Annotated in this window: 30 protein-coding genes (2 of these 30 only partly in view); 20 read left to right on the top strand and 10 right to left on the bottom strand. The window is 63.3% G+C overall.

Features of this window, described 5'->3' with window-relative positions:
- On the top strand, nt 1-1,024 hold the 3' portion of the coding sequence (locus LVJ94_05660) for a fused MFS/spermidine synthase (protein WXB06719.1). Its footprint begins 1,010 nt before the window's first position; the window shows 1,024 of its 2,034 coding nt (coding positions 1,011-2,034); its start codon lies beyond the left edge, outside the window; its stop codon occupies nt 1,022-1,024.
- Nucleotides 1,025-1,037: 13 nt separating this feature from the next.
- On the opposite strand, the gene LVJ94_05655 is transcribed toward LVJ94_05660, so the two are convergent.
- Nucleotides 1,038-1,808: an FkbM family methyltransferase gene (locus LVJ94_05655; GenBank protein ID WXB06718.1), complete on the bottom strand. Its 771-nt coding sequence runs from the start codon at nt 1,806-1,808 to the stop codon at nt 1,038-1,040.
- A gap of 64 nt (nt 1,809-1,872) precedes the next feature.
- Here LVJ94_05655 and LVJ94_05650 point away from each other — a divergent pair, with 64 nt between their 5' ends.
- On the top strand, nt 1,873-10,584 hold the full coding sequence (locus LVJ94_05650; GenBank protein ID WXB06717.1) for an amino acid adenylation domain-containing protein: 8,712 nt from the start codon (nt 1,873-1,875) through the stop codon (nt 10,582-10,584).
- Here the strand turns inward: LVJ94_05650 and LVJ94_05645 are convergent.
- Nucleotides 10,522-19,689: an amino acid adenylation domain-containing protein gene (locus LVJ94_05645; GenBank protein WXB06716.1), complete on the bottom strand. Its 9,168-nt coding sequence runs from the start codon at nt 19,687-19,689 to the stop codon at nt 10,522-10,524. The genes LVJ94_05650 and LVJ94_05645 overlap by 63 nt on opposite strands.
- 73 nt (nt 19,690-19,762) lie before the next feature.
- Between LVJ94_05645 and LVJ94_05640 the strand changes: the two genes are divergently transcribed.
- The 5 genes from LVJ94_05640 (at nt 19,763) to LVJ94_05620 (ending at nt 32,962) form a co-directional block, all read left to right on the top strand.
- Entirely contained in the window at nt 19,763-27,544 is a 7,782-nt protein-coding gene (locus tag LVJ94_05640; GenBank protein WXB06715.1) for an amino acid adenylation domain-containing protein, read from the top strand.
- On the top strand, nt 27,541-29,307 hold the full coding sequence (locus tag LVJ94_05635; protein ID WXB06714.1) for a carbamoyltransferase: 1,767 nt from the start codon (nt 27,541-27,543) through the stop codon (nt 29,305-29,307). The genes LVJ94_05640 and LVJ94_05635 overlap by 4 nt, the downstream gene beginning before the upstream one ends.
- 12 nt (nt 29,308-29,319) lie before the next feature.
- A complete protein-coding gene (locus tag LVJ94_05630; GenBank protein ID WXB06713.1) occupies nt 29,320-31,389 on the top strand; it encodes a hypothetical protein in 2,070 nt (689 codons plus the stop codon).
- Between the two features lie 142 nt (nt 31,390-31,531).
- Complete coding sequence (locus tag LVJ94_05625; protein WXB06712.1) at nt 31,532-31,984, top strand: DUF2892 domain-containing protein; 453 nt, start codon at nt 31,532-31,534, stop codon at nt 31,982-31,984.
- An 87-nt stretch (nt 31,985-32,071) separates the two neighbouring features.
- Complete coding sequence (locus tag LVJ94_05620) at nt 32,072-32,962, top strand: SDR family oxidoreductase (protein WXB06711.1); 891 nt, start codon at nt 32,072-32,074, stop codon at nt 32,960-32,962.
- A 6-nt stretch (nt 32,963-32,968) separates the two neighbouring features.
- Here the strand turns inward: LVJ94_05620 and LVJ94_05615 are convergent, their stop codons facing one another.
- The 3 genes from LVJ94_05615 to LVJ94_05605 all read right to left on the bottom strand — a co-directional run bounded on the left by LVJ94_05615 (nt 32,969) and on the right by LVJ94_05605 (nt 35,077).
- Complete coding sequence (locus LVJ94_05615) at nt 32,969-34,072, bottom strand: NAD(P)H-dependent oxidoreductase (protein ID WXB06710.1); 1,104 nt, start codon at nt 34,070-34,072, stop codon at nt 32,969-32,971.
- Nucleotides 34,073-34,371: 299 nt separating this feature from the next.
- Nucleotides 34,372-34,587, bottom strand: coding sequence for a hypothetical protein (locus tag LVJ94_05610; GenBank protein ID WXB06709.1), 216 nt, complete (start codon nt 34,585-34,587; stop codon nt 34,372-34,374).
- 85 nt (nt 34,588-34,672) lie between these two features.
- Nucleotides 34,673-35,077: a low affinity iron permease family protein gene (locus LVJ94_05605; GenBank protein ID WXB06708.1), complete on the bottom strand. Its 405-nt coding sequence runs from the start codon at nt 35,075-35,077 to the stop codon at nt 34,673-34,675.
- 180 nt (nt 35,078-35,257) lie between these two features.
- Here LVJ94_05605 and LVJ94_05600 point away from each other — a divergent pair, with 180 nt between their 5' ends.
- From LVJ94_05600 to LVJ94_05590, 3 genes are all read left to right on the top strand, one after another.
- Nucleotides 35,258-36,025, top strand: coding sequence for an exodeoxyribonuclease III (locus LVJ94_05600; GenBank protein WXB06707.1), 768 nt, complete (start codon nt 35,258-35,260; stop codon nt 36,023-36,025).
- 346 nt (nt 36,026-36,371) lie between these two features.
- Nucleotides 36,372-36,731 (top strand): response regulator, encoded by a 360-nt coding sequence (locus LVJ94_05595; GenBank protein ID WXB06706.1) that lies wholly within the window; start codon nt 36,372-36,374, stop codon nt 36,729-36,731.
- 491 nt (nt 36,732-37,222) lie between these two features.
- Complete coding sequence (locus LVJ94_05590) at nt 37,223-37,732, top strand: DUF4385 domain-containing protein (protein WXB06705.1); 510 nt, start codon at nt 37,223-37,225, stop codon at nt 37,730-37,732.
- Between the two features lie 20 nt (nt 37,733-37,752).
- Here LVJ94_05590 and LVJ94_05585 read toward each other — a convergent pair whose 3' ends face one another.
- Nucleotides 37,753-39,468, bottom strand: coding sequence for a 4-alpha-glucanotransferase (locus tag LVJ94_05585; GenBank protein WXB06704.1), 1,716 nt, complete (start codon nt 39,466-39,468; stop codon nt 37,753-37,755).
- A 142-nt stretch (nt 39,469-39,610) separates the two neighbouring features.
- Between LVJ94_05585 and LVJ94_05580 the strand changes: the two genes are divergently transcribed.
- The 3 genes from LVJ94_05580 to glgB are packed head-to-tail and all read left to right on the top strand — an operon-like array spanning nt 39,611 to nt 44,971.
- Complete coding sequence (locus LVJ94_05580) at nt 39,611-41,608, top strand: DUF3416 domain-containing protein (GenBank protein ID WXB06703.1); 1,998 nt, start codon at nt 39,611-39,613, stop codon at nt 41,606-41,608.
- Nucleotides 41,605-43,095, top strand: coding sequence for a putative maltokinase (locus tag LVJ94_05575; protein WXB06702.1), 1,491 nt, complete (start codon nt 41,605-41,607; stop codon nt 43,093-43,095). The genes LVJ94_05580 and LVJ94_05575 overlap by 4 nt, the downstream gene beginning before the upstream one ends.
- A gap of 4 nt (nt 43,096-43,099) precedes the next feature.
- Nucleotides 43,100-44,971 carry a 1,4-alpha-glucan branching protein GlgB gene (glgB, locus tag LVJ94_05570; GenBank protein ID WXB06701.1) on the top strand — a complete coding sequence of 624 codons (1,872 nt, stop codon included), beginning with the start codon at nt 43,100-43,102 and terminating at the stop codon, nt 44,969-44,971.
- 12 nt (nt 44,972-44,983) lie between these two features.
- Here glgB and LVJ94_05565 read toward each other — a convergent pair whose 3' ends face one another.
- Both LVJ94_05565 and LVJ94_05560 read right to left on the bottom strand, forming a co-directional pair.
- Nucleotides 44,984-46,135: a sensor histidine kinase gene (locus LVJ94_05565; GenBank protein ID WXB06700.1), complete on the bottom strand. Its 1,152-nt coding sequence runs from the start codon at nt 46,133-46,135 to the stop codon at nt 44,984-44,986.
- A gap of 203 nt (nt 46,136-46,338) precedes the next feature.
- Nucleotides 46,339-48,039: an ATP-binding protein gene (locus LVJ94_05560; protein ID WXB06699.1), complete on the bottom strand. Its 1,701-nt coding sequence runs from the start codon at nt 48,037-48,039 to the stop codon at nt 46,339-46,341.
- 988 nt (nt 48,040-49,027) lie between these two features.
- Between LVJ94_05560 and LVJ94_05555 the strand changes: the two genes are divergently transcribed.
- The 6 genes from LVJ94_05555 to LVJ94_05530 all read left to right on the top strand — a co-directional run bounded on the left by LVJ94_05555 (nt 49,028) and on the right by LVJ94_05530 (nt 53,747).
- Nucleotides 49,028-49,282, top strand: coding sequence for a hypothetical protein (locus tag LVJ94_05555; protein ID WXB06698.1), 255 nt, complete (start codon nt 49,028-49,030; stop codon nt 49,280-49,282).
- Nucleotides 49,283-49,788: 506 nt separating this feature from the next.
- Nucleotides 49,789-50,217 (top strand): hypothetical protein, encoded by a 429-nt coding sequence (locus tag LVJ94_05550; GenBank protein WXB06697.1) that lies wholly within the window; start codon nt 49,789-49,791, stop codon nt 50,215-50,217.
- Between the two features lie 835 nt (nt 50,218-51,052).
- Nucleotides 51,053-51,244 (top strand): hypothetical protein, encoded by a 192-nt coding sequence (locus LVJ94_05545; protein ID WXB06696.1) that lies wholly within the window; start codon nt 51,053-51,055, stop codon nt 51,242-51,244.
- An 80-nt stretch (nt 51,245-51,324) separates the two neighbouring features.
- Complete coding sequence (locus tag LVJ94_05540; GenBank protein WXB06695.1) at nt 51,325-51,654, top strand: hypothetical protein; 330 nt, start codon at nt 51,325-51,327, stop codon at nt 51,652-51,654.
- 177 nt (nt 51,655-51,831) lie between these two features.
- Nucleotides 51,832-53,016 carry a hypothetical protein gene (locus LVJ94_05535; GenBank protein WXB06694.1) on the top strand — a complete coding sequence of 395 codons (1,185 nt, stop codon included), beginning with the start codon at nt 51,832-51,834 and terminating at the stop codon, nt 53,014-53,016.
- Nucleotides 53,013-53,747, top strand: coding sequence for a ferritin-like domain-containing protein (locus tag LVJ94_05530; protein WXB06693.1), 735 nt, complete (start codon nt 53,013-53,015; stop codon nt 53,745-53,747). Before LVJ94_05535 ends, LVJ94_05530 begins: the two co-directional genes overlap by 4 nt.
- 1,531 nt (nt 53,748-55,278) lie before the next feature.
- Here the strand turns inward: LVJ94_05530 and LVJ94_05525 are convergent.
- Nucleotides 55,279-55,842: a hypothetical protein gene (locus LVJ94_05525; protein WXB06692.1), complete on the bottom strand. Its 564-nt coding sequence runs from the start codon at nt 55,840-55,842 to the stop codon at nt 55,279-55,281.
- 498 nt (nt 55,843-56,340) lie between these two features.
- Here LVJ94_05525 and LVJ94_05520 point away from each other — a divergent pair, with 498 nt between their 5' ends.
- Nucleotides 56,341-56,943, top strand: a complete 603-nt coding sequence (locus LVJ94_05520; protein ID WXB06691.1) for an OB-fold putative lipoprotein — start codon at nt 56,341-56,343, stop codon at nt 56,941-56,943.
- 299 nt (nt 56,944-57,242) lie between these two features.
- On the opposite strand, the gene LVJ94_05515 is transcribed toward LVJ94_05520, so the two are convergent.
- Nucleotides 57,243-57,671, bottom strand: partial view of an acetoacetate decarboxylase family protein gene (locus LVJ94_05515; GenBank protein WXB06690.1) — the end only. The gene runs 492 nt beyond the window's last position; the window shows 429 of its 921 coding nt (coding positions 493-921); its start codon lies beyond the right edge, outside the window; the stop codon is at nt 57,243-57,245.

The raw sequence follows: 57,671 nt of genomic DNA, 5'->3' as shown, positions 1-57,671 counted from the left end.
CGCGCGAATCACCGCGGTCGAGATCGATCCCTTCATCGTGGACCTCGCCAAACAGTTCCTGCCCACGCTATCCAACCCCAACGTACGATTCGTGATCGACGATGCACGGGCGTTCATTCGTCAGGATGACCAGGTTTACGATTATGTGATGGTCGACGTCATCGCCGGCGACCACCCCCCTGCGCACTGTCTCACCCGCGAATTTTTCGAGTTGTTGCGTGAGCGGCTGGCTCCACGTGGGGTGATGGAGGTGAACACGCAATTCCTCGATTCCCACGTCCGGACGGGGCTCTCGGAGGATGCCGTCTTCCTTCCAGCGCAACATCTTCATGCGGCGTTGCTGCAGGCTGGGTTCGCATCGGTCTACCAGAATGACTTTTTCGAGCACGGTGAAGTTTACGCGTTCAAGCAGCAAACGCCTCACGCAGGGCTTCGGCAGGAGTTGCTCCACCTCGTCCAGGACGAGCGTGTGTCCGTGCATCTTCGGACCAGTGCCGCCGTCGCCGCGCTAGGGATCTTTCCCATCGACGAACGACGGAAATCGCTCCCGGCGTTCGCCGATGACTGGCTCCCCGAGCACCGAGTCCATCTGAAGGAGAATTTCCCGCATCGTATCGAGATGCTGGCCGCGGCGCGCGAACGAGACCATCACCAGGGGCCCTGGGCCCAACGGAAAACGCTCGAAGAGATCTCCGCGTGGCACTACGCCGAGATCGCAACCACCCTGCCGGCAACCTACGGAGGTTTGGAAACCTACATGGAAGGGGCTGGCGGAGCGGCGTATTGCCGCGATGTGCTCCGATGGGTCGAGTCGCGAAATCCCGGCGGCGTGGGGGATCTGGCGCGCTATTTCCTAATGGGAAATGCGTCGTTCTGTGCCAAACATCTCGAGAGCATGGACGAAGCGAACACGCCACGCGGGAACGCGCTGAAGAATCTCATGGCCGGGATCGCATTCAGTCTCGAGGATCAGAGCGCGGAGGGGCTACCGCTCCTGATGAAAGCGATCGACGCGGACCTCTAGAGCCGCCGGCGCATCAAGGGCGACGTGCAAAGATGCTATGGATGCACGTGGAGCGGAGTGTCTCGTCCTGCTCGACACTGCAGGCGAAGCCGTGCTCGTGCAGCAGCTGTCGCATCGCGTCCAGGCGGCCGTCACGATCATGCACCTCGACCACGACCTGGTGGATGCGACTCCAATCGGCCGCGTCGATCCCGGCGAACACATCGCCTTCCCCCTTTTCCACGTCCACCTTCAGGAGATCGATCCGCTCCACGTGCTCGCTGGCGATGATCTCGGAAAGTCGCTTCAATCGGCAGAGCACAGTCTTCTGCTGGAGCTGCTTTCGCGCCAAGAATTCGGCCGACTCGGCGCTCATGCCAACGTTCGACATGAAGGCGGCTCCGACGGCGCCATCCTCCGCAAGGTCGGCGTATTGACCCGACATGATGGAGTTGTTCTGGTAGAATGTAAACTTCGCGCTACCGGACTTTTGGGACAGTCCGACGTTGAAGGCTTTCCCGCGGCCACCGTAGGATAAAAGATTTGCGCGGAGGAGCCGAAAAAGGTCTGGAATGGGCTCGAAGGCGTACACCTTGATATCGCGCGCTGCCTCTAGGAAGAAAAGCGACGCAATACCAATGTTCGCGCCAACGTCGAAGACGCACGCTCCGGGATGAAGCGTAATTCCATGTCGGCAATAGGCATGCCGCGTGAAGATTTCTTCGTAGAGAAAAGAGGTCTCCCCGGCGTTGAGATGAAACACCTCGATGCCATTGGGTAGTTTGAAGGTTGCAGTTTCCGCCATGGTGAGAAGATCTCTGGTTGACCCTAAGCGCTAAGTCAATATGGTCTGATACGAGTTTCCAAAAATGGATGCGACAATCGAGACGAGCACCGTGACCCAATCGGCAGACGACGCAAACGCAGCGGGCCAGGCAAGCGAAGTGGAAGCGGAAAGTGAGTTGCGGGCCTTTCTGCGGGAAAGGCTGCCCGACTACATGGTCCCATCGGCGTTCGTCTTTCTGAAGTCGCTGCCCCTGAACGCCAACGGGAAAGTCGACAGGCGCGCTTTGCCGGATCCCGAATTCGGCGAAAGCCGCGTGCCTTACCTGCCCCCCGACTCCGCTCTCGAGAAGCTGATCGCCTCCATTTGGGCCGACGTCCTCGGGGTGTCCCGCGTCGGCGTCAACGACGACTTTTTCCAACTCGGCGGCCACTCCCTTTTGGTCACACGCGTCCTGTCCAAGCTCCGCGCCGCGCGCGGCGTTGAGCTCTCCGTGCGTACCTTCTTCGAGGATCCCTCCGTCCGCGGCGTCGCCAAAGCCGTCGAGTGTGCTCTGCGCACCGGGCCCGACGTGCCTCCCCTCGTCCCGCTCGCACGCTCGGAGGCGCCGCCGCTCTCCTTTGCCCAACAGCGACTCTGGTTTTTGGACCAACTCGAGCCGGGCAATCCCTTTTACAACATCCCCATGGCCCTGCGGGTCCGCGGCCAGCTCGACGTCGATGCCCTCGCTCGCAGCCTCGACTTTCTCCAGCTCCGCCACGAGGCCCTCCGCACCACCTTCCTCGCCCCTTCCGGCGATCCGCGCCAACATTTCGCCGAGGCTCCCGCGGCCACTCTTCACCGGATCGACTTGTCCTCCTCGGCTCCCGAGCAGCGCCTCGCCGAAGCCCACAGGCTGGCTCTTCTCGAGGCTCAGGCTCCCTTCGATCTCCAACGTGGACCCCTCCTGCGCGCTTGCTTGCTGCGCCTCGACTCCTCCGACGCTCTCCTCCTTCTCACCCTCCACCATATCGTCTCCGACGGCTGGTCCACCGGCGTCCTCGCTCGCGACTTGAGCCTCGCGTACCTCGCCTTCGCGAAAGGCGAGCAACCCCAGCTCCCTCCCCTTCCCATTCAATACGCCGACTTCGCCGCCTGGCAGCGACACTGGCTCCGCGGTGACGTCCTCCAGGCTGAAATCGACTGGTGGAAGCTCGCGCTGCTCGATGCCCCCCACGCCATCGAGCTCCCCACCGACAGGCCACGCCCAGCCATCCAATCGCACCGCGGCGCCCAGCTCGCCGCTCTCGTGCCAAAGCCGCTCGCCGATGCCCTTTCCGCACTCGCTCTGAGCGAAGGGGCCACCCCCTTCATGCTCCTCTTGGCCGCCTTCCAGCTCTTGCTCGCCAAGTACTCTGGACAGAACGACATCTGCGTCGGCTCCCCCATCTCCGGACGCACCCACGCCGAGACCGAAGGCCTCGTCGGATTCTTCGTCAACACCCTCGTCCTGCGCGCTCGCATCCTCCCTTCCATCTCCTTTCGCTCCCTCCTCGCTCAAGTTCGTTCCTCCGCTCTCTCCGCGTACGAGCACCAGCACCTCCCCTTCGAAAAGCTCGTCGAGGAGCTCCACCCCTCCCGCGATCCCAGCCGTACTCCCATCTTTCAAGTCGCGTTTGCCTTGCAGAACGCGCCCTTCGATGGTCTTTCGCTCCCCGGTCTGCGCTTCGAGCCGCTCGCGCCCGACAACGGCACCGCCAAATTCGATCTCACCCTCAACCTGGCAGAGACCCTCCAAGGCTTCGAGGGCTCATGGGAGTACAACACCGATCTGTTCGACGAGACGACGGTGGCACGGATGGCCGGCCACTTCGTCGTATTGCTCGAGGCGCTCGCCTCGCGCCACGCTCTGGACGCGCCCGTGGGCTCCCTCTCGCTCTTGACGTCGGCCGAGCGCCGGCAGCTGGCGCAATGGAATCGGACGGAGGTTGCCTACCCGCGTGGCCTCGTTCACCGCTTCTTCGAAGAGCAGGTGGACCGAACGCCCGACGCGGTAGCCCTCGTCGTTCAAGAGCAGATCTTCACGTACGCGGAGCTCGACGCGCAGGCCAACCAGCTTGCTCACTACCTGCGCGCTCAGGGCGTTTCGTCCGAGGCACGCGTCGGCGTTTGTCTGGAACGCTCCGCGGACCTCGTGGTGTCTCTCTTGGCCATCCTCAAAGCGGGGGGTGCGTACGTTCCACTCGATCCGGCGTATCCGCGCGAGCGGCTCGAGTGGATGCTCGAAGACGCACGCCCCGCCGCTGTGCTCACGAGCGAGGCTTTGCGCGTGCGCCTGCCGGCGCGCCAGCGCGTGATCCTTCTCGAAAGCCTCGGAGATCGCTCGGAGCTCCCTCGGACGCGGCCCATCGTGGACCTTTCGCTGGACAACCTTGCGTACGTCATTTTTACCTCCGGCAGCACCGGACGGCCCAAAGGGGCCATGAACACCCATCGAGCGGTGGCCAACCGCCTCTGGTGGATGCAAGACACCTTCGGCCTCGATGCAACCGACGTCGTTCTTCAGAAGACCCCTTTCGGCTTCGACGTCTCCGTTTGGGAATTTTTCTGGCCGCTCATGACCGGCGCGCGGCTGGTCGTCGCGAAACCCGGAGGCCATCAAGAGCCGAGCTATCTGGTCCAACGCATCGCCGAGGACGAGATCACCACCGTACACTTCGTCCCCTCGATGCTACGGGTCTTCCTCGAGGAGCCCCGTCTCGATGCGTGCCGCTCGCTCCGGCGCATTGTCTGCAGCGGAGAGGCCCTGTCGGTCGAGCTCCAGGAGCGCTGTCTGTCGCGTCTCCCGTGGGCCCAGTTGCACAACCTCTACGGTCCCACCGAAGCCGCGGTCGACGTCACCGCCCACGCGTGTTTTGCCTCCGAGGGACTTCGCTCGGTCCCCATCGGCCGCCCCATTGCCAATACGCAGATCCGCATCTTCGACGAGCATCTGCGCCCCGTCCCCGTCGGCGTCCCGGGAGAGCTCTACATCGCAGGCGTCCAGGTCGGACGCGGCTACCTCGATCGTCCCGGGTTGACCGCCGATCGCTTCGTGCCCGATCCGATGCCCTCGTCTCCTCTGGGGGGCGAGCGCCTTTACCGAACCGGAGATCTCGTCCGCTGGCTCCCGAACGGCGCCATCGAGTACCTCGGCAGGACCGACTTCCAAGTCAAGATTCGAGGCTTCCGCATCGAGCTGGGCGAGATCGAAGCGGCCATCGGACGCCACCCCGGCGTGCAGTCCGCGCTGGTGGTCGATCGACCCGTTGGGCAAGACGACAAGCGGCTCGTCGCTTACGTCGCGACCAAGGCACTCCCCGCGAACCATGAGCTCGACGCCGACGAGATGGACTTCGAGGACCTCGAACGCTCCACCTTCAACGAGACCTATGCGGAGCCAACCGCATCGATCGATCCGACGTTCGATACGTCCGGATGGGTCAGCAGTTTCACGCGACAGCCTTTCTCGGCGGAGGAGATGGGAGAATGGGTCGATGCAACGGTGACCCGCATTTTGTCGCACGCTCCGCGTCGGGTGTTGGAGCTCGGGTGCGGCACCGGTCTGCTTCTCTATCGGATCGCGCCCAAGGTCGAAGCGTACGTCGGCACCGACATCTCCGACGTGGCCATCGAGAGGATCGAGCAGCAGCTGCCGGAGCACGGACTGCGCGACCGCGTGACGCTTCATCTGCAGAGCGCCGACGACCTCAGTGACTTCTCGCCCGGTTCGTTCGATGCGGTCGTGCTGAACTCCGTCGTCCAGTACTTCCCGAGTGTGGAATATCTCTTGCGCGTGCTCGAGAAGGCCGCGGCGTTGGTTGGACCGGGCGGGTGCATCCACGTGGGTGACGTTCGTTCTCTCCCGCTGCTCGAGACCTTCCACGAGGAGCTTCAACGTCATTCTGCGCCGAGCACGATGAGCCGTGAGCTCATTCGACAGCGCGTCCGGCAGCGCGTCGAGGCGGAGCACGAGTTGTGTGTGGCGCCGGCCTTCTTCGCCGCGTTGGCTCGCCGCGGAGCCGGCATCGCCGGCGTCTTTGCCGAACTCAAAACGGGGCGGCAGTCAAATGAGATGTCGCGTTTCCGCTACGACGTGACGATTCACATCGGTCCGAAGGCAACGCCGGCCCTGACCGCCCGTGTCCTCGACTGGCGCAAGGAGCGGATGGATCTCGCACGGCTCGGAGGTTTGCTCGCGGAGGAAGAACCTTTGCAGCTGGCTTTCGAACACGTTCCGAATGCACGCCTTGCGAACTCCGGGGAGGACGGGATCGAACCGGAGGATCTGCGCGAGCGGGCCGCCGAGCTCGGGTACGACGTTCGAATCAGTTGCATCCGGCAGGATGCTTCGGGCGCGTTCGATCTGCTCTTGATGCGGCGGGACCAAGGTTCGTTCGGCGACGTCGCGTGGCCGGATGCGACGGGTGATCTCCCCGAGCGCGACTGGGCCAACCAGCCCCTCGCCGGGGCGAGGATGCGGGACCTCGGGCGGGAACTACCGACGTTCGTACGCAATCAGCTGCCCGACTACATGGTCCCATCGGCGTTCGTCTTTCTGAAGTCGCTGCCCCTGAACGCCAACGGGAAAGTCGACAGGCGCGCTTTGCCGGATCCCGAATTCGGCGAAAGCCGCTTGCCGTACGCGCCCCCCGACTCCGAACTCGAGAAGCAGATCGCTTCCATTTGGGAGGACGTCCTCGGGGTGTCCCGCGTCGGCGTCAACGACGACTTTTTCCAACTCGGCGGCCACTCCCTTTTGGTCACACGCGTCCTGTCCAAGCTCCGCGCCGCGCGCGGCGTCGAACTCTCCGTGCGCTCCTTCTTCGAGCATCCCTCCGTCCGCGGCGTCGCCAAAGCCGTCGAGGGTGCACTGCGCACCGGACCCGACGTGCCTCCCCTCGTCCCGCTCGCACGCTCGGAGGCGCCGCCGCTCTCCTTTGCCCAACAGCGACTCTGGTTTTTGGACCAACTCGAGCCGGGCAATCCCTTTTACAACGTCCCCATGGCCCTGCGGGTCCGCGGCCAGCTCGACGTCGATGCCCTCGCTCGCAGCCTCGACTTTCTCCAGGTCCGCCACGAGGCCCTCCGCACCACCTTCCTCGCCCCTTCCGGCGAACCGCACCAGCATTTCGCCGAGGCTCCCGCGGCCACTCTTCACCGGATCGACTTGTCCTCCTTGCTTCCCGAGCAGCGCCTCGCCGAAGCCCACAGGCTGGCTCTTCTCGAGGCTCAGGCTCCCTTCGATCTCCAACGGGGACCCCTCCTGCGCGCTTGCCTGCTGCGCCTCGACTCCTCCGACTCTCTCCTCCTTCTCACCCTCCACCATATCGTCTCCGACGGCTGGTCCACCGGCGTCCTCGCTCGCGACTTGAGCCTCGCGTACCTCGCCTTCGCAAAAGGCGAGCAACCCCAGCTCCCTCCCCTTCCCATTCAATACGCCGACTTCGCCGCCTGGCAGCGACACTGGCTCCGCGGTGACGTCCTCCAGGCTGAAATCGACTGGTGGAAGCTCGCACTGCTCGACGCCCCCCACGCCATCGAGCTCCCCACCGACAGGCCTCGCCCGGCCATCCAATCGCACCGCGGCGCCCAGCACGCCGCACTCGTCCCAAAGCCGCTCGCCGATGCCCTTTCCTCTCTCGCTCTGAGCGAAGGGGCCACCCCCTTCATGCTCCTCTTGGCCGCCTTCCAGCTCTTGCTCGCCAAGTACTCTGGACAGAGCGACATCTGCGTCGGCTCCCCCATCTCCGGTCGCACCCACACCGAGACCGAAGGCCTCGTCGGCTTCTTCGTCAACACCCTCGTCCTACGCGCTCGCATCCTCCCTTCCATCTCCTTTCGCGCCCTCCTCGCTCAAGTTCGTTCCTCTGCTCTCTCCGCGTACGAGCACCAGCACCTCCCCTTCGAAAAGCTCGTCGAGGAACTCCACCCCTCCCGCGATCCCAGCCGTACTCCCATCTTTCAAGTCATGTTCGTGCTGCAGAACACGCCCCCCATCGAGATCCGCCAGACCGATCTCGAGCTCACCTCACTTTCACTCGAGAGTTCCGTCGCGAAGTTCGACCTCACGTTGATGATCCACGAGAGTGACCGAGGTCTGGAAGCGAACTTCGAATATGCTACGTCTCTTTTCGACGCGGCGACCATCGAGCGCATGGCGAAGCATTTCCAGCGGCTGCTCGAAAGCCTCACCCGCGCGCCGGATGCTCCCGTCGTGAGCATCACGCTCCTGGACGATGACGAGCGAGCGCATTGGCTGCGCTCCGCCCATGGCGCTCCCCTCCTCGATGTCCCCGGGCATCGCACCATCGTCGATTGGTTCGAGAAGGGCGTCGCGAAACACCCCGAGGCCCCGGCCGTGACCTTCAGCCCGACGACACTCTCGTACGCCATGCTCAACGCGCGCGCCAACCAGCTCGCCCATCGCCTACGGAAGCTCGGCGTCGGTCTCGACGTTCCCGTGGGCCTCTACCTCGAGCGCTCCCCCGCGATGGTGATCGCCGTTCTAGCTGTGCTGAAGGCGGGAGGCGCCTACGTTCCTCTGGACGCCCATCATCCCGAGCCGCGTCTCGCGTTCATGCTCGAAGATACGCGAGCGCCGGTGCTTCTGACCCAGCGGAAGCTCGTCGACAAGGTCGCGAGCTATGCGGGCACCCGAATCGTTCTGGATGCCGAAGATACCTTCGACGAGAGCACCGCGAATCTCGCACACCCGATCCCGGGCGCTGCGCTTGCGTACGTGATCTACACGTCGGGCTCCACCGGGAACCCGAAAGGCGTGATGCTCAGCCACGGCGCGTTGCTCCACTACCTCGCGTGGAGCACGGAGCGCTACGACGCGGGCTCCGGGGGAGCCCCGGTGCATTCGCCTTTGGGATTCGATCTGACCGTGACGAGCTTGTTCGGCCCTCTCCTCAACGGGCAGCGGGTCGTGCTCCTTCCGGAGTCGGCGGACGTGGACGAGCTCTCGAGCGCCCTGGCGACGAACGAGGGCTTCTCGCTGGTGAAGCTGACGCCGGCGCATCTGCAAGCGCTGGTCGAACCTCTGCGCACGTCCCCTTCGGCCTCGCTCGCGCGAACCTTCGTGGTGGGCGGCGAGTCACTCTCCACCGAGAGCCTCGCGTTCTGGCGTGCGCATGCACCGGCCCTTCGCATCATCAACGAATACGGCCCCACGGAAGCGGCCGTCGGTTGTTGCATCTATGAAGTGCCGGCCGAACTTCCAACGTCCGCCACCGTCCCCATTGGAGAGCCGACCCCCAATACGCAGCTCTTCGTCCTCGATGCACGCTTCGAACCGGTACCCACGGGTGTCGTTGGAGAACTCTTCATCGGTGGCCCGCAATTGGCTCGCGGTTATCTCGGACGACCCGATCTCACCGCCGAGGCCTTCGTTCCCCACCCGTTCGGGAAGGGCGAGCGTCTCTATCGAACGCGCGATCTCGTGCGGCGTCGGGCGGATGGGCATCTCGAGTTTCTCGGCCGCCTCGATCACCAGATCAAGCTTCGTGGCTTCCGCATCGAGCTCGGTGAGATCGAGGCGAATCTTCTGGCACTTCCGGGCGTGAAGGAGTGCGCGGTCCTCGCCCGCGAAGACCGGCCCGGCGACAAGCGCCTCGTTGCCTACGTCGTGGGTCGCGACCCCATGTCACGGGACGATCTTCGCCAAGCGCTGGCCACCCGTCTCCCGGAGTACATGATCCCAAGCGCCTTCGTCTTTTTGGATGCGCTCCCCCTCACCACCAATGGAAAGCTTCATCGCAAAGCGCTCCCCGCGCCCGAAGTCACGGCGCGCGCAGCGTACGAGCCGCCTCGCTCGGACCACGAACGGGCGCTCGCGGAGATGTGGGCGGAAGTCCTTGGCATCCCGCGCGTGGGTCGAGACGACGATTTCTTTGAGCTCGGTGGTCACTCGCTGCTGGTGCCCCGGCTCGTGTCCAAAGTGCGCGCAGCATTCTCGGTGGATCTGCCCGTGCGAGCACTGTTCGAAAATCCGACCGTGAGCACCTTGGCGCGCGCGATCGAGCAGCCACAGGAGGCCCCTTTGGGTCCCACCCTGGTGCGCCTCGTTGCGGGGGCACCGGCTCGAAGGCCGCTGTTCTTCGTCCATGGCGCGGGTGGCAGTGCGTCCGTGTATTTGCACTTGGCGCGGCACCTGGGCGGTGGAACGCCGTTCTACGGGCTGAATGCTCCGGAGCCTGGCACGACCCTCTCTGCGACCACGATCGAGAGCATGGCCGAAGAGTACGTGCGCGCGATCCGCGGCGTTCAGCCCCGGGGGCCCTACGTTCTGGGTGGCTGGTCGCTGGGCGGTGTGATGGCGTTCGAAATGGCGCGGCAGCTCGAGGCGAGCGGCGAGCGGGTGGCGCTCTTGGTTTTGCTCGACTCCTTCGCCCCCAGCGGAGAATCCCACCTTGCGCGCGAAGACGCCGACGAGTTCGAGCTCCGGGCCGAGTTCGGCACGACGTTGGGCATCCCCTGGCACGAACTGCAAGCTTCCGACATGGATCAGGTCGAGCGCCTCTATGCGCGCTTCAAACAGCTGATCGAAGCGCAACACCGCTACACCCCACGCGCGAGCTCGATCCCCACGGTGCTCTTCGCGGCACGCGCGACCGGTGAAGCCGTCTCCGTCGACCGGGGCTGGCGACGATGGCTTTCCGACTCGCTATCGGTCCAGGCGATCGAAGGCGATCATACTTCTCTTCTCAAGCTACCCCACGTCGCCCGATTGGGGCAGATGCTGGCCCGATGCTTGAGCGACGTAGGCGACTAGCCGCACGTCTCCTGGAGCGTGCTCGTGGGCGACGAGCACGCAATCGCGAACGGAAGGGTGCGACCGCAACACGGCCTCGATCTCCGCGAGCTCGACGCGAAGCCCGCGCAGCTTCACCTGCTGGTCGCGCCGCCCCAGGAATTCGATGGCACCATCTTCTCGGAAGCGCGCGAGATCGCCCGTTCGATAGAGGCGTGCGCCGGCGCGACCGCTGAAGGGATCGGGTACGAATTGCGCGGACGTCAGCCCCGGCCGGGCGATGTAGCCGCGGGCAAGCTGGACCCCGCCGATCAACAACTCGCCCGGAACCCCCACCGGAACGGGGTTCATGAACGGGTCCACGATGTAGAGCTCCGTGTTGTCGATGGGGCGCCCGATAGGGACCGCATTCGTGCCATCCGAACGCCGACATTCCCAAGCGCTCACGTCGATGGAGGCTTCCGTTGGACCGTAGAGATTGTAGAGCGGCGCGTCCATCTGCTCGAAGAATCGCGCCTGCAGATCGCCGGAGAGCGCCTCACCGCTGCAGACAACGGCTCGCAGCGAGGCGAGTTTCGGCCCTTGCTGCCCGTGTCCATCGAGGAAACTCCGCAACATGGAGGGGACGAAGTGAACGATGGTGATCCCTTCGCGTTCGATCAAGGCGCGAAGGTACCCCGGATCGCGGTGTCCATCGGGCCGGGCAAGAACCAGCCGCGCCCCCATCATCAACGGCCAGAGAAATTCCCATACGGACACGTCGAACGTGTACGGCGTCTTCTGCAAAACGCGGTCGCGCGGCGTCAGATGAAATCGAGACTGCATCCAGCGAAGGCGGTTGTGGAGCCCCCCGTGCTCGAGCAAGCTCCCCTTCGGCGTGCCGGTCGAGCCGGAGGTGTAGAGTACATAGGCCAGGTTTTGGACCGATACCTTCGGCAGCGTCGCGTTCTGGCGAGGAGGGGGCGGACCGGAGACGTCGAGCTCGAGTAGGCCGATCTCCAAGGACTGCAGACGCGGCGCCAGCAAGGTCGAGGTCAGCAGGACACGAGGCCGGGCCTCTTCGAGGATCGCGCGGCTTCGTGCGATAGGGTGCGCGGTGTCGAGTGGAAGATAGGCCGCCCCCGCCTTGAGAACGCCGAGAATGGCCACCACCATCTCGAGGGACCGCTCGAAAAATAGCGCCACTCGGTCGTCCGGCTCGACCCCCACGGCAAGAAGTCGATCGGCGACGGCATCGGAGTGAGCGTCCAGTTGGGCATAGCTGAGCACCTCCCCTTCGAAGACCAAGGCCACCGCGTCGGGGGCCCGCGCGGCTTGCGCGGAGATGAGATCGTGCACGCACGCGAGCGCACCCGCGAACTCGGTCGCGTTGAAGCCGCGCACCACCTGCTCGAGCTCCTCGGATGGAAGCATGGTCAGTTCGGAGAGCGGCGCACGAGGCTCGGCGAGCAGCGCATCGATGAACACGAGTCCGCGGGCAAGCAGCGCGTTCAATCGATCCGACGAGAAGCTCGCCTCGTCGAACGTCAACACCAGCTCGATGGCCTGTCCGGGATAGACCGCCACATGAAGGGGATAGCCGGTGCGCGGGACCGGCGGCCGTAGGAGCTCGAAGAGCGCCCGCGAAGGATCGGTCCCCGGACGCGCTTCGGGGTCGAAGACGAACACGCTCTCGAACGGAAGCTGCCCAGCTACGCCGCCAAGCCATCCGTGAATGCTGGCAAGCGGAACGCCCTCGAACTCGCGGAGGGCGAGTAGCTCCGCCTGCAGCTGCGAGAACCACTCCAGCGCGGAACCGGCATCGCGGAGCGAAATGGTGGCGGGGAGCGTGTTGATGAAGAGCCCCACGCGCTCGTCCATGGCCGGGAGTGGGCACGAGCGTCCCGACACCAATGTGCCGAACGTCACCCGCTCCTCGCCCGAGTGACGCGCCAGCAACACGCCCCAGAGCCCTTGGAACAGCGTGGCCAAGGTCAGGTTGGCCGATGCCGCGAGCTGCGCCAGGGCCGCCGAACGCTCCCGCCCGAGCGAGGCACTCACCTGACCATACGTGGCTCCCTCCGGACGAACGCGCAGGGGCTCGGTCGACCCGAAGAGCCGCCCACCGATGCGTCCATCGGGGAGACGCGCGCGAAAATACGCGCGTGCCGCCGACAGATCGTACGCCGACTGCCAAGTCACGAACTCGGAATAAGGGTAAGCCGGCGGAAGGTGCACGTTCTGGCCGCTCGACCAAGCTTCACAGAGCCGCGCCACCTCGGAGAGTACGGTCGCCGCACTCGAGCCATCGAGAATGGCGTGGTGGAGCGTCCAGAGCAGCCACACCTCCCCATTCGATCGGCGCAACGCGCGCAGCCGGAAAAGAGGACCGCGCTCGTAGTCGAGCGGGGATGCCAGGTCATCCTCGCAAATCGCCGCCATCGGCCGGTCGTCATCGTTCCACGCGATTTGCACGCCGGACTCCTCCGGCACGTGAAAGATGACGCCTTCGCGGTCGTGCCACGCCATGCGCGCCCGGAGCACTTCGTGCCGCGCCTGCACCACCGACCATGCCTGTTCGAGCACATCGGGCGCAACGGCGCGGGTGAGTCGATAAAGGTATTGCTCAACGTACTCGTGAGCCTGCGGAGACGACGTGGCGTGAAAGAGCAGCCCGCGCTGCATGGGCGTGAGCGAAAGATCGCGCGCCCCCCCGTCGGCTGCGGCCGGAAGCACGCGGGGCTCGGCGGCTGAACGTCGTGCGACGCGGGCAAGAGCGCGCACGTTCGGGTGCTCGAACGCGTCGCGTACCCCGAACAGCATCCCGGCCTCTCTCCCGCGCGCCACCGCACGCGCGACGGCCAACGAATCGGCCCCGGCCCCGAACAGGTTGGTGTCGACGTCGAGTGTCGGTCGCCCCAGCGCCGCACGCCAGATGGCGAGCAGCCTCGACTCCGGATCGCCTTCCTCGGCGAGCGCCCCGTCGCCTTCGTCGGTACTCGTCAAAAGCGACGGTAGCTTGGTGCGATCAATCTTGCCGTTGGGCGTGGTCGGGAGAGCCGGCAGCGACGCGAAGGCGGTGGGGAGCAAGAACGCGGGCAACGTCTGCCCGAGCCACTCGCGCAGCACCGCGTCCGGTATCGGCAACCCGGCAGGAACGACGAACGCCACGAGATGCCGGACGCCGTGTGCATCGGTCTCGACCGATACCACGACGTCTTTCACTCCGGGCGCCTGGCGAAGGGCCGATTCGACCTCTCCGGGTTCGACGCGAACACCGCGGATCTTCAGCTGAAAGTCGACGCGTCCGAGCCACTCGATCTCTCCCGAGCGGCGGTGGCGCACCCGATCGCCCGTTCGATACATGCGCGCACCAGGCGACGCCGAAAAAGGATCCGGCAGAAAACGCTCGGCCGTGAGTCCGGGCCTGCCGAAATACCCTAGGGCAACACCGTCACCACCGATGTAGAGCTCACCGATCACCGCCGGTGGCAACATCTCGAGATCGGGACCGAGAACGTACAGCGTGTTGTTGGCGAGTGGCCGGCCAAGCCCAATTCGATCGTCGCCTGCGCGCACGCGGCTCGCCGACGACCAGACCGCCGTCTCCGTGGGACCATACATGTTCCACAGCTCGCCACCCACCTCGAGCAGCCGCACGGCCAGATCCATCGGAAGGCTCTCGCCCCCCGAGAGCACCTTCAGCCCGGGGACGCCCGAAAAGCCCATGTCGAGATACATTCGCCAGGCGGTCGGGGTGGCCTGAAAAATGGTCGGGCCAAGTGTCTTCATGGCGCGCTCGAGCAGCGCAGGATCGCTCCCCACGTGCTCGAGAAGTAGAACCTGACCACCGAGGATCAGCGGCAGATACAACTCCGGCACCGAGATGTCGAACGAGAGCGTGGTGGTCGCCAGCCAGCGATCGGCCGCGGTCAGTTCGAGCGTGTGCGCCATCGCGTGAAGCACGTTCACCACGGCCTTGTGCGATACGACGACGCCCTTGGGCAAACCGGTCGAGCCCGATGTGTAAAGCACGTAACATGGCGCCCCGGCGTCCCCCGAGGTTTGGATCGGCCCAGCATCGTAGGGGCTCGATGCGCCCAACACGTCGCTTCGATCGAGCAGGACCGTCGGCACACCGTCGGGCATGAGCGGCGCGAACTCGGAGACGGTGAGCGCCACCGCCGGAGCCGAGTCCTCGAGCATCCATTTGACCCGGTTGGCCGGAAAGCGCGGATCGATCGGCACGTACGCGGCGCCCGCCTTGAGAACGCCGAGAAGCACCATCAGCAGCTCGGGGGTGCGCGGCAAGCAGATGGCCACCCTCGATCCGTGCGACACGCCGTGCTCCACCAAAAGCCGCGCCATGCGGTTGGCGCCGCGTTCGAGCTCACGGTAGGAGACGCTCTCGGCCAAGGTGACCACGGCCGGTGCGTCGGGAGTGCGCTCCGCCACGGCCGCGATCAGAGATTCCAATCGCGCGGTGTGCGGGACTTCGAGCGGCGACCGGTTCCACGCCAAGAGCTGGCGATGGCCTGCATCGTCCAACATGCGGAGTTGGTCGATGCGGCGCGAGGGGTCGCCAAGCGCGTCGGTAAGCATCACCTCGAACGCCGCGAGCCAACCGTCGACCGTCTCTTTGTCGAAGAGATCCGAATCGTATTCGCAATCGAGCTCGAATCGGTCTTTCCCGGTGAAGACGGTGAGCGTCAGGTCGAAGGTGGAGGTCCCCGCTTCGATCTGCACGGGGCTGGCGCGCAGGTCCGAGAAAACCTCGAGTGGCGCGGTCTCGTGGTGCACGAGCATCACTTGAAACAGCGGTGTATGGCTGGTGGAGCGCTCGGGGTTCACGGCATCCACCAGCCGCTCGAAGGGGACGTCCTGATGGGCGTACGCCGAAAGGCTCGTCGCCTTGACCCGCGCGAGGAGCGTTTCGAACGACTCGTGGGGGGCGACCGTCGTGCGCAGCACCAACGTGTTGACGAAGCAGCCGATCAGCCCCTCGAACTCGGCCAGATTCCGCCCCGAAATGGGGGAGCCCACCGCGAAATCCGACTGCCCTGAAAGCCGGAACATCAGCGCGTCGAAGGCGGCCAATAGAACCATGAACGGCGTCACACCCGTGCGCGTGCTGCTTTGCTGCAGTGCCGCGTGAAGGGAGACCGGCAGCGGTCGCGAGGTCGTCCCGCCCACGTAGCGCTTGCGGGCGGGCCGTGCGCGATCCGAAGGGAGTTCCAACACGGGAAGCGAACCCGCGAGCTGCTCCTTCCAATAGCGAAGCGACTCTTCGAAGGCCTCCCCTTCCGCGACCTGCCGCTGCCAGGCCGCATAGTCCACGTACTGAAAGGGCAAGGGCGAAAGCTTCGCCGACTCGGCATCCCCACGCGCATGGTAAAGCTGCGCGAGCTCACGCCGAAGAATCTCCAGCGACCAGCCGTCCGCCGCGGCGTGATGGATCGAGAGGACCAGCACGTGCTCGCCCGATCCGACCTCGCAGAGCGAGGCTCGGAACAAGGGACCGCGCGCGAGCTCGAAGGGTCGATCGGCCCATTCCCGAAGCTGCGCGTGAAGTGCGGATTCGCGAAGCTCGGGGGCGACCGCCGACAGCCAAGCGCGCTCCAACGTCACGGGGATCGAGGCATCGATGATCGGGTGTGGCTCGCCATCGACCGTTTGCAATCGCGTGCGAAGGGATTCGTGTCGCAGAACCAGGGCTCCGAGCGCGGCCTCGAGTGCGTCCACGTCCAGCGGCCCCGTGAGACGCACGGCCAACCCCATGTTGTAGAAGGGGTTGTCCGTCTCGAGCTGATCGAGGAACCACAGTCGTTGCTGCGCGAAGGACAGCGCCAGCGGCGCGTCCCGATCCACGGAACGCAGCGGCGGAAGGTTGCTTCGCGGCAGACGCTCGAGCGCCCCCGCGAGCTCGCCGACCGATGGATGCTCGAACAGCGCTTTGATGGGGACGGCTCGCCCTGTCGCATCACGGATCCGCGCGACGAGCTGGGTGGCCAAGAGCGAGTGCCCGCCGAGAGCGAAGAAGCTGCTGCTCGTGCCGATACGCGGGACGCCGAGGACCTGGGAGAAGAGCCGCATGAGCAGGAGCTCCAGCGGGGACTTGGGCGCCACGTCGTCTTCCTCGGGGATGGCCAAGGGATCCGGGTCCGGGAGCGCGCGCCGATCCACCTTCTTGTTGGGCGACAGGGGCAGCGCGGCGAGCGTGACGAAGGCGCTCGGGAGCATGAAGTCCGGTAGCCGCGCCGCCGCAAACGCCCTGAGCTCACGAATCGAAAGGTCGTCCGTGCGCGGAACGACATAGGCGACCAAGCGCTTTCCGCCCGTCGTTGGATCCGCTTTGTCGGAGACCGCGCATTCACGGATGCCGGGATACGCCGCCAACACGGCCTCGACCTCGGCCAGCTCCACGCGGAAGCCACGGATCTTCACCTGCTGATCGACGCGGCCCAGGTAGTCGAGGTTCCCATCGGGGCGAAAGCGCGCGAGATCGCCCGTCCGATACATCCGACTGCCGGGAGGCCCCAGCGGATCGGGCAGGAAACGCTCGGCGGTGAGCCCTGGTCGGTCGTAGTAGCCACGTGCCAGGCCAGGACCGGAAAGGTAGACCTCTCCCGGCACGCCGACACCGACCAGTTTCAGGTGGCGATCGAGCAAGTACACCGAGGTGTCATGCAGAGCGCGGCCGATGGGCGGAACGGCGGAAATGTCATCGACCGAGCCGGACTGCTCCCACCACGTCGCGACATGGGTCTCGGTGGGGCCGTAATGATTGAGCAGCCGGCAGCCGGGCACCCGATGCAGGAACTCGCGCATCTCGTCGGTGACGCGCAGCTGTTCACCGGCACAGATGATCTCACGGAGCACGAGGGCGCGAGCAAGGCCCCGCGCGACCTGCGCCAAATGCCGCAGCGCGACCACTGGGACGAAGAGGCGCTCGACCTGTTCGCTTTCCAGGAGTTCGTGGAGCGCGACCGCGTCGGTCCGCTGTTCCTCGGTGACGAGCACCAGGGTTCCCGCCGTCGCCCACGTGGAGAAGATCTCCTGAAACGAAACGTCGAACGAAGGAGACGCGAACTGCAGCGTTCGAGTCCCCGCGCTGGCCATCGACGTCCGCGTCTGCCACGCGAGCAGGTTGCAGAGGGCCCCGTGCGACAGGGCCACGCCTTTCGGCTGGCCGGTGGATCCCGACGTGTACATGACGTACGCGAGGTTCGCCGCCTTCGGCCCGAGGACTGCACCGCGCGCGGCATCGAGGAACGACCCGTCCAAGCGGAGCAACCGGTCATGCCATTCCGATGGAACAGCGCCCGCCACCTCCGAGCTGGCAAGGACCACCGGCGCGCGCGTCTCTTCGAGCATGAAGCGAATTCGGGCCGTGGGATACGTGGAGTCGATCGGCAGATACGCTCCACCTGCACGGAGGATCGCGAGCATCCCAATCAGCATCTCGAAGGAGCGCTCGACGACCAACCCGACGACAACGTCGGGCCCCACACCTCGCGCGGCCAAGATCTCCGCCAGCCCGTGCGCTCTCGCGTGGAGCTCGCGGTAGGTCAGGGTCTCCCCGCCCAGGCGTGCCGCCACGGCATCGGGTGCACGCTGGACGGTCGACTCCACCCAAGCCACCACGGTCGAATGCGGCTGCGGCCCGAATCGCTCTCCCGCCCATTCCACGAGAAGGCGATGGCGCTGGGCTGCATCGAGGAGATCCAGTTGCGAGAGCGGCGTGTCCGGCGCCTCGACGACAGCCCCGAGCAAACGCTGAAATTGCGCCACCATGTGCGCGATCGTTTCCCCGTCGAACAGCTCGGTCGCATACTCGAGCGATCCGCGCACCGCGGGCTCTGCGTCGTCGAGCGAGAGCACCAGATCGAAATGTGCGGCACCGTTGTGGATCAGCAGAGGATCGAGCGACGCCCCCGGCAAGGCTAGGCCCCGGAGCGGAGCGTTCTGCAAGACGAAGAGCACTTGAAAGATCGGCGTATGGCGGAGCGCACGCTCGGGTCGAAGCGCTTCGACGAGGCGCTCGAACGGAATGTCCTGATGCGCATAGGCTCCGAGCGCCGTCTCGCGAACGCGCGACACCAACTGGCGAAAGCCGATATCGCCCGAGACCGCGGTCCGCAGCGGCAGCGTATTCACGAAGAAGCCAATCAAGCTCTCCAATTCGCGGTGCGTACGCCCGGCGACGGGCGTACCGACGACGATGTCTTCCTGGCCGGACACGTGCGCAAGGAATGCCTTCCACGCGGCCAGCAAAACCATGAACAGCGTGGCCCCTTCTCGCCGCGCCAGCGCGCGCAAACGATCCGACAGGTCGACGGGAATCGCAATGTCATGCATGGCTCCAGCGGCCGACTGCGCCGGCGGGCGCGGGCGATCCGTGGGGAGTTCCAGCACCGCGGGTGCACCCGAGAGCTGCTGACGCCAATAGGTGAGTTGCTCCTCGTAGACTCGTTCGCGCTCTGGCGCGCGCTGCCATCGTGCGTAATCGGCATATTGCAATTGCAATGGAGGCAATCGAAGCTCCTGCCCCTCCAGCGCGGCCGAATACAACGCGACGATCTCCTGGACCAATACACCGGTCGACCATCCATCGGTGACGATATGATGCGCCGTCAATAGAATCACGTAATCGGATTCATCGAGCGTCACCAACGCCGCGCGCAAGAGCGGCGGGCGCGCGAGATCGAACGGCTCGCGGGCATGCTCGAGAGCACGCTCGCGCATGGCAACCTCGCGCTGTTCGCGCGCGATCCCTCGTAGGTCGATGCGCTCGAACGGCAAATGGACGTGGGGAAGGACCTTCTGCGACGCCGTTCCGTTCTCGGTCACCAGCGCCGTTCGGAGAATGTCGTGACGGCCGACGACCTGCATGAGCGCTCGTTCGAACGCCAGGGCGTCCAGTTTTCCGTGTACGCGCAAGAAATCGGCAATATTGTACGTCGGCCTGCCCGGCTCGAGCTGCTCGAGAAACCACAGTCCTTGCTGCGCAAACGATAGAGGCGCGGGCTCCGTTGATTCGCCACGCGAGATACGGATCGATGCGACGGCGGGCGCCTTGCCCTTCAAACGACGCTCGAGCAGTGCGCGCCGAGCCGCCGAGTCCTGCACGGGCTTGTGGTCATTCATGTGTAGCGATGTTCTATACGAGAATGGGCATAGCGATCCGTTTTCCATCTGCTAGCGTGTCGAACAATTGAAGATGGCCGATGACCGACAGGCTCTTAAAGAGCGAATTGCGGCACTCTCCCCCGACAAACGACGAGCGCTGCTCGAGCAACTGAAAGAGAAAAGCACAAAGCCGGTCAAAACCGTCATTTCGCGCCGAGGGCCCGACGAGCCAAGCGTCTCGTATGCGCAAGAGCGCTTTTGGTTCATCGATCAAATCGCGCCGGGAAGTCCGCTTTATCATATCAAGGCAGCGGCCGCGATTCATGGCCCGCTCGACGTCGAGGCGTTGCATGGCGCTTTGGCGCGCATTGTCGTGCGCCACGAGAACCTCCGCTGCACCTTCCGCAATGTCGGCGGAAAACCCGTCGCCGCGTTTTGCCGCGAAGTCGTCATTCCCTTCGCGCATGAAAGTCTCGAATCGCTGCCCGCAACCGGGCGCACCCTTGCTGCGGCCGCGCGTCTGGCGGAAGAAGCGCGGCGGCCATTCGATCTCGCGGGCGGGCCACTCGTTCGCGCGCTCGTGGTGACGCTCGCGCCGGACGAGCATCGACTTCTCGTCACGCTTCATCACATCGTCTCCGATGGGTGGTCCGCGGCGGTACTGCTCAACGAGCTGGTCGTCGGCTACGAAAGTGCGGTCGCACGGAAACCGCTGCATCTGCCACCGCTCGCGATCCAATATGCCGATTTTGCGGCTTGGCAACGGCGCACGCTTTCACCCGCCCGCATCCAGGAACTGCTCGCGCACTGGACGGCCAGGCTCGCCGGGGCATCGTTCCACATGCCGCTCCCTTTCGATCGCAGCGCCCCCAAAGAGCGGCGGTTTCAGGGTAAGACGATTCTGCGCGAACTGCCCGGCCCTCTGCTTCCGGCGCTTCGCGCCATGGCGGCAAGGGCGCAGACGACGCTCTTCAATATGCTGCTAGCCGGATTCAAAGCGATGTTGTTTCGCGTTACCGGCGCGGACGATGTCGTGGTCGGTACGGCCGCCGCGGCGCGCGATCACCTGGAGCTCGAGCCGCTCATCGGCTGCTTCGTGAACCTTCTCGTCTTGCGCACGGACCTTCGCGACAATCCGACGTTCCTCGAGCTCGTTCAACGGACCGCGCAAACGTTGGCGCAAGCTTTCGAGCATCAGGACCTGCCCTTCGAGCGCCTCGTGGAGGCCCTTGGCTCGGGCGCCGGCAACGCCAGTTCGCAGCTGTTCAACGTCGCATTCATCTTCGACAATAGCCCGCTGAACGCTACGACCCTGGGCGATCTCTCGCTTTCACCAATCCATGTCGACGATGGAATGGCGACCGTCGACCTCAGCATCTCGGTCGGCGAAAGCCGCGACGGCCTGCGTCTTGCGACCGAATTCGATACGGACCGCTTCGATCAGGAGACCGTCGAAGCACTGATGGACGCGTACGTGTCCGTCCTCGAGTCGGCCGTGCGCGCGCCAAACCACGCGGTGAGCACCCTACCGCTCACCGGCCGTTCGACGCATGCCTTTGCCCCGTCGGTTTCCGTTTGCCCTTTCGCGGCCGCCGAGAACATCGTCGATCTCTGGCGACGGCAAGCCATGCGTTCGCCCGATGCCATCGCCGCCTCCTCGCGGACGGAGACGCTGACGTACGCCGAGTTTTGCCGCCGCGGCGACGAGCTTTCCGTGAGCCTCCGCGAAGCCGGAATCGGGGCGGAGTCCGTCGTCGGGCTGGCCATCGAGCGCGGCCCCGACCTCGCCATCGCGCTCTGGGGCGTCCTTCGAGCGGGCGCCATCGCGCTCCCGCTCGACCTCTCCTTACCGCAGGAGCGCATCGACTTCATGCTGGCGGATTCCCGCGCCTGTTGCGTCTTGCGCGGCCCGACCCCGCCGCCCGAGACCGAGCTTCGCGTCGAGGAACGGGGCAGAACACGCGCCAACGCGGCCTACGTCATCTACACCTCGGGCTCCACGGGTCAGCCGAAAGGCGTCGTCGTCTCGCACGCGGCGCTCCTCAACCACGCACAGGCCATCGCCGAGACCTACGCGCTCTCGTCCGCCGATCGTGTTCTGCAGCAAGCGACCCCGATCTTCGACGTTGCGCTGGAGGAGATGGTTCCCAGTTGGGCCGCCGGGGCACGTGTCGTCTTCCGCGATGAGGACACGCTCTCCGATCTCGACACGTTTCTGCGCTTCGTCCGGCGCGAGCGCCTCACGGTGCTCAACGTGCCTACGGCATTCTGGAATGGATGGGTCGACACGGCACACGAGGGCCGCCTCCGCGTCCCTGCCACGGTGCGGCTGGTCATCATCGGCGGCGAAGCAGCAGCCCCCGAGCGGGTTGCCACCTGGTGTCGCCATGGCCGCGTCCCTTTGATCAATGCGTACGGCCCCACGGAGGCGACCATCACGTCGCTGCTGCATCGCTTCGAGCCGGGAGCGTGGGACGGCGCCGAGGTGCCCATCGGTCATGCGATCGCCAATGTGCGCGCTTACGTGCTCGACGCCGAGCAGAAACCGGTTCCGCGAACGGTCATCGGTGAGCTTTGCATCGCGGGCGAAGCCGTTGCGCGCGGCTACCTCGGGCGCCCCGCCCTCACGGCGGAGCGGTTCCTCGCCGATCCGTTCGTGCCCGGCGACCGAATGTATCGCACCGGAGATCGCGTTCGCCAGCTCGCAAACGGGGCCTTCACATTTCTCGGGCGCATCGACGAGCAGCTGAAGGTCCGCGGATATCGAATCGAACCCGCGGAGATCGAGCGCGCGTTGCGCGAGCACCCCCGAATCGCGGAGGCGGTCGTCCTCGGCCGAAAGACACCGGCGGGACACAGCGCGCTGATCGCCTACGTGGTTGCACGCGATGCCCCTCCGCCCTCGCCCGAGGAGCTCCGCGCTCACCTCGAACGCTACCTGCCCAAGGCGCTCGTCCCGTCGGCCTTCGTCGGGCTGCCGAATCTCCCATTGACCCCCGCGGGCAAGTTGGATCGACGCGCGCTACCCGCGCCTTTACTGGGCCCGAGCGCAGCATCCGAGCTCACCGCGCAGCCGCTTTCTCGGGTCGAGCGCATCTTGTCTCAAGCCTTTCGCGAGGTACTTGGCGTCCCCCACGTCGGGCCCGGCGACAACTTTTTCGATCTCGGGGGGGACTCCATCCAGGCGATGCAGGTGGTCTCCCACGCACGAGCCAGAGGCGTCCGGCTCAGAGCGCGGCACATCACCGAGCATCCCACCTTGCGCGAGCTGTCGTCGGCCATCGAGCGCAGCGAAATCATCGATGCGCAATCCACCGAGGGGCAAGGACCCGCGCCGCTCTTCCCCATTCAGCAGTGGTTCTTCGAACAGCACTTCGCGGACGCGCATCACTGGAACATGTCCGTCCTTCTCGGCGTCCGCGCGGGCATTCGCCCTGCGGAGATCGAGCTGGCGCTCGACGCCATCTGCGGGAACCACCCCGCACTCCGAACGCGGTTCATCCCGCGCGACGGTCAGTGGCACGCCGAGATTGCCTCCGATGTGCACGTTCCGCTCGCCGTCCACCCCCTTGCCGAAGGTGAGCTCGATCGGATTGCCGGCGATGTGCACGCGTCGCTCGATCTCCAACGCGGTCCGCTCCTTGCGGCGGCTTTCTTGCACGCGGGTGAGGATCGCGACGGCGAGCTCCTTCTCGTCGCGCACCACTTGATCATCGATGCCGTCTCCTGGCGCATTCTGGTCGAAGACCTGGAGCTCGTCCTCGAGCAGCTCCTCGAGGGCGACACACTCGACTTGCCCGCCCGCAGCACGACGGTGGGCCGATACGCACGCTGGCTGAAGGACGCGTCCGAGAGCGGTGTCCTGGAGACGGATCTCTGGGATGACCCCAAGGACGGCGCCCCCCCGCAGCCGCTACCTCGCGATCCCGGCACACCGGCCGGCGTGAACGATGTGGCCTCTGCGCGCGTCGTGGCGGTCAAGTTGACGCCGAACGAGACGCACGAGTTCTCGAAGGAGCTCCCCAAGGCTCTTCGCGCGCGGCCAGACGAATTGTTGCTCGCAGCGCTCCTCACTGCACTCCAGACATGGCTCGGTCGCGCCTCGCATTGGATCGACATGGAGAGCCACGGTCGCGAAGAGCTCTTCGACGACGCCGATTTCTCGCGCACGGTGGGCTGGCTCACCAGCCTCTTCCCGGTCCATTTCGAGCTCACTGGCGAGGACCGCCTCGACACGGTCAAGAACCAGCTCCGACGCGTCCCGCACCGCGGCGTGGCCTTCGGCGCCGCAAGGTACCTCGCAGGCCGCCGCGTTCACCCCGAGCGCGCGCCCGACGTGAGCTTCAACTACCTCGGCACCCTGGATGCTGGCCTCTCGCTCGAAGGCGGCCTTTTGCGGATGAAGGCCGAATCCGTCGGCCCGCTCTATTCGGTGAAAGGGCACCGACACCACGTGCTCGAGGTCGAGGGGCTCGTCTTGAACGGGGAGCTCACCGTCTCCTTTACCTTCAGCGAGAATTTGCATGCACGCTCGACCATCGAACGCGTGGCGGCAGATTTTCTCGACGCCCTGCGCGCGCTCCTCGCTCAAGGTCGAACCGCCGCAACAGCGCGGTGCACCCCCTCCGAATATCCGTTGGCGAACATTCCACCACGCTCCTTGGACATCCTCGTCGAGGAGCATGGCGCCCCCGAGGATCTCTATCCGCTGACCCCTCTTCAACAAGGGATGCTCTTTCACACGCTTCAGAACCCCGAGGCGAGCGAGTACCTCGAGCAGATCAGCTGCTCGATGCACGAAGCCATCGATCCGTCCCGGATGCGCGACGCCTTCCGGCGCGTGGTGAGCCGTCACGGGGTTCTACGGACGTCCTTCGCTTGGAAGAATTTGCAGACGCCGCTGCACGTCGTCCATGCCCAGTTCGATCCACCGTGGGAGTACGATGATCTCGGTGCGCTGGATTCGGCCGAACAGGAGGCGGTGATCGAGCGGCACGTTCGTCGTGAACAGAAGCGCGGGTTCGTGCTCGACCAGGCGCCGCCGCTGCGCCTGTTTCTCTTTCGGCTGGGGCCCGAGCAGTATCACCTGCTCGTGAGCTACCACCATCTCTTGCTCGACGGATGGTCGGTGCCGCTGCTCCTCGACGAGCTCGATGCCTGCTACCGCGCCACGGCGCCATCCGCGACTCCTTCGGGCGCTGCATTTCGCGATTTCTTGAGACTCCTCGGCCGTCGCGATCTCCACGCGCGCGAAGCCTTCTGGAAGGCGAACCTCGCGGGCTACACCACCCCCACCGCCGTACCCGGCGACCTCGGTGCGGGCGGCTCGGGGCATTACGACGAGCACACGCTCCACGTCTCGGAATCCGAAACGACGGGCCTCGACGAGCTGGCTCGGCGGCTTCGGGTCACCTCGAGCGCGATCGTTCAGGCCGCATTCGCCGTGCTCCTGGCCCGCTACGGCGATCGCGACGACGTGATCTTCGGCACGGTCGTTTCGGGACGCCCGCCGGATCTCGCCGACGTCGAAAACATCCTCGGCAATTTCTTGGCGACCGTTCCCCTGCGCGTCGACCTCTCTCGCCATCGTCGGGTCGACGAGCTGATTCGCGACGTCCATCGATCGATGGCCGAGGTTCAAGAACGAGCCGAGCTCCCACTCGTACGCATCCAACGGCTAAGCGAGATACCCAGGGATGCGCGTCTCTTCGAGAGCATCTTGGTCGTCGATTCCTATCCGGGCGGCGACGCATCGCTCGCCAACAAGGGCGGCGGCCGTTGGAAGGCGGCCGTTCGTTCGCGGCAGGCCACGGGCTACCCTCTCCATCTGCTGGTGGTACCGGGCCACGCGCTCGAAATCCGCTTCACCTTCCAGACGAACCGAATCCAGCTTGCAAGCGTGGAGCGGCTTGCACGTCAAATGGCGGCACTCCTCGGCAAAATGTGCGCGCGCTCGAGCGGCCTGCTTTCGGAGCTCGATCTGCTCGACGAAGGCGAGCGCCAACGGCTCCTCGTGGCATGGAACGAAACCTCGCGTGCCTACCCGCGCGAACGAACCGTCATCGACCTTTTCCTCGAGCAAGTGCAGCACACACCCGAGGTGGCGGCACTTAGTTGGCCCGGCGGAAGCCTCACGTACCGCGAACTCGGCGAACGCACGCGGAAGCTCGCGAGCTCCCTCGCGGGGCTCGGTCCCGATGCGGTGGTCGCGCTCCTCGACGAGCGAGGACCGGATCTGCTCGCCGCCATCCTCGGCGTGTTCCGAGCGGGTTGCGCCTACCTGCCTCTCGATCCGCAGCACCCGCCTGCGCGCAAGGAGCAGATCCTATCCGTCGCCAAGCCGCGCGCCGCGATCGTGGGCGCTCGATATCGCGCACCACTCGCGGACGTGGGCGTCACGTTCGATGTGGTCGTCGACATGAACGCCGACGACCGGCCCGCGCCCCTAGGCACGCCGTCCGGTCCGGGCTCTCTCGCGTACGTCATTTTCACCTCCGGCTCGACGGGCATTCCCAAAGGTGCCATGGTCGAGCACCGTGGGATGCTCAATCATCTCTACGCCAAGATCGCCGATCTCGGACTGACCGCGGCCGACGTCGTCGCCCAGACCGCCTCGCAGTGCTTCGATATTTCCGTGTGGCAGTTTCTGGTCGCTCTGTTGACGGGAGGACGCACGCACGTTCTGCCTGACGACGTCGCACACGATCCCGAAAAGCTTCTCGATGCCGTCGAACGGGACGGCGTGACCATCCTCGAGGTCGTACCCTCGATGCTGCACGCGCTGCTCGACATCGTCGTGCGACGCGGTCCCCGCAAGCCTCTACTCGGTAAGCTGCGGTGGGTCGTGGCCACCGGCGAAGCACTTCCGCCCGATCTGTGCCGCCGCTGGTTCGAAACGTATCCGCACATCCCATTGATGAACGCCTACGGCCCGACGGAGTGCAGCGACGACGTCGCACACTACGCCATGACGTCGGCCCCCGCGGGCGCGAACACCCCCATCGGGTTTCCCATCCAGAACACGCGTCTGTACGTGATGAGCCGAAACGGCCGCCTCTTGCCAGAAGGGATCGCGGGCGAGCTCTGGGTCGGAGGCGAAGGCGTGGGGCGCGGCTACATCGCGGATCCTTCGCGCACGGCCGAAGTCTTCGTGCCCGATCCTTTCGCGGACACCCCTGGCGCGCGACTTTACCGCACCGGAGATCTCGCTCGCTGGCTCCCCGACGGGAGCATCGAATTTCTCGGGCGCATCGATCATCAGGTCAAAATTCGCGGCTTCCGAATCGAGCTGGGCGAGATCGAACTTGCCTTGCGTGTGCAGCCTGGGATCGCCGACGCCGTGGTCGTCGCCCGGGAAGACGTCCCCGGGAACAAGCAGCTCGTCGCATACCTCGTGGCGCAGCAAAAAACGGAGATCGACACGGGCGCCGTGGAGCGGGCCCTGCGTGCGAAGCTCCCCGAGTATATGGTGCCGCCTTCCCTGATCACCTTGGAAGCCCTCCCGCGGACCCCCAATGGGAAACTCGATCGCCGCGCCCTTCCCGCCCCTTCCGCGCCTTCGGCCCAGGTCGATTTCATCGCCCCGCGAACGGCCGTCGAAGAGGGCTTATCGCAAATCTGGTGTGAGGTTTTGAGCCTCGAGCGGGTCAGCGCCACCGACGATTTCTTCAGCGTCGGAGGTCATTCGCTCCTCGCCACCCAAGTCGCATCTCGTATTCGTGAGATGTACGATATCGATCTCCCCCTCGCTCGTCTGTTCCATGCGACGACACTCGAGGCGCTCGCGCTCGAGATCGAGGAGGCCGTGCAGCGTGACATCGACGCTCTTACCGACGAAGAGGTCGAGCGTCACCTTGGAAGGGATTACCCATGAATGTCCTCGGCATCTCGAGCTTTTACCATGACTCGGCGGTGTGCCTTCTGCGCGATGGCGCGCTGATCTGCGGAATCGAGGAGGAGAAACTCTCGCGTGTCAAACACGACAAGCGTTTCCCCATCCTTGCGCTTCGCTTTTGTCTGGATCGCGCCAAGATCGACATCCAGGACATCGACGTCGTCGCCTTCTACGAAAATCCCGAGAAGAAAATGTCGCGTCAAATCTGGATGGGCCTTCGCGAAGGCGCCTCTCCGGAGATGAGAAAGAAGATGTTGCGGGGCTTAGATCCTGGGCGGGAACTGCGCCACATCCGCGAGGTCGCGGGCTACGATGGGCCGGTCGACTTCGTCGATCATCATCAAGCCCACGCCGCGAGCAGCTACTTCTTTTCCGGATTCTCCGAGTCCGCCATCATGACATTCGACGGCGTCGGCGAGTGGGCAACTGCGACCTACGGTTACGCGAAAGACCATGCGATCGATCTCTTCGAAGAAGTCCACTTTCCCCACTCCATCGGCCTTCTCTACAGCACGGTAACCTCGTATTTGGGATTCGACGTCAATGACGGCGAATACAAGGTCATGGGGCTCGCCCCTTATGGTACTCCCCGTTATGTCGACCGGATCCAGGATCTGGTGAGCCTGGGGGAAGGCGGCCAATTCAGACTGAACCTCGAGTACTTCGATTTTCTGGACGGCGAGCAGATGTACTCGCAGCGCTTCGTCGACCACTTCGGACGCAGCGCGCGAACTCCGGAGTCCGAGCTGGAAGAATTCCACAACGATATGGCTCGCAGCCTCCAAGTGGTTTTGGAAGACATTCTTCTCCAGAAAGCCAAATACGTTCACCAGCGAACGGGCTCGGATCATTTGTGTATGGCGGGTGGTGTCGCGCTCAACTGCGTCGCCAATGCGCACGTCCTGCGCAAAGGCCCGTTCCGAGAACTCTTCGTCCAGCCCGCGGCCAGCGATGCAGGCGGCGCCCTCGGCGCGGCAGCGCTGGTCCATGCGCGACGAACCGGCGCCCGCCCCACCGGCGAGCGCATGAAGGAAATCTATCTCGGACCGTCTTCCAGCACGAGTGAGATTGCCGTACTTCTGCGCTCGACGGGACTTCGTGCTCTCGATTTCACGTCGAACCTCGATGCGCTCTTGAACGCGGTGGTGGATCGGCTCGTCGCCGGCAAGGTGATTGGATGGTTCAGCGGCCCCACGGAGTTCGGTCCACGCGCGCTGGGAGCCCGATCCATCCTGGGCGACCCACGCGATCCCGAGATGCGCGACCGCATCAACGCGCTGGTCAAGATGAGGGAAGCCTTTCGGCCTTTCGCGCCCGCCGTTCTGGAGAACGAGGCGGCTCGACATTTCGATATCAATCATCCCTCCCCGTTCATGCTGGAAACCTGCCAGGTCATCTCCAAGCTCGAGCTGCCGGCGGTCACGCACGTCGACGGGTCGGCCAGGGTGCAAACGGTCGACCTCGGGCAGGGCGGTCGCTTTGCCCAGCTGCTCCAGCGTTTCAACGAGCGAACACAGTGTCCAATCCTTCTCAACACCTCGTTCAACGTGCGGGGAGAGCCGATCGTGTGCTCGCCGGAGGATGCCCTCTTGTGTTTCGCCCGTTCCAGGATCGACGCCCTGGTGCTCGAAGACTTCGTCATCGACCGAGACGTTCTGCCGCCTCATTGGGAACTTGCGGCCGAACACATTCCCATCAAACGTGGCCGCGCGGTTTCCCACAAAGTTTACGAAATGTTCTAGGAGGAGGCTTCCGTGGCCGACCATCTCAAATCCGTTGCATTGCGCGCAGCAAGTCTTTTGGCCGAAGGCGGTGATCGAGGGCTGGCCCTCGCGGCGCAGTTAGGACTTTTCCGAGAAGAGGCCGACGCCATGGGAGGGGTCGAGTCGGGATCTGGCGATCGAATCGGCATCTGGGAACCGGTTACGCAAGACGGAGGCAACGGGGTTTCCTACGTACGGCTCCCAACGTCGTCGACTTCCGGAGGTGAGCGACAGCGCTGGGCAGACGTCGCGATCATTCCGCCGAAGAGCAAGAAGCGCCGCGTCGTTCTCCTGGGCGAGTCGGTCGCACGCGGATTCTTCTTCGATCCGCACTACACGCCGGCCAAGGTTCTCGAAACCATCCTTCAGCGCCACACGCCAGAAGGCGCCGAGGTGATCGATCTGGCGGCCAACGATCTCGTGGCGGCGGAACTCTTGACGCTGGCATCGCGGATCGGTGATCTCGAACCCGATGCGGTCGTGATCTTCGCCGGCAACAATTGGGCGGCCAGCGCGCTCTCGCTCACGGCGGAAAATACCGTCGGGCGACAGGTGGCCGCCGCCGTCTTGCGCGAAGAAGGCATCGCGGGGCTCCGGGCCTTCGTCGAAAAAGATTTCGCCGACGTCATCGAACGCAATATGGGGATGCTTCCCCTGCTCGCGGAAATGCTCGATGCTCCAATCACCGTTTTGGTCCCCGAGTTCAATCTGGGGGACTGGAGCAACCATTCGAGCAGCGCCGCCCCCTGGCTCACCGGCGATCGTAACCAGCAATGGTGGTCTCGGCACAATGCAGCAATCGCCGCATTCCACGCAAAGAACTTCGACGCTGCCGCATCCGCCGCTCGCGACCTGACGGACCTCGATGGCGGCACGACCCACAATGGGTGGGAAATACTCGGACACGCGCTCGAAGAGATGGGACGCCCCGAAGAAGCGCGGAGCTTCCTGGAGAAAGCTCGCGACGCGCGCCTCTGGGATACGTTCAACCTGTCGCCGCGTTGTTACGCTTCGATTCAAGAGAAGCTGAGGCAGGTCCAGGGCGACCGCGTGACCGTGGTCGATCTCCCGCAGGTGTTTCGTCAATGGACGCACTGCGAGATCCCCGATCGACGCATCTTCATGGACTATTGCCACTTGAGCGCCGAGGGGATCCGCGTCGCCATGGCAAAGACTGCCCAGGCATTGCTTCCCAGCGACGCAGCCGCCCCCTCCCTGGAGGCCATTCTTGCCGATCCGGAGCTCCGCGTCGATCCCGACGTCGAAGGCATGGCACACTTGGCGGCCGCCGTGCACAACGCGCACTGGGGCCAGGAGCGAGAGCTCCTCGAGTACCACCTGACGAGGGCGGCTGCCCTTTCGCAAGGGACATGCGACGCGATGAGTGCCTATCTCGCCATGCAGGGACGACGAGCGCCTCCCTTCATGACCGAGGCGGCCGCCGTTCTCGGGAAGCGCGAGCTGCTCTCGCACTTCCTGCTTCGCTACAACTCGGCTCGCCTCCTCGACGAACTCTTGCTCGACACGATGGCAGAGTCCCTCGCCGCCGCGGGAACCAAGCTCGCGGTTTCACTCGACGAGATCCGCGCCGCAGAGTGGGGCGTGCTACCTGGCCAAGAGCTCGACTTGCTGGCGATGGATCGTCAACCTTCGCGCGCGGAACGCGCTTGGCCTTCGGAAGAGCGGGGCTTCTATCGGGCCTATACACCATCGTCTCGATTCGCCATCCCCATCGGGCACACCCATGACGCGTTGCTCACGATCACGTGGCGACGGCCGCCATTCTCCGCGGACGACACCACGTGCACGTTGCAAATCGATGGCAACGATCTCGGTGAATATCGGCTCCAGCGAACCTGGAGCACTGTAAAGGTGAAGATTCCTCGCGCTCACGCAAAGCCCAAAAATGGTATCCGTTCACTCGTCTTCCATTTTTCCGTCGGCCGCTGGAACGGAGACGACGCCATCGCTTCGCTCGCAACGGAGCTGGAGGCGGGCCGCATCGGGGACTTCAGTCCCGCCTTCGCAGATATCCGATCGTTGCGAGCATCCATCGAATGACCTTGGCTCGCACGTCTCGACGAACCATGGCGCCTCAAAGAGCAGAACTGCCACACGCATTTTCCCAGGAGCTCGGGCTGCTCGGCTCCCGGCCACCGCGCAGGCGTCGCCCTTGCAACGGGGCATATGCGAGGAGACAGCCATGCAAACCATGCCGGAAAACCGACTCGATGAGCCCGCAGACCGCGTGCGCGCACACACGGCGCCTACGGTCAACCGCCAGCTCGACCGACTGACCCAAGCGAACATCGATGCATCCATTCGCGGAGGACGTGACGCCGTCATCCGCCGCATCGCCGAGCTCGATCACGAGTGGGACATCGACCGCGCCATGATGGCCAACTTCGCAATTGCAGGCGGGAGCGTGCTCGCCGTCGGGATCGTGCGTTATACGAGAAAGCCTTTCCTGCAACCGCGGCGCAAAGGGCTGCTCTATTTCTTCGGTGCCCAGCTGGGCTTCCTACTCCTCCACGCCGTGGCAGGTTGGTGTCCTCCGGCGTCGCTTTTCCGGCGGCTGGGGTTTCGCACCAAGGCCGAGATCGAAAACGAGAAGTCCATTCTGGTACGAGCCTCGAGCAATCCCGAGGCAACGTGAGTTGCGGACCAAAAGGCTCCCGCCGGCTTTTCAAATGGTACGAAACTCCAGCAAGGTAGGCGGCACCGTTCTTGATACGTCCAGGCAATGAGTCAACCTTCCACGAGCAAAGATCCGCGTACACAAGAGAAGAAGCCGCCATTTCACGAGGGGAAGCAGCCGCCGCCGGGCCACGAGTTTGAAATGAAAGCAAAGCCCGATTACGGCGAGGACTCCTATAAAGGGCACGGAAGACTCAATGGCCGTACCGCGCTCGTCACGGGGGGCGACAGCGGAATCGGCAGAGCCGTCGCCCTCGCCTTTGCTCGCGAGGGGGCCGATATCGCAATCACCTATCTGTCCGAGCATGAGGACGCCGCCGAGACGAGGCGGGTCGTCGAGGAAGCCGGGAGAAAGGCTGTACTGATTCCGTGCGACCTGACGATCCCCAATGACGGGGCGCGAGTCGTTGATGAAACCGTAAAAGCTTTCGGGCGAATCGATATCCTGGTGAACAACGCGGCGTTTCAGGGCGAAGCCGTCGAATCATTCGAGGAGCTCGATGCCGAGCGTGTCGAGCGCGCCTTTCGAGTAAACATCCTGGCGATGTTCGACTTCGTTCGTCGCGCGCTCCCGCATATGAAGCCTGGATCGGCGATCATCAATACCGCGTCCATTCAGGCGTACAAGCCGACTGGCGGAATCTTGGATTATGCCGCAACGAAGGGCGCGATCGTGACGTTCACCAAGGGATTGGCTGGAGATCTCATAAAAAGGGGCATTCGCGTCAACGCCGTGGCGCCTGGACCGGTGTGGACTCCGCTCATCGTGCAATCCTTCGATGAAGAGAAGATCTCGAACTTTGGAAAAGATTCTCCCATGGGCCGTCCCGCCCAGCCGGCCGAACTCGCGCCACCGTTCGTCTTCTTGGCATGTGATGAATCGCGCTACGTGAATGGCGAGGTTCTCGGTGTTACCGGAGGAAAACCCCTTCCCTGAAGCGTGTCACTTGGGACGAGGCTGGCGGAGGCCCGCGGTCGGTGAGTGAACCTTTCCGTCGCGGAGCAAGCGGACGGTTTTGCCGACCGCGCGGGCAGCATTTCGCGTTTCTTCTTGGATGCCGAAGTCTTTATCCAAAGTATCGTGGCTGGTTGCATAGGGCTCGTAATACCCAATCATGCGATCCAGTTGAGACATCGAGCCAGATTCGACGAGGCCCATCCAGGAGAGCCAATCCGTGAGCGCGCGGCGCGTTGACTCGGTGCCGGCCACGTCGCCGTGGACGATGACACCGAACGCGCGCCCCGCCAGATGCTTCGGGTAGGGCCAGCCGTCGAGTTCGAGTTCCTTCGCCTTCTCGGGATTTTTCCCGGAGGTGGTGGTCGGATCGGGATTGCCGCCATCGGCGCACACCAGCCGATCAATCATGCTTTTTAGCCCGCCCGGGGATTGATACCAATATACCGGTGTGACGATCAAGACGCCATGCGCACGCGTCCATTGCTCGTATATCTCGTTCATCCGATCGTTGACCTGGCCGAGAGAATGGTTCGGATAGCAGGAGCATGGCCAGTGGCAGAGGGGCATGGCCGTCGAGACACAGCCCTTGCACGGATGAATGTGCCGCTCGTATTCGGAGGCCAAAAGGCTCAAATCCAGCAGATCGACCTCGCAATGCTCCTCGTCACGCAACGTGCTGCCCGCGATCTCACCGAGTCGAAATGTTTTCGAGGCTTCGCTCGGGCAGGTACCGTCATTGCGGCCGCCACCGAGAATGACCAAGATGCGCGACGGAAGGTCCGTTCGCTTTCGCTCGGCCTCGGCCTTCGCGAGGCGCGCGCGCGTTTCGAGCCACTCCACCGAGAGTTCGTAGGTTGAATCGGCAAACTCTGGCCCCGCTGGCCGCGTGTGAGGCGCCTTTCGTCCCTCGCGGTACGCGTCCAGCGCGATCGCGCAAAGCCGATCGATGGCGCTCCGCTCACCGTCGAAGGCAGCATCGTCGAACCGCGCATGGAACCTCCGACGAAATTCTTCGTCGGTGAGTTTCGGAGGCGCTTGACCACGCCGAACTCCAGGGATGGATTTGGCTTGATTCTTCGAAAGTCCCATGAGCGCAGCGCCATTCCTTAAAGAAGAACGGCATCATGCAGGGCGGGCCCGGGGGGGGAGAGCCATCCTTGCGTGATGCCGTCTCGCTCTAGAGCGAACACCATGCCAGACGTCGACGCACGTGCGACGAGGCGTGAAGATCGACGATATTGCAACGCCGAGGCTAGCGCGGGACCACGGGCTTCCGAGCTGCGTGTGGCACTTCTGCTTTTTGGGGCGCTATTGTTCTTCGAGGGCGCATGAGCACTGCACACAACTCAACACGGTATCCCCCACACCGTACTTCGCCACGTCGGCCGCTATTGCTGTAGGAATGAGGCCAATTCGTTTGCCAACACTTCGGGCGCTTCCTCCGCCATGTGATGTCCGCAGTCGATGCCGCGGCCGGCACGACGGTCTTCGGTCTCGTGGGCGCGATCGATGCCGATGCCTGCGCGGTAGTCCTCCAGCATCCCGTGGACCGTCGATGGATCGAGAATAGCGTCCCGATAGTCGGCGTAATTCTCCTCGCCCATGGTATCGGCTGAACCGCCATACCATAGCGCACCCTCAGTGCCGCTTCGGGCAGCTTGATAGTCTCCAAAGTGAAACCTTCGAACATCATTGCTCGTTGCCTTCAGGGTGGCTCGATCGGCTCTCGCGAACGTGGTTCACGCGTTCGCGGAGCCCTTCGAATTCGACTTGTAGTCGTTTCAACTCGTCGTCACTCAAGTCTTCCAAAGCCAGCATTCCGTTGCGCGCGCGCGCATTGCAACGAATGAGCTCATCGAGCTTCAAATGAATGGCTTTTGCGTCTCGATTTTGGGTATTCTGAATCAGAAAGACCATTAAAAATGTGACGATGGTCGTCCCGGTGTTGATCACGAGCTGCCAGGTATCGGAAAAATGAAATAGCGGACCGGTCACCGCCCACACGGCGATGGTAGCGACCGCGATGAAAAAGGCCGTCGACGTGCCCGCCCCTTCTGCGGTTGCGTGCGCGAATTTTCGAAAGCGCTCTTCCATGTAAGCAGAAGTCTGCAAAATCCGAGCACTCGACCTTACACGATGGAAAGGATCCCGCGCCGGACCGGACAGGGAGGACCTCGAGGGCCGGGATGAACTACGAGTCGGTGCTAAAATCGCGACGTGCGCATCGTCTCATGGAACGTTGAAAACCTTGCTTCACGTCTTGCCAATCTGCCGATGATCCTCGCGCAACTCGACGCCCCCGAAATCCTATGCCTTCAGGAAACAAGGATACGTACACGCGATTCGGAGGATGTCGCGAGCATGCAAGCAGCCATCCCCGGATACCGTTGCCACTTCTCGCTAAACCGTGATGCACGCAACGTGACGTATCGTGGCGGTCGCGCCTACGGCGTCGCCACCTACGTCCGCGAATCGCTCGGGCCGGCAACGATGGAGGTTCCCGAATGGGATCTCGAAGGGAGAGTCGTCCTTACGCATTTGCGCGGCTGCGTCGTTGGAAACATCTACGCCGTCAATGGCAGTGACAAGCCATACTTCGACCACGAACGGGGGATGTTGAGTGGTGATCGCCATGCCTTCAAACGAAGGTTTCAGGAGCGCGTGATCCATCGTGCGCGCGAGCTACGCGCCTCTGCCCCAGTTATCTTGGCCGGTGATTGGAACGTCTCTCCGACCAAGCTCGACACATATCCGCGTTTGCGAACGGCGGAACCTCATGTGAAGGCGCGGACCGCACTTGCGGACCTTTTGGCGCGGAGCGGGATGGTGGATATCTACAGGCAGCTTCATCCCGAGGAACGTCGCTACACTTGGTTCAGTCGCCGCGCTCGGCTTGGTCAGCTCGATGCGGCACGCGTGGATTACATTCTTGTCTCCGAGGACCTCGTCTCACGGGTACGTTCGGCAACGATTCTCGACGACCCTCGATATCGAGCCGGTAGCGATCATGCGCCGACCGTGCTCGAGCTGTCGTTGACGTAAATGCATGATGCGAGGGCTGCCTGCGTGAGCCGCGCTGTTCCGTGAGATTTGCCGCTCTCGTTGCGCCTTAGCTGTGGCCCCGCTGACCCAAATCGTCAATTTTGACCCACGGGAACGCCCTGACCCGCCGCCCTTCTTGCGGAAAATCCGTCGCTTCCCCTTTCTTCAAGAATGGCGCCACTCCTGCAATAGGAGCGAAGGAACAACAATCCAAACAGGGGGAGCCATGGATACTCGGTTTTTGAGCGGCGCACCGGCGCTTCGATCCCCAGCGGCATGCAATCCGTCGCTTGATGCGAGTGCGTCCGAACCTCCGTATCCGCTACGCGGGATACACATTCTCGTGGTGGACGATGACGAGGACAATCGCACAGCCCTTCGAGAGCTGCTCGAAGACAGCGGTTCGCGGATTACGACGGCCGCGAACGTGTCCGACGCACTCGCGAAATTCGAACGTGAAGTGCCAGACGTTCTTTTGTCTGACATAGGAATGCCGGGCGATGACGGACTCGAATTGATCCGTCGCGTGCGAGCCCGGTCGAAGCGCGAAGGCGGCGATGTGCCCGCAGCCGCGCTGACGGGGCGCGTGCGGGGTGAAGACCGTCGCGCCGCCTTGCGGGCCGGATTCATGAGACACGTCTCGAAGCCGGTTGACCCCAATGAGTTGATCGAGATTGTCTCCGCGCTCGCCCGCCTCGCGGCGTGACGATACGAACGGCACTCTGTCGCGTGATGTCGAACTAAAACATGCAAATTGCTTCAGAGATTCTCGCCAAGAGGATTGCGTAGGGCTAACGAGGCGGCCATGCTCATGCCGCGGTGCAACGCTGGGGCGAAAGGGTCACTCAGCGATGCTTGTGGCTCTGATAGCCTGCTTTGGCATGCTGTTCGGAGCTTTCGCCCCGTTGCCCGTGATGGCGACCTCTCTGACACTGCTGGCACGGGCGATGCTTATTTGCCGTGCATGAGTACCCAGCCACGACAACATGACCCGAAGGAAGATGCGGCAAAGCACGAGATCGTGAAAAAGCCCGGCAAGGACGACGTGCACGAACAACGCGAGCCCGACCAGCAGCGACCGGGGACGGTCCATCTGCCGCCGGAAACCGCCGGCGGACAATCCGGAAGTCGCGCATCGCGACCCACCAAGAGATAGCTGGACACTGTGCGTGACGCCCTGGTGCGTCTTAGACGACCATGATGAGGCGCCCTCGATTCGATTATTCACTGGACTTCGCGAACATCGACTTTCGACAGCGCCGCGATCTCTATCGTGTAGGCAAAGGAGAGCAGGGTGTGCTGCTCGTTCAGCCCTACAAGGACGAGATTCTGCCTTATTGGTGCTTCAAAGACGTGGCAGCGGCGACGAAGTCGTCTACCAAAATTTATCGTATGTTTCTCGCTTACCTTCGAGCCGACGACTTTCCCGGCGCGGATATGGCGCGCAAGTTCCTTCAAATGGGGTGGACCCGAGCACGCCGCTACGCGAATCATGAAGGCGGCCGAAAGTACGACGCCAGGTCGGGCGAGTTGCTGCCTCGAGTCGTCAACGAGGAAAAAGCCAAAGCCGCGGCGATCTTTTACGAGCGCTACGTCGCGGCCCGCAAGCATCCGCGTTATTTGCGGATGAAAGCCGTGCACGAGGGTGGGATCTCGCGCGGTCATGGCGATGGCGTGACCGAGGCGTCTCGCTCGAAGAGCACATGACCTGCCCTCCAAGAGCAACGTCAGGCCCGCTCGAGCGCCTCGATCAGATCGGTGCGCGCGCGGGTTGCGTCGGATTTCGCGCGGAGGGCCATCGCCATCGCGCGCGGCACGTTCATCGCTTCGCCGCGCGCCACGTTGTCGGTGTATACCCCTCGGAAATTCTCCGGGACTCGCCACGTCCAGTTGACGTCGTCCACGACGCCGGGGCGATTGTAGACCGCACGCGCCCCGAGAAGGTCGGGAATGAAGACCATCACGTTTCGCGCTGCGCTGGTGAAGAGGGCGGCGAACATGGCCTGCGTCAGGCTCGCCACGTCGGTCCCAAGCGATCCGCGCGGCAGCGCGAGGCGCTCCTCGAGGTATCGCGCGCGCCCGTCGGCGATGCCTTGGTCGCGCCAGCGTTCGACCACGAGGAGGAGCGGCGCGGTGTCGTGGTTGCCGACCATCATCCAATCCGCCGGGAGGGCATTCTCGTGGCGGTAAACGTCGCGGGGATCCAGCGGGTTCGCCTTCTGGGTCACGCGAAAGCGCCCCAGGCCGTGCCGGTCCATCACGCGGCAGAGTGGATACGGTTGCGTGCTCAACACCTCGCATACCACACCGCGCAAATGGCGCCCCTCCGCCCTCATCATCCGGATGATGGAATCGAAGCGGGTGCCGTAGGCGTCCACCTGCGCCTCATCGAGGTCGCGCACCCAGCCGTCTGCGTGGCGCGGCAGGCTGCGATCGATCTGTGCGGGCCGCACGATCGCGTGCCGGGCGAGCGCGGGGTGATCCGGAAGGTCGGGCGACGCGAACAGACGCGCACCGTTCTTCACCGCGCGGATCGGATCGGGGTCCGAGACGTCGTACACCCAGGGGCAGACGAGGCCGTGCGGGTGATCGACCCGAAGCCCGTCGAGCTCGCGCAGCATCTTCGCGACGCGAAGCTCGAGCATGGCAAACGCCTCGGGCGCGCACGGATCGAGCACCGGATACCCCCACGGCTGCCCGTCGGGATCGGTGCGGCTCGGGGGTGCCCCCATCGCGTAACCGGCGAGCATCAGCGACTCGCGCCTCCAGCGATCGCACAGTGAGAGGCCGACTTGGAGATCGCCATACATCGTCAGCCCGTCGAGCGCCGTCCCCGCTCGCATCGCCTCGTGCTGCGCGTGGACGAGGAACTGCCCGAAGGCGAACGCGTCGCCAAGCTCGAAGTGCCCCGTGGCGCGCTCGTACGCCTCGTCGTGGTCGAGCCACGCGGCGTTCGTCGTCCGGAATGCGTCGTACCTCGCGCGAAGCGGCGCGGAGGCGCTGTGCGAGAAGCGCTGCCACGCGCCTTTGACCACCTCGCGCATGGCGCGGAAGGCGTAGGAGTACTGCACGCGATCGCCCTCGATGCTCGCGGGGCGCCCCGCGATGAGATCGCGCACGATGGCGCCGTCGACCATCTCCGCACAATCCGGATCGCGCGTGAGGCTGGGAAGATCGATCGACAGCACGCTCTTGGCAAACACGGTGCCGTCGTACGGCGAGCGATTGCCGAACGTTGTCTCCCCTTGCGGCCCCAGCTGCACGCCGGTGAAGCCGAGGCTCCGCGCGAAAGCGAACAGATCCCGTGCGCCGCGCGAGTAGGGTGACCCACGGCCAAGGTCCTCGCCTGCGAAACCGGGGAAGCTCGAATCATGGACAGCCAGAACGAGCTGCTCGATCCCGAGCGCTCGCCTCGCTTCGTGCAGAAGCTCCCTTGAGTTCATGAGGGTGCAATCAAGCACGGACGACCGTGCCTCTTCTAGCCAGTTCTAGCCGGCCGATGGCGTGTCTCACCACTCCGAGCCCCGTGGCAGAGCCGAAAAAAGAGCTTTTCAGCATCACAGTACGGGGGCAAGCTCGATCGCCATGAGCGAGAGAGCCGCAATCCCGCGCGAAGGACGGCGGCGGGTCCTGGTCGAGGACGTGACCCCCCGCATCGACGGAGGCCGCTATCCAGCGAAGCGAATTCTCGGAGAGCGCCTCGACGTCGGCTGCAACCTCGTCGCCGATGGTCACGACGCCCTCGCCGGGATCTTCTCTTACCGTCGCGTCGGCGACAGCGCGTGGCATAGCACGCCACTCGAAGGAGGGAAAAACGATCGATGGACGGCGTCGTTCGTCCCGGACACGGTGGGCTCTTGGGAGTTCGCGGTCGAAGGGTGGGTCGATCGTTACGAGACGTGGCGGCGCGGTGTCGCACGGAAAATCGAGGCGGGGCAGGACGTGTCCGTCGAGGTGCTCACCGGCGCGCAGCTCCTCGTCGAGGCGGCCACACGGGCGAGCGGTGCCGAGGCGGACGTGCTCGCGCAGGCAGCCACCCACGCACGTGACGCGAAGAAGGCTGCGGCCGATCGCTTCGCCGCGTCGTCGAGCGACTCCATCGCGGCGCTCATGGCGCGCCATCCGGATCGCGCCGACGCGACCCGATCGCCAACATTCCGCCTCACAATCGATCCACCGCGCGCGCGGTTCAGCGCCTGGTACGAGATGTTCCCGCGCTCCGCGGGGGCGCCGGGGAAGCACGGCACGCTGCGCGACGTCATCGCGAAGCTCCCTTACGTCCAATCGATGGGGTTCGACGTCCTCTATTTGCCGCCCATCCATCCTATTGGGCGATCTTTCCGCAAAGGGAAAAACAACACCCTCACCCCGGGTCCGGACGACGTGGGGAGCCCGTGGGCGATCGGCGCGGCCGAAGGGGGACACAAGGCGGTGCACCCCTCCCTCGGCACGGTGGCCGATCTCCGCATGCTCGTCACCGAGGCGCGCACCCGCGGCATCGAGGTGGCACTCGACATCGCGTTCCAGGCCTCTCCCGATCACCCGTACGTCAAAGAGCACCCGGAGTGGTTCTTGAAGCGCCCCGACGGGACGATTCAATATGCCGAAAACCCGCCGAAGAAATACCAGGACGTCTATCCGTTCGATTTCGAGTGCCAGGCGTGGGAGAGCCTCTGGATCGAGCTTGCGAGCGTCGTAACGTTCTGGTGCGAGCAAGGAGTGCGAATCTTCAGGGTCGACAACCCGCATACCAAGTCGCTCCGATTCTGGGAGTGGTGCATCGCCGAGGTGAAGCGGGAGCACCCCGAGACGATCTTCCTCGCCGAGGCATTCACGCGCCCCACGTTGATGTACGCGCTGGCCAAGGCGGGATTTACCCAGTCCTATACGTACTTCACCTGGCGGCACACCAAGGGCGAGTTCACCCAGTACCTCACCGAGCTCTCGCGACCTCCGGTGAGTGACTTTTATCGGCCCAATTTCTGGCCGAACACGCCGGACATCCTCCCCGAGCACCTCCAATTCGGCGGACGCTCCATGTTCGTCCAGCGGCTGATCCTCGCCGCGACCCTGTCGAGCAACTACGGAATCTACGGTCCGCCATTCGAGCTGATGGAGCACGTCGCCCGCCCCGGCGCCGAAGAGTACATCGACAACGAGAAGTTCCAGCTTCGCACATGGAACATCGAACGCGAGGACAGCCTCAGCAACATCATCACGCTGGTGAACCGGATTCGACGCGAGCACGCGGCATTCCACGACAACCGGATCACCTTCCACCGAACGGACAATGAGCAGCTCCTCTGTTACAGCAAGCGGAGCGCGGATGGATCGAGTGTCGTTCTGGTGGCGGTGAACCTCGACACCGCCCACCGCCACGCGGGGTGGATCGATCTCGACCTCGGCGCCCTCGGAATCGACGGGGGGGAGTCGTTCCAAGTGCACGATCTCCTCGCCGACGCGCGGTACCAGTGGCAGGGAACGCGGGCATACGTCGAGATCGATCCGGGGATCATGCCGGCACAGATCTTCCAAGTACGCCGCCGTATCCGCACCGAGCACGAGTTCGAGTACTTCCTATGAACAACGTCGATCCCAACTTGAGCGGCGTAGAGGCTGCGCTTGCGTCGTATGTGGCCGCACGGCGATGGTTCCGTGGGAAGGCCCGGAGCATCGCCAAAGCGACACTCCGCGAAACGATCCCGCTCCCGATCGACAGCGGGCGGGCATGGATCGGGCTGGTCGACATTACGTATGCGGATGGCGCAACCGACGAGTACACGTTGCCCATGATGACGGTCGACGCGGAGCGGGCGGCGGTGATCCGCCGCGAGCGGCCGCACCTCTTGGTGCGCGATTGCGCGGACGGCGGTGCGGTGGTCGACGCCCTGGGAGACACGCGGGTGCTGCGCGCACTGCTGCCCTTGATCGGGCGCGATGCGGTGCTCGAGCACGACGGCAGCGTGGTGCGGTTTCGACGTGGGACTCGAACGATCGAGGCGTTGGACGCCGAGCCGCGGCCGGTCGACGTAGAGCAGTCGAACACCAGCGTGGTGTACGGGCAATCGTACATCCTCAAGGTGATTCGCAAGCTCGACGCGGGCGTGAGCGCGGACCTCGAGATGGGAGAATTCCTCACGCAAGCCGGGTACGCCCACGCCCCAGCGGTCGCCGGCGCGATCGACCTGGCGCGCGGAGGGGCGGAACCCGCCACGCTGGGGATCTTGCACAGATTCGTCCCCAACCGTGGCGACGCGTGGGCCTTCTTCCTCGGGCGGCTCGCGCAGGTCGCCGAGCGCCCGCCCGCCCCCGGTGCCGACCCGCTGGGCGACGATCGGGCGCGGGTGCGCCTCCTCGCGACGCGGGTCGCCGAAATGCACGTGGCTCTCGCCTCGCGAAGCGATCTCGCGGCATTCGCCCCCGAGCCGATCACGCGCGACGAACGGGAGCACATGGCCGAAGCGGTCCGGCACTCGCTTCGCGCGGTGTTCGCCGAGTTGACCGGGAAGCGTAGCGGCTCACTCCCAGCCGATGCCGTATCACTCGTGGCAGTGCTCGCCGCGCGCGCGCGGGACTTCGAGATCCGGCTCAATCGGTTCGTCGAGCGCGAGATGGCGGCGTGGAAGACCCGCGTGCACGGCGATCTCCACCTCGGCCAAGTCCTCGTGAGCGACGATGACTTCGTCATCATCGATTTCGAGGGTGAGCCATTGCGCCCCCTATCCGAGCGCAAAGCCAAACGCTCGCCGCTGGCCGACGTCGCCGGGCTACTCCGCTCGCTCCACTACGCAACCGTCACGGCAGCCCGCGCGCGCGGCACGCCGGAGGCTCGAGGCGCGCTCCAAGCGTGGCACGTCGAATCGAGCCGCGAGCTCCAACGTGCCTATTTTGCTGGCACGCGGGAACAATCATTCCAGACCGCCGCGGGCGACGTCCAAGCAATGCTCGACTTCTACGCACTGGAAAAATGCACATACGAAGTCCTCTATGAGCTCAACAACAGGCCCGACTGGGTCGCGATCCCGCTCGCCGGGCTCACCGAATGGATCGAGCGCACCGATGCCCCTTGAACGGATGACCCCCCTCGATCTCGAAGGCTTCAACCATGGCGCCGACGCACGCGCCTACGAGAAGCTCGGATCGCACTTCATCGACGGCGGCGTCTCGTTCGCCGTGTGGGCACCCGAGGCCGAACGCGTCAGCGTGATCGGCGACTTCAATGGGTGGCGGGCCGACGCGTCGCCGCTGCATCGAGTCGGGGACACCGGCGTGTGGCACGGCGTCGTAACCGGCGCGCAGCCCGGGCAAACGTACAAATACCGGATCGTGTCGAAGTACCAACAGCGCGTGCTCGAGAAGGCCGACCCCTATGCGTTCTTGCAAGAGGTCCCCCCGAAGACGGCGTCCGTCCTGACGCGCCACAGCTACGAGTGGCGCGACGAGACCTGGATGAAGGGACGGCAAGATTGGCAGGCACTAGGGTCGCCGATATCGATTTATGAGTTGCACCTCGGATCGTGGAAGCGGGTGGCGGAGGAGGGATTTCGCTCGCTCAACTACCGGGAGATTGCCCCGCAGCTCACGGAATACGTGAAGAAAATGGGCTTCACGCACGTCGAGCTGATGCCGGTGATGGAACACCCGTTCTTCGGCTCGTGGGGTTATCTGGTGACGGGCTATTTCGCGGTGTCCCACCGCTACGGTACCCCCGACGACTTCATGTTTCTCGTCGATACGTTGCATCAAAACGGGATCGGCGTGATCCTCGACTGGGTCCCGGCACACTTTCCGACGGATGCGCACGGCCTGGCCGAGTTCGACGGCAGTCACCTCTACGAGCACGCGGATCCGCGCCAGGGGTATCACCCGGAGTGGAACAGCTACATCTTCAACTATTCGCGCAACGAGGTCCGGAGCTTCCTGCTCTCGTCCGCCATGTTTTGGCTCGATCGGTACCACGTCGATGGCCTGCGCGTCGACGGCGTATCCTCGATGCTCAACCTCGATTACGCGCGGAAAGCAGGGGAATGGATTCCCAACGAGCACGGCGGACGAGAGAATCTGCACGCGATCTCGTTTCTCAAATTGCTGAACGAGACCATTTATCGGAACCACCCCGGCGTCCAAACCATGGCCGAAGAATCCACGGCGTTCCCCCTCGTGTCCAAGCCAACCAGCATCGGTGGCCTTGGATTCGGGCTAAAATGGGACATGGGGTGGATGCACGACACCCTCGAATACATGCATCGCGATCCGTTGTATCGCGCGCATCACCACCGCGACATCACATTTCGCTCGATTTACGCATGGAGCGAGAACTTCCTCATGCCACTGTCACACGACGAGGTGGTGTACGGAAAGGGATCTCTCCTCGGAAAGATGCCGGGCGACGAGTGGCAACGCTTCGCGAACTTACGCCTGCTCTTTTCGTACATGTGGTCGCAGCCGGGGAAAAAGCTCCTCTTCATGGGAGGGGAGTTTGGGCAATGGACCGAGTGGAACCACGACGGGAGCCTCGATTGGCACCTCCTCGACCTTCCGATGCACGGGAAACTCGCGAGACTCGTGGGGTCGCTCAACCACCTCTACAAGACGGAGCCGTCGCTTCACCGCAAGGACACCGAACAGAACGGCTTCGAGTGGATCGACGGAAGCAACGCATCGATGAGCATCCTGACGTACCTGCGGCGGGCGGAGGACGAACGTGACGTGACGCTCGTGGCGCTCAATTTCACCCCGACGCCGCGCCAGGGATACCGCATCGGCGTGCCGCGCAGTGGCACGTGGCGTGAGGTTCTGAACAGCGACGCAAAGGAATTCGGCGGAAGCGGACACGGGAACATGGGAATCGTGGAAACCCGCCCGATTCCGTGGAATGGGCGGCGATTCTCGATCAACGTCACCCTTCCCCCGCTCGGCGCGATCTTCCTCAAGTCGGAGACTTGAAGGAGCCGATCTTCACGAGGATCGGCCGATGCCGAACGACTTGATGGAGCGCGCTCCCTCCATCAACGGAAGCGTGAAGCAGAACAAAGCGCCGCCGCCCGGTGCTTCGTGAGCGGAAACGCTTCCACCGTGCGCGTCGACGATACCTCGGACGATGGCAAGCCCAAGGCCAACTCCGTGGCGACCCGCGTCGCCTCCTTGCCAAAAGGGTCGGAAGACTTGATCGCGTTGCTCGGGAGCAATGCCCGGCCCCGTATCGCATACTCGGAAGATCGCGCCAGCAGTCGATCGTTGGAGCTCCACCCAGACGCGCCCACCCTGCGGCGTGAACTTGAGGGCATTCGAGACCAAATTGCCAATGGCTTGTTCGATGCGAGCAGGATCGCACTCGATCCGCAACTCGTGTTCTGGAAGATAACTCGTCATCGCGATCCCCTTTCGATCCGCGCCGTGACGGAACTGCTCGAGGACCTCGGTCACGAGGCTACGCGCGTCGACCTGCTGCGACTGAATGGACATGTGTCCGAGCTCGAGCTTGGACATGGCAAGCAAGTCCTCGATCAGCCGCGTCATCTGCTTGGTGCTTCGTTGGATCGTCTCTCCAGCTGCAACGACCTCGGGTACGGCACTCAGCGTCAAGAGCTGAGCGTGCCCGTCCACGACATGAAGAGGGTTTCGCAGGTCGTGTGCAACGATGGCCATGACCTGCTCACTTCGAGCAAAAACCTGCGTCTCGACCTGCTTGGCGTTGACTGCCATCATTTCGTCGATAGCCAGGTGCACCACCCTTGATTCATCCAACGTGAGGACGATGCGATTTTCAGCGCAGAGTTCGAGCAGGACATCACGGAAAATGGATAGCTCGCGAATGGTCTCTTCTGCCGTGTAGTGCACATCAATGCGGTGCTGAGCGTGCGCGGTGCCAATTTCCTTCGCGCCTACCGAGTGTCGGCCACTCCCGTCACGCTCGTCGCCGAAATCTCCGGCCGCGGTTCTTTCAATCATGCGGTCGATGAGCACCGGTAGATTGTCTTCAAGCGCCGGGCGCCCGAGCCTGTTGGCCGTAGGAACCTCGGGATCGTCGAGAACCCGCTCGAGCCATCGGTCGATGAGAACCTGCCGCTCCTTCTCGAGAAGATTTGCCAATCGGCCGGGATTTGTCATCTCGGTCGAAGCTCGTTCGCGATCGCTCATGTCTCATTAGGCGCTGATTCGGGCGCCATGGCCAGTCGAGATGCACCTCATACGTGCGCCGCGCGGCGGACAGTTTGTGTAGAAAAGCGCACCCCAACGACAGGGACACCGATTTCTTTGCACGCGGCGCACTCATCCCCATCAGCTGCGCGTGTTTTGCCGAATGTCAGATGCTAATTCGTTTTGAGACGCCGTTGTGCACCGCTGGCGTGGAGGAGGTCATTCATGACACGTAGCAACACGTTGTGATTGGCGGGTTTGGCCATGTGGTAGTTGAACCCAGACTCGAGCGCGCGCTTCATGTCCTTTTCGTAGGCGTAGGCCGTCAGCGCGATGGCCGGAGTTGCACCTCCCTGATTTGCGGGACGTGCTCGGACGGTCTGAAGAAACTGGTAGCCGTCCTCATGTGGCATACCGATGTCGCAGACGATAATATCCGGCTCGAAGGACACTACGGCTGCACGCGCCTGCTCGGCGGAGGCGGCGAGGTAAACCTTCGCTCCGCGCGTGCGAAACAGGACATTCAAAAGATCCCGCGCATCTTCCTCGTCATCCACGACGAGTACACGAACTCCAGTGAGATTCGCCGTCAGAAGGTCGCTCTCGGTTTTTGCGGCGGGAGCTAGTCCAGCCGCGGCATCCTCCTGGGGAGAACCTAGCGCACGGATTGGAATTCGCGCCGAGAAAGTGGCGCCTTGTCCAGGCCCGTTGCTTTGGACCGCGACATGGCCGCCGTGCATCTCGACGATGTATTTGACGATGGCGAGGCCGAGGCCCACACCTCCTGTACGTCGCGTCGTTCCCACGTCAGCTTGTCTAAAGGGCTCGAAAATATGCGGGATGAACTCTGGCCCAATCCCCTGACCATCATCGGAAACGGAAAGAAGCATCGATGAATGGTCTCGCCGCAGGGAAACCGTAACAAGACCTCGAGGCCGCGAGAATTTCACGGCGTTCGACAGAAAATTCCAGGTCACCTGCTGCAGGCGGACCCCGTCTCCCACGAGCGCCGCGGGCGACTCGATGCTGTCGATATCGAGTCGTATGTCGCGGGCCTCGGCGGCCGGCCGCACGACTTCAACCGCATCTCGGACAATGGCGCCGAGGTCAATCGATTGAAGCTCCAGGCGCATCTTGCCGGCAATGATTCGCGACATGTCGAGCATGTCGTCCACAATGGTGATCTGCGCCTGGGCATTGCGGAGGATCGTTTGGAGGCCCTTTTCCGCAACCGTCGGATCCGCCCCGGAGAGAACAAGCTCCGCCCAGCCCACGATGGCATTGAGCGGTGTGCGCAATTCGTGGGAGATCGTGGCAAGGAACTGGTCTTTCACCCGGTTTGCTTCGACCAGTTTCTCGAACTCGAAGCGTTCCTCTTGGACCTTCAGGCGCTCTTGCGCCGCTTCGAGCCTCTCTCGCTCCGCCTTCACCCGCTCCGTCAAGTCGCGCGTAACCTTCGCGAAGCCGACGAGGTTCCGTGAATCGTCGACCAGTGCCGTGATAATGACATTTGCCCAAAAACGAGAGCCGTCCTTGCGCACGCGCCATCCCTCGTCCTCGAACCGGCCCTCGCGCTCGGCAACCTCGAGTTCCCATTCGCACTTGCCCGCCTCCACGTCTTCTCGTGGGTAGAAGTTAGAAAAATGCTTCCCGATGATCTCGGACGCCGCGTAGCCCTTGATGCGTCTGGCGCCTTCGTTCCAGGTGGCTACGACACCACGCGCATCGAGCATGAAGATCGCGTAATCCTTGATGCTCTCAATCAGTAAGCGAAAGGTGGCCGGTATTCCGACTTTCGTAACGGGTTCGTCGAATGACCGCGCTTGTTCGCCTAGCTCGGAATGCCTTTCGCGTGACTCGTCGTATTCTGCCATCGTCCTTTGTTGCCTCGAGAAGAACTGAGATTTCGCCGGTCGATCTGCCGCGGCGGGCGTCGGCTGGGTGTGCGAATGCGTTTCGGGTGTCGCGTCTTCATCGGCGCGTGAACGCGCCTAGGCGGCACGTTCCGCGCGGCGTTTGTCCGTGGACCGTGATGTGTTCTTCCTCGTATCCGTGGTGGCCGCGACCGCCAAATGAACGATCTCGTACTTTTTGATACGTTGCAGGTCCTCCGGCGGGCCCTTCGCAAGCGCGCGCTTAAGCTTACGTTGCATCATGAGCAACGCATCGAGCCGCGATGCCGAACGGCTGGTGCAGCCGGGCAAGAATGGACACTCCGCGATGATCATGCCCTCTTCGTCCCGAAGAAGGATCGGAAGGTTTTGGCTCGGATCCAGTGTAAGAATTGCGCGCGGGGCGGGCCCGCGGTCTGACCGCAGCAATCCGTCCACGAAAGAACGTTCTATTGGTTTGAGCACCGGCTAGCCTCCTCGTGATGGCTGGCCCCCCAGAAGCGCGCCGCACGACTGTGCTGCGCTCTTCTGCGGCTGCCCTCAGCAGAACTCGGACCAGGAGCCAAACTTCATGAAACGATGGCACTTCCTCTATTTTTCAAGGGCGCGCGCGCGGAACCGCTCGACAAAATTGCCACAACCGTGCGCGACATCGTAGCGAACTCGCCACTACGGGTTTCGCGTGGAGCCGGGGGAGCGCTTCGCCGTCAGACCGAGGGCAGTTTCATGGGCCGAAAGAGCGCGGGTCGTCACCAAAACCAACCGGTCGCCTGGCAATAACGTATCGACGTTCGCGATGCGTAGAGGCGTCTGTATTCACATGCCTTGACCAGCAAAGGGGGATGATTATTTGGCATTGCGAGGTCCCCGAGTCGCCCCGCAGCCTCCTTGGTTCTCGCGGAGCGCGATGACGGTGGTCCTCACCTGTGGCTTCCGCGATTTACGGGGAGCCAGCTCCGCGAGGTTTCCCATGCGCACCCGAAGCTTTCGTACCATCGATCCTTCGCTGCTCGAGCCCGACGATGACGACCCCCTCGATCCGCTGTCCACCTTTCCCGAGGTCAAGCAGTGGATCGCACGCGACATTCAAGACGACGACATCGGCTTGCGGCAGCTACTGGAGCGTCCCGAAGCGCTTTCACGTTCTCTTTCGCTCTGGCGCAAGGCGATGGCCGACTATCCCATGATCCGAAAATCGATGGCATCCACATCCCACCGTCGCTGAAAGGAGGCATGTCATGTTGAACTGTTATCACGACACTTATGGCCATTCTCGATATAGATCCACCGCGACAAGGGACAACTCACCATCGAAGCCCGCCGAAACGCGCAGCAGGCGCCCGGCACACCGGTAGCAGGTGAATACCAACCGCGCGACTATTACCGAGCATTCGCGATTCCTCAAGGGATAGACGGCTCGATGATCGTAGCCAGCTTCGCTGAGGGCGTGCTCCGCCTGCAATTACCGAAATCGGAAACGCTCAAACCAAGGCGCATTGAGGTCAAAGCAGGGTGACCCTGATACGGCACGTACGCGTCGAAGCGCGGTAACCCGGCTCGCTTTGCTGATTCTTGGAGTCGGCACCGCAAGCGCACAAGCCGTGCGGATGAGAAATGCATCCCGCGATATCGTCCGCACGGCTCGCATTGCGCGAGTTTCCGCACGGCCACCACACGAAGAGTACAACTGGGACTCCGGTCAATCGATCCGGCCGCCCGATTGGAGGTTCCGTGGACTTTACTCCGCAGGTGCTCGAAGTCATCGACGCCGAGCACGTGTACATCAGCGTCGCAATGCGCGTGAAGGTCTGCGCTGTCTGTCAGCGACCGATGATTCCGGCGGCGGACCGCATGCCTCTCTATTCGACGGGCGAAATGTATATGACGGTACTCGAGCAAGCCAAACGCGCCGGCTGGCCCGAGGTCACGCTGTACGCCCACAGCGTCGACGGTCGCCACATCTGCGATGACTGCGCGGTAGAAGGGCACGCGATGTTTCGTTGCGCCTTGTGTGAGCGGGAGCGAGGTCGCAGCGAGGTCAAGGCGCGGTTCGGCACCAATGCCGAATATCTTTGCAAATGTTGTTACGAGACGGTGCCCGCCGCGCGATGGGAGGCGAAAGCCGAGGAGCTTGCGCAGAAGCACAGATTCGATTTCTAGCGTTGCACGCGCGCGGCCCATTGGTCGAAACGTCGAAGGGATCCACACCGCATCGACGGGGCCGCCGTTGCGCGCATCCGGCATACGTTACCCGACCCGAGTTTTCGAAACAGCGTTTTGACGATACGGTGCTGCCTGTTCAAAAGAGTAATTGCATTCATGGGCACGTTCCCTTCATGGCTCCTTCAGCAATCAGCGGCAGCAATCACCGGGCCATCTATTCTCAGAAACATGGCACTGGAGGACCGTCGCGCTAACCGCATTGCCGGTCCCATCCGGCGCCGCGACGGCCGCCCGACGCACTGCCAAGCCCCGAGCTTGGGGTATTGGAACTTCCATTTCCTCCCGGCCCAGCACTGGTAGTCCCCGAGCCTTGCGTGGTGGTCATGTCGTTGCCTGGCATCGCGGCGGCACCCGCGGTTGTCGGGGCCTCGGAGGTCGTAGGCGGAGTCTGCGCAGGGGGTTGATCGCTGCCACCACATCCCACTACGAAGGCCATTGCGGCCCCCCAAATCGCGCCAGGTATCCAGTCGCCATGTGCGATTGTCATGTAGAATCTCCTGATCTGGATGTGAGCAAGCTATTCGGCGCCCGGTCGGCGCCACGTCGCGCTTCGAGCAACGAGCATGCCGCGCCTTATCCTGTGCCGATCGCCGCCGCGGCAGACGCTCACGTCCGCACGCAATTCCCGCAAAGGGACCGCAGCCGTGACAGTCTGTCGCGTCGCTGGGGGTCCTCAATCCCCGGCGAAGTTTCGACTTGGGCTTCCCACGGCGTCATCGGTGGGCATGCGTCCGCGACGCAGAGCTGCGCGGTGTAGAGCGTACTCACAACGATGCCGAAACCGAGTGCGGCAGCCGTCAAGAGAACCGCGGGATGGGTCCGTGAATATTTCCAGGAACTTCCAGGGCATTTGCATATCAAGTTGGTACGCTCGGTCACCGACAAGTTCGGCATCGCATTGCCCATCGTTTCTTCGAGCATGCGCGAACCGCCGCCGGGGAGGAAAGCCACCGGCGGATTTTGAACATGGATATTGAGAGTCGTTGCCGCCACGGCCGCGTGGCCCGGTCCGCGCATAGCAGTTCGCCGACAAAGGAGCCTGACATGCCTTCTTCGATCCCGAGCGACGTGCACGATCGCCTGTCCGAGATGCACGCGCTTCGGCATGACGTGCGCAGCCGCCTACACCTTGCGGGAATGGAGGAAATACTGGAGTGGCAGGAGCTCGAGCCCGCGACGGTCGCCATCGAGCTGGAACCCTACACGCCCCATTTGGCTAGAAGGCTCGACGAGATCATCGCGCGCCTTATCCACCTACGCGCGGCCATCGTCAGCGACCTCCTCGAGTCACGCACGGTCTTCATAGAAGCTGTCACCCCCCTCGATCCCGACGGCTGCGAAGACAGGTCAACATCGCTCGAATGGGAAATCTGACCTCCTCGCGCGGCGCCACACTCCGCTGACGAGGTCGCGTTTCGTCGCATGTGACAAAAGCGTGCGCCGCGCTGTGGTCCCAAGCGGTCCTTGGCCGTTCCCCGTTGCATGAACTGGCGAGCTCGCGAGCCGCGTACACGGCTTGCAGAGAGGCCGGCCCACCGACGAGGAGCTCTCATGACCATCGATATTTTCAAAGAACGCGGTATCTCTCTCGAGAAGCAAGAATTTGACTGGAGGGACCTCGTGCGAGTTCCCTACAGCAAGCTCGATGATGACGCGTTCACGCGCGTCCGCGTCATCCTGATGAATGGAATCGAATCCGAAGCGCTGCGTTTTAGCCATGCATGCGCGCGGGTCAATAAGCCTCTTCAGCTGCAGCTCGCACGCGTACGGCGCGTCGAGCAGCATCAGCAGACATTGGTTAACTGGCTAAACCCGCCCGACCAAAACGTGCTTGAGACCACGATTGGCTTCGAGCAAGTGGCCATCGAAGTTACGGCGAGTGTTGCCATGCACGAGCCCGATCCATACTTGAAGCAGGTTTATCACTTTGGGATGCTCGAGGACTTCGATCATCTCTACCGGTATGCCGCCTTGATGGACCGACTTGAAGGCAAGGATGCCAACGCCCTAACGCAATGCTACACGGACATTCGGGCCGGACGTCCTACGTTGGTGGAGCATCGCGCGCCGGAGGACGACCTTCGCGAACCGTACGACCGCGCAAAGGCAGCGCCCATCTCGAAATTGAACGCGCTCACCATCATGGCCGGCGAGCATCAAACGCACGACTACTATATGACGGTAGGTCCGACCTTCGCCGATCCTGTCGCTCGGCAACTCTACGCGGAGATCGCCAGCATCGAGGAACAGCACGTCACTCAATACGAATCGATCATCGACCCCTACGAGACCTGGCTCGAGAAGTGGCTCTTGCACGAAGCCGCGGAGGTCTACAACTACTTTGGTTGCTACTCGCAGGAGTCCAATCCGCGTATCCGCGATATTTGGGAACGCTTCGTACAATACGAGCTTGGCCACCTGCACTACGTCATGGATCTCTTCAAGACGGTGGAGAAGCGTGATCCCGAAGAGGTTTTGCCCGCGACGTTGCCGACGCCCGTCAAATACGCAAGCCATCGCACTTACGTGCGAAAAATTCTGAATCAAGAAGTCGACCTGCGCGCAAACGGAACGCAAATCGTCCCCTTGAAGGATGATTCTCCTGCCTCGATTGCGTACCGCGACCGAATGAACGCAACCGGCTCGCCGTCGCAAACCGTCGCCGCTGGATACACATGGGCACCCGGTGGCGAACTAGCAATGCGAAACGGGAAAGCGAAGGAGGTGCAGCCGTGAATAAAGACGAGGAGACCATGGCCATCAATCGCACTGGCATTCAGGGCGTACCGTCGCGCACGAAGGACCTGCTGGAGTCCCTCAGCGACGCCGAGCCCAGCTCCGCAGGCGACGCCGATCTCATGGCTGCCGAGCGCAACACGTACGTCGGAGCAGGGCTCGCCGTGGGGCATCCGCCGCCCGCGCCGGCAAAGGAAGCCAACGATCCTGCAGCGGACGTGAGGAACGTGCTGGCCGTCGGCGTCTTGGTCGACAAGCTGGGAGAGCGGCTTGCCTTTGAACGAAGCGGCGTGCGGCTCTACGATGCCCTGATCGCGAAGCTCGACGCCTCGGGCAAGCTCGAGGGCGGGCCGAGCCGAGATGAACTCGTCGACATCCGAGATGACGAGCAGCGGCATTTCAAAATGGTCCAGAAGGCGATCGAAACATTGGGCGGCGACCCCACGGTCGTGACGCCATCGGCCGACCTCGCCGCCGTAAAGGCCATGGGCCTGCCCCAGGTGCTCACCGACCCGCGCACCACCCTGGCGCAGGGCTTGGAGGCCATCTTGGTCGCGGAGCTCGTCGACAATGACGGTTGGACGCTCTTGATTACCTTGACGGAGAAGCTTGGGTACAAAGTCGCCGCCAAGCAATTCCGAGAGGCGCTGCAATCCGAGGAGGAACATCTTGCCAAAGTTCGAGGATGGGTCGAACGCTTGACGATGAATCCCGCTGCGCTTCTGAGCTGACCGAAGACTCGCAGCGAGTGCCCGTCGAACCCGCTCCGCAGTTTCGGGGACGACGAAGTGTCGGTGGCGATTTGAAGCTTACGGGATTACCAATGTGAAGATTAGAGGAGCGCGCGAGCACGGTAACGAGACTCGCCGGAACCGACGGACTCGCTACCGAGCTCGCGCGCTGGACAAGCGCCACCACGACAAGTTTAGAACGTTGATCGAGGTTGGAAACAGCCCAAGGAAGCAAGATACAAGTTAGACCTTAAATATTTGGCAACGGAGCTTCATAACCAGGCAATTGGAGCCTCGCCCAGCGAGGATGCGTGGCGCTGCGAATTCGGGAGCTAAAACGTTCCGACCACGGACAACCCGTATCCCGTATGATCAAGTTGCGAGGGAGTCACCTGCCATTCAAGTTTCTGCTTTTGAGCTACCGGAGCCACGTGGCGCTTGCGCTCGATGACTTCGACACAGCGCGTCTCCGGCCATATGACGGCACCCAAGCCGCGCCCCCTACCTCTTCTGAAGGGATGGGGGCGTAGTGCACGACGAGCAACAGTTGAACGAAGATGTTGTCTTCGGCTTTCGTCTCGACCCGGACCCTGAGTTCCTGGACTGGCCACCGGTGATGCATCGTAAAGCACGATCTAAAGCGTTTTTCGTGCCATCGCGACATCATTCTCGCTGATAGAGCCAGTGCGTACGTGCTCACCCGATCGCCTCGCCGCGAAGAGAACCAAACTTCACCTCGAGAGCTTCAGACCAGCTCTTCGGCGTCCGCGTGATGCAGCCGAATGCTCACCTTCGCGGCCGAGTTCCAGTTTGCCCCAAAGTGACTTTTATGTCCGCGTGTTTCCTCGACCACGTCGCGCCTCGACATCGATCGAGCCCGGCGGGCGTTACGGCTTCATGCGCCCGCCTGATGCGGATAGGAGTCTCTTTTCGCGGTCAAAATCCCGCTCATTGTCAGGTCGAACACGCCAAATGGCATGCTGTCTGCCCCACCGGTCCTCTGGAGGAGCGGACGGGTGACTCATCCTACTCAATCATTGGGTCATCGAACGCAACACGCGATCGCAAGAGCAGCTCATTTCCGACCTACTCGACGTGAGCCGCATCATCTCCGGCAAGCTGCGCCTCGACGTGCGCGACGTCGACCTCATCGCCATCATCAACGCCGCCATCGAGACGACAAGTCCGGCGGCCGATGCGCGGGGGATCGCAGTCGTGTGCTCGTTCGATGAATCCGTGGCGTGGACTACCGGAGACCCAACGCGTCTTCAACAATGCATTTGGAATCTTCTCTCGAATGCCATCAAGTTCACGCCGCAGGGTGGGCGCGTCGCCTCGCTCTGCACCGCGGCAGCTCCAACGTCGAGATTACCATCAAGGACAGCGGCATGCCACGGAGGAGGCCGTCGCCGACGCGAGGCCAGGCGCGAGATCAAAGGTGGGCTTGCACCGTTCTGGTCGTCCTCGAGCGCCGCTCACCAACCCCAGATTGCGAGGGCGAGCACCTTTGGACTGAGTATGTTTTCGCGTTCTACTTCGGAACGATTCCCAGGACGTAAACGCGTGTCCCTTCGAAATTGGGACACCCATTGGGTAACCGCGTGCAGGTGTTGCACGAGAGCTGCCCGGCCGCATCTCGACAAACGCGCTTTCCCTCGCAGCCCGTCGGCGCCAGCTTGAAACTCACCTTTTCAGGGCGGCACACTCCGTCTTCCTTTCGATAAAGGTTCTTTACCTCCGACTCGGCGAGTTGACGACCGAGTCCGAGATCGACGTGGTCGTACCGCTTGTGCGTTCCGAGGGGTGCTCCAAGGTCGAGCGACGCGGACCGCGGGATGTTCACGCTCTGACAAGCCTCGAACGAGGCATGAAGAACGGGCTGGGTGCAGCGCGCATCGAGATAGTTCCCGATGAAGAACCAAGGTACGGGGCGATCGCTGTCAGCGCAGTTCGCGCAGTTCGCAAGTGACTCCGCCGAAGACGACATTGGAGCCGCCGATGTCGAAACGGGCGGCGAAGAGCCCTTCGTCGGCTCGGAGTTGGAGCAACCCGCAAGAAAAACGAAAGACACGACGATCCAGGCGCGCAAATTCATGTTGGTCCTCCTATCGGCCGCTGATGACGAACGGTTGCGTGCCATGGCAGCGCTGCAAGCGCGGGCTCGTGCTTGTTGTCGCAACGTCACGATCTGCGGCGCGATGGTTCGATCCAACCGCTTCCTTACTTCGTCGACAGGCCGAGGAATGCATCGAGACGACCGTCATCAACAGCGGAGTCTCCGTCGAGCGCTCGTACGAAAGGCGCGCCCGACCGTTTCTCCATCAAAGAAACTGGTCAGTCATGACCGACTCGTAGCCGGCGCATTTACTGACAAAAGGGGATTCCTCCGGCCATTTTCGTAACCGGCCAAGTGACATCGAGATCGGAGCGCTCACGGCATGTTCAGCGGCCAGCGCACATCGCCGTTGATTTCCAAGTACGATTTGCGAATATTCGAACCTAGGGGAGGGGCTGGTCAACAAGCAGATAAGCATTGCTGCTCGCGCGTGCACTACAGCGCCACGCCACGAACCGGTACATAGGAGATATCAGTATGAATCAGCATCAGGGTGGCCCTTCCGGCGGATACGGACCACCACCTCCACAGGGATACCCGCAACAAGGCTACCCGCAGATGCAGCCACCCAAAAAGGGCATGAGCGGCTTGATGATCGGGCTCCTCATATTCGGAGGCTGCATCGTGTTCGGTATGGGTAGCTGCCTCGTTTGCGTCGGAGTCGGGGCAAAACGTGCCGCCAGAACCGCCACGTCGGCGCCCGAGCCGAACGCGGGAGCTGGCCGCGGCGCTGTTGCCGCTGCGACACCGACGTCTCCGCCCGCCGCGGCCACCTCGGTAGAGATTGCGACATTGCTCGGCGATTACAAGGGCAACGAGGTGCGGGCGGATGGCCTCTACAAAGGGAAGAGCATCCGGACGACGGGAAAGGTCGTCGACATCAAAAAAGACGTCCTTGGGAGCATGTACGTCACCGTCGGCACCGGCAAGGCATTCGAAATTCCCAAAGTACAATGTATGCTCAACGCGGAAAACCTCGCGAAGGCGTCGTCACTGAACCAGGGTCAGACCGTCACGGTCGAGGGCAACGTGAGCGGTCTCATGATGAACGTCCTGATCCGGGATTGCGATATCAATTAAAGTAGGCCCGTACTGCGAGGGCGGCGACTTTCATTGCAATTGAGGGTCGCCGCCTGACCTGAATCAGCCCCCCCGATTTTGAGTCCCAGGTATTTGAGGGCTAGGCGGCGAACTTGACCGAGCGTTTCCTTCGTAAGCACGTTTCGGATCGCTCCGCGCGGAGGAAATTCCGGATGGTGCATTTCAGACGAAACTCTTCGTTGATTTGGCCGATGGCGATCGCGGTGGCTGTTCTTGGCCGGATCGCTTCAAAAGAGCAAATCTCTGATGGTGTGGGGACCCGCGGGTCCCCACATTCCTCAGCGCGCGTCCGGACCGGTGAGGATCCGCAAGTCGGACACCGAGTACGAAAGCGTGCTGCGGAATCCTTGTCCGGTACCGACAATCCACAGATCCGCCAGTTCCTCACCCGGCGCGGGGAAGAATTGGAGCTTGCCGGCGCCCGCCCAGGTCGTACCGAGCTGCACTCCGTCCAAAATAGACAGTGTGAGCTCGTGCACGGCGGGGTTGTCGTATTGACCGGCCCTCAATCGCGGGAAGTGCCGGAGGTTGCAGATTGGCCGAGACAGCGCGGGCAGGTTCGGGATCGTGTTCGCCAGCGTGATCTGGCCTTCCGCCAGACGGCGACCCGCGGCCGACAGGGTTCCGGCGAACGTCCCGCCCGGCCCGAGAACCGGCGCAGCCTTGCTGGCCACGGAGTAGGCGCGGGTCTGGTGGACCTGGCCGAT

This window comes from Sorangiineae bacterium MSr11367, assembly GCA_037157805.1.
Taxonomy (GTDB): domain Bacteria; phylum Myxococcota_A; class Polyangia; order Polyangiales; family Polyangiaceae; genus Pendulispora; species Pendulispora rubella.
This window is presented reverse-complemented; position numbering and strand designations above follow the sequence as displayed.

Coding starts and splice junctions, on each gene's coding strand:
- LVJ94_05655 (WXB06718.1), bottom strand. CDS start 1,808: ATGGCGGAAACTGCAACCTTCAAACTACCCAATGGCATCGAGGTGTTT.
- LVJ94_05650 (WXB06717.1), top strand. CDS start 1,873: ATGGATGCGACAATCGAGACGAGCACCGTGACCCAATCGGCAGACGAC.
- LVJ94_05645 (WXB06716.1), bottom strand. CDS start 19,689: ATGAATGACCACAAGCCCGTGCAGGACTCGGCGGCTCGGCGCGCACTG.
- LVJ94_05640 (WXB06715.1), top strand. CDS start 19,763: ATGGCCGATGACCGACAGGCTCTTAAAGAGCGAATTGCGGCACTCTCC.
- LVJ94_05635 (WXB06714.1), top strand. CDS start 27,541: ATGAATGTCCTCGGCATCTCGAGCTTTTACCATGACTCGGCGGTGTGC.
- LVJ94_05625 (WXB06712.1), top strand. CDS start 31,532: ATGCAAACCATGCCGGAAAACCGACTCGATGAGCCCGCAGACCGCGTG.
- LVJ94_05620 (WXB06711.1), top strand. CDS start 32,072: ATGAGTCAACCTTCCACGAGCAAAGATCCGCGTACACAAGAGAAGAAG.
- LVJ94_05615 (WXB06710.1), bottom strand. CDS start 34,072: ATGGGACTTTCGAAGAATCAAGCCAAATCCATCCCTGGAGTTCGGCGT.
- LVJ94_05610 (WXB06709.1), bottom strand. CDS start 34,587: ATGGGCGAGGAGAATTACGCCGACTATCGGGACGCTATTCTCGATCCA.
- LVJ94_05605 (WXB06708.1), bottom strand. CDS start 35,077: ATGGAAGAGCGCTTTCGAAAATTCGCGCACGCAACCGCAGAAGGGGCG.
- LVJ94_05600 (WXB06707.1), top strand. CDS start 35,258: ATGATCCTCGCGCAACTCGACGCCCCCGAAATCCTATGCCTTCAGGAA.
- LVJ94_05590 (WXB06705.1), top strand. CDS start 37,223: ATGATGAGGCGCCCTCGATTCGATTATTCACTGGACTTCGCGAACATC.
- LVJ94_05585 (WXB06704.1), bottom strand. CDS start 39,468: ATGAACTCAAGGGAGCTTCTGCACGAAGCGAGGCGAGCGCTCGGGATC.
- LVJ94_05580 (WXB06703.1), top strand. CDS start 39,611: ATGAGCGAGAGAGCCGCAATCCCGCGCGAAGGACGGCGGCGGGTCCTG.
- LVJ94_05575 (WXB06702.1), top strand. CDS start 41,605: ATGAACAACGTCGATCCCAACTTGAGCGGCGTAGAGGCTGCGCTTGCG.
- glgB (WXB06701.1), top strand. CDS start 43,100: ATGACCCCCCTCGATCTCGAAGGCTTCAACCATGGCGCCGACGCACGC.
- LVJ94_05565 (WXB06700.1), bottom strand. CDS start 46,135: ATGACAAATCCCGGCCGATTGGCAAATCTTCTCGAGAAGGAGCGGCAG.
- LVJ94_05560 (WXB06699.1), bottom strand. CDS start 48,039: ATGGCAGAATACGACGAGTCACGCGAAAGGCATTCCGAGCTAGGCGAA.
- LVJ94_05555 (WXB06698.1), top strand. CDS start 49,028: ATGCGCACCCGAAGCTTTCGTACCATCGATCCTTCGCTGCTCGAGCCC.
- LVJ94_05545 (WXB06696.1), top strand. CDS start 51,053: ATGCCGAAACCGAGTGCGGCAGCCGTCAAGAGAACCGCGGGATGGGTC.
- LVJ94_05540 (WXB06695.1), top strand. CDS start 51,325: ATGCCTTCTTCGATCCCGAGCGACGTGCACGATCGCCTGTCCGAGATG.
- LVJ94_05535 (WXB06694.1), top strand. CDS start 51,832: ATGACCATCGATATTTTCAAAGAACGCGGTATCTCTCTCGAGAAGCAA.
- LVJ94_05525 (WXB06692.1), bottom strand. CDS start 55,842: ATGAATTTGCGCGCCTGGATCGTCGTGTCTTTCGTTTTTCTTGCGGGT.
- LVJ94_05520 (WXB06691.1), top strand. CDS start 56,341: ATGAATCAGCATCAGGGTGGCCCTTCCGGCGGATACGGACCACCACCT.